Annotated in this window: 52 protein-coding genes (2 of these 52 cut by a window edge); 25 read left to right on the top strand and 27 right to left on the bottom strand. The window is 66.8% G+C overall.

The window, feature by feature from the left end:
* Positions 1 to 226, top strand: the final stretch of a protein-coding gene (locus ASF26_RS21645) for a GNAT family protein (RefSeq protein ID WP_056259233.1). It extends 473 nt beyond the left edge of the window; 226 of the gene's 699 nt are visible here — the last part of the coding sequence; the start codon falls outside the window, past its left edge; its stop codon occupies positions 224 to 226.
* A 186-nt stretch (positions 227 to 412) separates the two neighbouring features.
* Entirely contained in the window at positions 413 to 1,405 is a 993-nt protein-coding gene (locus tag ASF26_RS21640) for a hypothetical protein (RefSeq protein WP_056259231.1), read from the top strand.
* A 96-nt stretch (positions 1,406 to 1,501) separates the two neighbouring features.
* Here the strand turns inward: ASF26_RS21640 and ASF26_RS21635 are convergent, their stop codons facing one another.
* Positions 1,502 to 1,984, bottom strand: coding sequence for a type II toxin-antitoxin system YhaV family toxin (locus tag ASF26_RS21635; RefSeq protein ID WP_056259227.1), 483 nt, complete (start codon positions 1,982 to 1,984; stop codon positions 1,502 to 1,504).
* Between the two features lie 3 nt (positions 1,985 to 1,987).
* On the bottom strand, positions 1,988 to 2,317 hold the full coding sequence (locus tag ASF26_RS21630) for a type II toxin-antitoxin system PrlF family antitoxin (RefSeq protein WP_056259224.1): 330 nt from the start codon (positions 2,315 to 2,317) through the stop codon (positions 1,988 to 1,990).
* 307 nt (positions 2,318 to 2,624) lie between these two features.
* Between ASF26_RS21630 and ASF26_RS21625 the strand changes: the two genes are divergently transcribed.
* From ASF26_RS21625 to ASF26_RS21615, 3 genes are all read left to right on the top strand, one after another.
* Positions 2,625 to 2,831, top strand: a complete 207-nt coding sequence (locus tag ASF26_RS21625; protein ID WP_056259220.1) for a hypothetical protein — start codon at positions 2,625 to 2,627, stop codon at positions 2,829 to 2,831.
* Positions 2,828 to 3,208, top strand: a complete 381-nt coding sequence (locus tag ASF26_RS21620) for a hypothetical protein (protein WP_056259217.1) — start codon at positions 2,828 to 2,830, stop codon at positions 3,206 to 3,208. Before ASF26_RS21625 ends, ASF26_RS21620 begins: the two co-directional genes overlap by 4 nt.
* A 64-nt stretch (positions 3,209 to 3,272) precedes the next feature.
* Complete coding sequence (locus ASF26_RS21615; RefSeq protein ID WP_200925977.1) at positions 3,273 to 4,361, top strand: UV damage endonuclease UvsE; 1,089 nt, start codon at positions 3,273 to 3,275, stop codon at positions 4,359 to 4,361.
* A 311-nt stretch (positions 4,362 to 4,672) separates the two neighbouring features.
* Here ASF26_RS21615 and ASF26_RS21610 read toward each other — a convergent pair whose 3' ends face one another.
* The 6 genes from ASF26_RS21610 to ASF26_RS22375 form a co-directional block, all read right to left on the bottom strand.
* Positions 4,673 to 6,763, bottom strand: coding sequence for a TonB-dependent hemoglobin/transferrin/lactoferrin family receptor (locus ASF26_RS21610; protein ID WP_056259215.1), 2,091 nt, complete (start codon positions 6,761 to 6,763; stop codon positions 4,673 to 4,675).
* Positions 6,764 to 7,017: 254 nt separating this feature from the next.
* Positions 7,018 to 7,824 (bottom strand): heme ABC transporter ATP-binding protein, encoded by an 807-nt coding sequence (locus ASF26_RS21605; protein ID WP_056259212.1) that lies wholly within the window; start codon positions 7,822 to 7,824, stop codon positions 7,018 to 7,020.
* On the bottom strand, positions 7,817 to 8,893 hold the full coding sequence (locus ASF26_RS21600; RefSeq protein WP_056259207.1) for an iron ABC transporter permease: 1,077 nt from the start codon (positions 8,891 to 8,893) through the stop codon (positions 7,817 to 7,819). The genes ASF26_RS21605 and ASF26_RS21600 overlap by 8 nt, the downstream gene beginning before the upstream one ends.
* On the bottom strand, positions 8,886 to 9,791 hold the full coding sequence (locus ASF26_RS21595; RefSeq protein ID WP_056259203.1) for an ABC transporter substrate-binding protein: 906 nt from the start codon (positions 9,789 to 9,791) through the stop codon (positions 8,886 to 8,888). Before ASF26_RS21595 ends, ASF26_RS21600 begins: the two co-directional genes overlap by 8 nt.
* A gap of 247 nt (positions 9,792 to 10,038) precedes the next feature.
* On the bottom strand, positions 10,039 to 10,326 hold the full coding sequence (locus ASF26_RS21590; RefSeq protein WP_056259200.1) for a hypothetical protein: 288 nt from the start codon (positions 10,324 to 10,326) through the stop codon (positions 10,039 to 10,041).
* Between the two features lie 321 nt (positions 10,327 to 10,647).
* Complete coding sequence (locus ASF26_RS22375; RefSeq protein WP_082477747.1) at positions 10,648 to 11,271, bottom strand: amino acid transporter; 624 nt, start codon at positions 11,269 to 11,271, stop codon at positions 10,648 to 10,650.
* Between the two features lie 446 nt (positions 11,272 to 11,717).
* On the opposite strand from ASF26_RS22375, the gene ASF26_RS21585 reads away from it, so the two are divergent.
* A complete protein-coding gene (locus tag ASF26_RS21585) occupies positions 11,718 to 13,232 on the top strand; it encodes a DUF4105 domain-containing protein (RefSeq protein WP_244476028.1) in 1,515 nt (504 codons plus the stop codon).
* Positions 13,233 to 13,575: 343 nt separating this feature from the next.
* Positions 13,576 to 16,524: a calcium-binding protein gene (locus ASF26_RS21575; RefSeq protein WP_162240241.1), complete on the top strand. Its 2,949-nt coding sequence runs from the start codon at positions 13,576 to 13,578 to the stop codon at positions 16,522 to 16,524.
* 761 nt (positions 16,525 to 17,285) lie between these two features.
* On the opposite strand, the gene ASF26_RS21570 is transcribed toward ASF26_RS21575, so the two are convergent.
* Positions 17,286 to 18,485 (bottom strand): serine hydrolase, encoded by a 1,200-nt coding sequence (locus tag ASF26_RS21570; RefSeq protein WP_056259288.1) that lies wholly within the window; start codon positions 18,483 to 18,485, stop codon positions 17,286 to 17,288.
* A gap of 6 nt (positions 18,486 to 18,491) precedes the next feature.
* The gene (locus ASF26_RS21565) at positions 18,492 to 18,821 is read right to left on the bottom strand and encodes a multidrug efflux SMR transporter (protein ID WP_018045616.1); all 330 of its coding nucleotides are present in this window, start codon (positions 18,819 to 18,821) and stop codon (positions 18,492 to 18,494) included.
* A gap of 431 nt (positions 18,822 to 19,252) precedes the next feature.
* Between ASF26_RS21565 and ASF26_RS21560 the strand changes: the two genes are divergently transcribed.
* Positions 19,253 to 19,504 carry a hypothetical protein gene (locus ASF26_RS21560; protein WP_056141265.1) on the top strand — a complete coding sequence of 84 codons (252 nt, stop codon included), beginning with the start codon at positions 19,253 to 19,255 and terminating at the stop codon, positions 19,502 to 19,504.
* Between the two features lie 21 nt (positions 19,505 to 19,525).
* Here the strand turns inward: ASF26_RS21560 and ASF26_RS21555 are convergent, their stop codons facing one another.
* Positions 19,526 to 20,884: a sigma-54 dependent transcriptional regulator gene (locus ASF26_RS21555; RefSeq protein WP_244476027.1), complete on the bottom strand. Its 1,359-nt coding sequence runs from the start codon at positions 20,882 to 20,884 to the stop codon at positions 19,526 to 19,528.
* Complete coding sequence (locus ASF26_RS21550) at positions 20,881 to 22,761, bottom strand: ATP-binding protein (RefSeq protein ID WP_056259189.1); 1,881 nt, start codon at positions 22,759 to 22,761, stop codon at positions 20,881 to 20,883. The genes ASF26_RS21555 and ASF26_RS21550 overlap by 4 nt, the downstream gene beginning before the upstream one ends.
* Before the next feature lie 314 nt (positions 22,762 to 23,075).
* Here ASF26_RS21550 and ASF26_RS21545 point away from each other — a divergent pair, with 314 nt between their 5' ends.
* Positions 23,076 to 24,419, top strand: coding sequence for a dicarboxylate/amino acid:cation symporter (locus tag ASF26_RS21545; RefSeq protein WP_056259186.1), 1,344 nt, complete (start codon positions 23,076 to 23,078; stop codon positions 24,417 to 24,419).
* 130 nt (positions 24,420 to 24,549) lie between these two features.
* On the opposite strand, the gene ASF26_RS21540 is transcribed toward ASF26_RS21545, so the two are convergent.
* Positions 24,550 to 24,903 (bottom strand): hypothetical protein, encoded by a 354-nt coding sequence (locus ASF26_RS21540; protein ID WP_244476026.1) that lies wholly within the window; start codon positions 24,901 to 24,903, stop codon positions 24,550 to 24,552.
* Between the two features lie 132 nt (positions 24,904 to 25,035).
* On the opposite strand from ASF26_RS21540, the gene ASF26_RS21535 reads away from it, so the two are divergent.
* From ASF26_RS21535 to ASF26_RS21525, 3 genes are all read left to right on the top strand, one after another.
* A complete protein-coding gene (locus ASF26_RS21535) occupies positions 25,036 to 25,950 on the top strand; it encodes a LysR family transcriptional regulator (RefSeq protein ID WP_056259183.1) in 915 nt (304 codons plus the stop codon).
* A gap of 140 nt (positions 25,951 to 26,090) precedes the next feature.
* Positions 26,091 to 26,846: a glucose 1-dehydrogenase gene (locus ASF26_RS21530; RefSeq protein WP_056259180.1), complete on the top strand. Its 756-nt coding sequence runs from the start codon at positions 26,091 to 26,093 to the stop codon at positions 26,844 to 26,846.
* A gap of 33 nt (positions 26,847 to 26,879) precedes the next feature.
* Positions 26,880 to 27,278 carry a cupin domain-containing protein gene (locus ASF26_RS21525; RefSeq protein ID WP_056259177.1) on the top strand — a complete coding sequence of 133 codons (399 nt, stop codon included), beginning with the start codon at positions 26,880 to 26,882 and terminating at the stop codon, positions 27,276 to 27,278.
* A 60-nt stretch (positions 27,279 to 27,338) separates the two neighbouring features.
* Here ASF26_RS21525 and ASF26_RS21520 read toward each other — a convergent pair whose 3' ends face one another.
* From ASF26_RS21520 to ASF26_RS21505, 4 genes are all read right to left on the bottom strand, one after another.
* Positions 27,339 to 29,450, bottom strand: coding sequence for a peptidase domain-containing ABC transporter (locus tag ASF26_RS21520; RefSeq protein ID WP_056259174.1), 2,112 nt, complete (start codon positions 29,448 to 29,450; stop codon positions 27,339 to 27,341).
* A gap of 4 nt (positions 29,451 to 29,454) precedes the next feature.
* On the bottom strand, positions 29,455 to 30,732 hold the full coding sequence (locus ASF26_RS21515; protein WP_056259171.1) for an HlyD family efflux transporter periplasmic adaptor subunit: 1,278 nt from the start codon (positions 30,730 to 30,732) through the stop codon (positions 29,455 to 29,457).
* Positions 30,733 to 30,861: 129 nt separating this feature from the next.
* Positions 30,862 to 31,065: a hypothetical protein gene (locus ASF26_RS21510; RefSeq protein WP_018045605.1), complete on the bottom strand. Its 204-nt coding sequence runs from the start codon at positions 31,063 to 31,065 to the stop codon at positions 30,862 to 30,864.
* A 69-nt stretch (positions 31,066 to 31,134) separates the two neighbouring features.
* Complete coding sequence (locus ASF26_RS21505; protein ID WP_018045604.1) at positions 31,135 to 31,338, bottom strand: hypothetical protein; 204 nt, start codon at positions 31,336 to 31,338, stop codon at positions 31,135 to 31,137.
* A gap of 799 nt (positions 31,339 to 32,137) precedes the next feature.
* Here ASF26_RS21505 and ASF26_RS21500 point away from each other — a divergent pair.
* A complete protein-coding gene (locus tag ASF26_RS21500; protein WP_056259168.1) occupies positions 32,138 to 33,034 on the top strand; it encodes an AraC family transcriptional regulator in 897 nt (298 codons plus the stop codon).
* Positions 33,035 to 33,491: 457 nt separating this feature from the next.
* On the opposite strand, the gene mepA is transcribed toward ASF26_RS21500, so the two are convergent.
* The 6 genes from mepA to ASF26_RS21470 all read right to left on the bottom strand — a co-directional run bounded on the left by mepA (position 33,492) and on the right by ASF26_RS21470 (position 37,117).
* Positions 33,492 to 34,421, bottom strand: a complete 930-nt coding sequence (gene mepA, locus ASF26_RS21495; RefSeq protein ID WP_018045601.1) for a penicillin-insensitive murein endopeptidase — start codon at positions 34,419 to 34,421, stop codon at positions 33,492 to 33,494.
* A 46-nt stretch (positions 34,422 to 34,467) separates the two neighbouring features.
* A complete protein-coding gene (locus ASF26_RS21490; protein ID WP_244476025.1) occupies positions 34,468 to 35,001 on the bottom strand; it encodes a hypothetical protein in 534 nt (177 codons plus the stop codon).
* Positions 35,002 to 35,112: 111 nt separating this feature from the next.
* Entirely contained in the window at positions 35,113 to 35,427 is a 315-nt protein-coding gene (locus tag ASF26_RS21485) for a DUF2293 domain-containing protein (protein ID WP_056259163.1), read from the bottom strand.
* Between the two features lie 22 nt (positions 35,428 to 35,449).
* The gene (locus tag ASF26_RS21480) at positions 35,450 to 35,953 is read right to left on the bottom strand and encodes a TIGR00645 family protein (RefSeq protein ID WP_018045598.1); all 504 of its coding nucleotides are present in this window, start codon (positions 35,951 to 35,953) and stop codon (positions 35,450 to 35,452) included.
* 85 nt (positions 35,954 to 36,038) lie between these two features.
* Positions 36,039 to 36,698 (bottom strand): peptide-methionine (S)-S-oxide reductase MsrA, encoded by a 660-nt coding sequence (gene msrA / locus ASF26_RS21475; RefSeq protein WP_056259159.1) that lies wholly within the window; start codon positions 36,696 to 36,698, stop codon positions 36,039 to 36,041.
* 98 nt (positions 36,699 to 36,796) lie between these two features.
* Positions 36,797 to 37,117, bottom strand: a complete 321-nt coding sequence (locus ASF26_RS21470; protein ID WP_056259156.1) for a hypothetical protein — start codon at positions 37,115 to 37,117, stop codon at positions 36,797 to 36,799.
* A 179-nt stretch (positions 37,118 to 37,296) separates the two neighbouring features.
* Here ASF26_RS21470 and ASF26_RS21465 point away from each other — a divergent pair, with 179 nt between their 5' ends.
* Positions 37,297 to 37,989: an HAD family hydrolase gene (locus ASF26_RS21465; RefSeq protein WP_056259152.1), complete on the top strand. Its 693-nt coding sequence runs from the start codon at positions 37,297 to 37,299 to the stop codon at positions 37,987 to 37,989.
* A 425-nt stretch (positions 37,990 to 38,414) separates the two neighbouring features.
* Entirely contained in the window at positions 38,415 to 38,744 is a 330-nt protein-coding gene (locus ASF26_RS23595; protein WP_244476038.1) for a hypothetical protein, read from the top strand.
* A gap of 50 nt (positions 38,745 to 38,794) precedes the next feature.
* On the opposite strand, the gene ASF26_RS21455 is transcribed toward ASF26_RS23595, so the two are convergent.
* Positions 38,795 to 39,700: a GlxA family transcriptional regulator gene (locus ASF26_RS21455; RefSeq protein ID WP_244476037.1), complete on the bottom strand. Its 906-nt coding sequence runs from the start codon at positions 39,698 to 39,700 to the stop codon at positions 38,795 to 38,797.
* 222 nt (positions 39,701 to 39,922) lie between these two features.
* Between ASF26_RS21455 and ASF26_RS21450 the strand changes: the two genes are divergently transcribed.
* The 4 genes from ASF26_RS21450 to ASF26_RS21435 are packed head-to-tail and all read left to right on the top strand — an operon-like array spanning position 39,923 to position 45,136.
* Positions 39,923 to 41,173: a sarcosine oxidase subunit beta family protein gene (locus tag ASF26_RS21450; RefSeq protein ID WP_056259143.1), complete on the top strand. Its 1,251-nt coding sequence runs from the start codon at positions 39,923 to 39,925 to the stop codon at positions 41,171 to 41,173.
* Positions 41,174 to 41,203: 30 nt separating this feature from the next.
* The gene (locus ASF26_RS21445; RefSeq protein WP_056259140.1) at positions 41,204 to 41,491 is read left to right on the top strand and encodes a sarcosine oxidase subunit delta; all 288 of its coding nucleotides are present in this window, start codon (positions 41,204 to 41,206) and stop codon (positions 41,489 to 41,491) included.
* On the top strand, positions 41,488 to 44,526 hold the full coding sequence (locus ASF26_RS21440; RefSeq protein WP_056259138.1) for a sarcosine oxidase subunit alpha family protein: 3,039 nt from the start codon (positions 41,488 to 41,490) through the stop codon (positions 44,524 to 44,526). The genes ASF26_RS21445 and ASF26_RS21440 overlap by 4 nt, the downstream gene beginning before the upstream one ends.
* The gene (locus ASF26_RS21435) at positions 44,519 to 45,136 is read left to right on the top strand and encodes a sarcosine oxidase subunit gamma family protein (RefSeq protein WP_056259135.1); all 618 of its coding nucleotides are present in this window, start codon (positions 44,519 to 44,521) and stop codon (positions 45,134 to 45,136) included. Before ASF26_RS21440 ends, ASF26_RS21435 begins: the two co-directional genes overlap by 8 nt.
* A gap of 14 nt (positions 45,137 to 45,150) precedes the next feature.
* Here the strand turns inward: ASF26_RS21435 and ASF26_RS21430 are convergent, their stop codons facing one another.
* The gene (locus ASF26_RS21430) at positions 45,151 to 45,756 is read right to left on the bottom strand and encodes an XRE family transcriptional regulator (protein ID WP_056141207.1); all 606 of its coding nucleotides are present in this window, start codon (positions 45,754 to 45,756) and stop codon (positions 45,151 to 45,153) included.
* Positions 45,757 to 46,183: 427 nt separating this feature from the next.
* On the opposite strand from ASF26_RS21430, the gene ASF26_RS21425 reads away from it, so the two are divergent.
* From ASF26_RS21425 to ASF26_RS21405, 5 genes are all read left to right on the top strand, one after another.
* On the top strand, positions 46,184 to 47,077 hold the full coding sequence (locus tag ASF26_RS21425) for a glutamine amidotransferase family protein (RefSeq protein ID WP_056259133.1): 894 nt from the start codon (positions 46,184 to 46,186) through the stop codon (positions 47,075 to 47,077).
* Positions 47,077 to 47,766, top strand: coding sequence for a protein glxC (locus tag ASF26_RS21420; RefSeq protein ID WP_056259130.1), 690 nt, complete (start codon positions 47,077 to 47,079; stop codon positions 47,764 to 47,766). Before ASF26_RS21425 ends, ASF26_RS21420 begins: the two co-directional genes overlap by 1 nt.
* Positions 47,766 to 49,127, top strand: a complete 1,362-nt coding sequence (locus ASF26_RS21415) for an FMN-binding glutamate synthase family protein (RefSeq protein ID WP_018045583.1) — start codon at positions 47,766 to 47,768, stop codon at positions 49,125 to 49,127. The genes ASF26_RS21420 and ASF26_RS21415 overlap by 1 nt, the downstream gene beginning before the upstream one ends.
* 87 nt (positions 49,128 to 49,214) lie before the next feature.
* On the top strand, positions 49,215 to 50,513 hold the full coding sequence (gene glnT / locus ASF26_RS21410) for a type III glutamate--ammonia ligase (protein WP_056164085.1): 1,299 nt from the start codon (positions 49,215 to 49,217) through the stop codon (positions 50,511 to 50,513).
* Between the two features lie 224 nt (positions 50,514 to 50,737).
* A complete protein-coding gene (locus ASF26_RS21405; RefSeq protein WP_056259127.1) occupies positions 50,738 to 53,491 on the top strand; it encodes a PAS domain-containing protein in 2,754 nt (917 codons plus the stop codon).
* Positions 53,492 to 53,551: 60 nt separating this feature from the next.
* On the opposite strand, the gene ASF26_RS21400 is transcribed toward ASF26_RS21405, so the two are convergent.
* Both ASF26_RS21400 and ASF26_RS21395 read right to left on the bottom strand, forming a co-directional pair.
* Complete coding sequence (locus tag ASF26_RS21400) at positions 53,552 to 54,010, bottom strand: response regulator (protein ID WP_056259124.1); 459 nt, start codon at positions 54,008 to 54,010, stop codon at positions 53,552 to 53,554.
* Positions 54,007 to 55,074, bottom strand: coding sequence for an HWE histidine kinase domain-containing protein (locus ASF26_RS21395; protein ID WP_056259121.1), 1,068 nt, complete (start codon positions 55,072 to 55,074; stop codon positions 54,007 to 54,009). Before ASF26_RS21395 ends, ASF26_RS21400 begins: the two co-directional genes overlap by 4 nt.
* Before the next feature lie 449 nt (positions 55,075 to 55,523).
* On the opposite strand from ASF26_RS21395, the gene ASF26_RS21390 reads away from it, so the two are divergent.
* Positions 55,524 to 56,364, top strand: partial view of an alpha/beta hydrolase gene (locus tag ASF26_RS21390; protein ID WP_056259118.1) — the 5' portion only. It continues 626 nt past the right edge of the window; 841 of the gene's 1,467 nt are visible here — the first part of the coding sequence; the start codon lies at positions 55,524 to 55,526; its stop codon lies off the right edge, out of view.

The raw sequence follows: 56,364 nt of genomic DNA, 5'->3' as shown, positions 1-56,364 counted from the left end.
CCTCAACGCGCCCTCCCGCGCGGCGGCCCTGCGCTACGGCTTCACCTTCGAGGGCATTTTCCGCAACGCCGTCGTCACCAAGGGGCGCTCGCGCGACACCGCGTGGTTCGCGGTGACCGACGCGGACTGGCCCCGCCTGCGGGATGCCTTCGCCGCCTGGCTCGCCCCGGAGAACTTTGATGGTGCGGGCCGCCAGCGCCGGACTCTTGTGGCTCTGCGCGGCTGAATGTTCTCCAACGAACGCCGGGGGCCGTCCCCGCCGTCCGCGTCCCACGGTCGATCCGGCTCGATCATCCCCTGCATCATGAATAATCCCGCCCTGTTGCAGCGACGGCGCAGCGTCTTGGGACAAGGCGGGTTACTGACGGGATCGGGCGGCATCGCCGCCTCGGGCCGAAGGAAACACCTCGTCATGACGCCCGTGAAGATCGCCGTCGCGCTTCTTCTCGCCGCCTGTTCCTGCGCGCCGGCCCTCGCCGGCCCCGAGGACGGCAAGAACGGCAAGGGCGGCGGTCAGGCGCGCTCGTCGAAGGCCAAGTCACCGTCGCCCGAGACGAAAGCCAAGTCGTCCTCACCCGAGAAGAAAGAGGATGTCGACACCGAGCACCTGTTCGGTTTCACCGAAGGAACGGATGCCGGCGAGAAGGGCCAGCAGGAGGTCGTCTTCGACAGCGTCTCGCGCATCGGCAAGCGCCGCGCCGGCCCCGGCCCCTCGCATTCCCGGGCTTTCGACGCGCGCCTCGGCTACCAGTTCGATCCCATCGACCGCCTGAGCGTCGAGTTCAGCGCCTTCGGCACCCTGCACCGGGTCCGCACCATCGCCGATCTCGACGACAAGGCCTTCGGCACGTTCGACGGCGCCTCCATTGACGTGAAGTACCAGTTCGTGAAGGGCTCGGCCGAGCAGCCCGTGGGCTTCGCCCTGGAGGTGAGGCCGCGCTTCACCCGCATCCTGCCGATCGAGGGCAACGGCGCCGACGTCTTCGATCTCGAGACCCTGGCCCAGGTCGATGTCCAGATCGTGCCGAACAAACTCTGGTACGGCAGCAACGTCAGTTTCGAACCGGCGGTGGGGCGCCAGCGCGGCTCGGGCGAGGGCTACCGCTCCTCGACCATCGTCTGGTCGAACGCCCTCGTCGGCGAGGTGGCGGACAAGACCTATCTCGGGCCGGAACTGCGCTACCAGCGCGGCTATGACGGGGCCTTCCTGAACCGGTTGGAGAGCGAAGCTCTGACCCTCGGTCCGGCCCTGCACCACCGCTTCACCGAGAAGGCCTGGATCACCCTGGCCTATGCCGGCCAGATCTGGGGGCGCGATGCCGATCCCGCCTTCGCACGGCGCGCCCTCGGCCTCGGCCAGTTCGAGCGCCACGCCGTCCGGCTCAAGCTCGGCCTCGAATTCTGACGTCGCGGAGGGGGGGGATGGTCGGTGCCGCCTGGCGGATCGCGGGTGGCCCGCTTCGGTCGGCGTCTTCTGTCCGTCAGGACCCGACCGCGAGCGCTATGTTGGCTTGGCCTTCTCCAGCCGTGTGCCGGCCGGCTCTGCCGAGGCTGCCGCGAGCAGAGATTTCCAGTCGTCGGGCGGGTTGCCCTTGTCGAGCATCCCCTTGAACACGTGATAGGCGTCGGTTTTCGAGCCGTAGGTCCGTAACGTCGTCTCGTCGTTCACCCAGGCGAAGATGAGGATTTTCGTTCTGCTGTCGTAGCGGAAGAACAGCCGGAACCGGCCATTGCCGAATTTGGCCCGGAACCAATGCTTCCGGGTCCTTCCGAGCGTGTCGCCTTGACGGTACTCCTGCCGCGTCGGATCGGATGGGATCGTCTCGAAGATCAACGTGGCGAGCATGGCGAGAAGCTTCGCTTGCGCCGTGCGCTGATAGCCCGTCGGGTCGGCAGCCTTGGCCGCTTCCACTGCCGCCGTCGCCCTCTCGAGCTGATCCAATAACAAAGGATGGGCGAAGACCGTCCAGCCGCCGATGACCATGGCTCAGAGCGTCACGTCGCCGTCGATATCCTCACTGAAATCGACGGTCATTCCGGCTGTGAGCGTCGTCATGCGTTCCGCCAATCCGGCGGGGAAAGCCGAAATCTGCGAAGGGTTGCGGGCCATGTCCCGCGCGAGGAAGGTCAGGAACCCGTCGATCACCGGGTCCGTCTCCTCCTCCGCCGCCGCGAACAGGCTCACGCGACCGCCCTCGTCGATGACGTAGGCGATGTCGCCGCCGTAGCCCACGCCGAGCGCTTGGCGCACGGCCTTTGGGATCGTGGTCTGGCCCTTTGCGGTGATCTTGCTCCGCTCGCGAACAAGGGCTCCCATGACATCCTCCATCGACGGTAAGGAATATTCCTTACATTCTACGGGGCAGGTTGGCAACGGCGAGGATCTGCTTGGGCTCGGAAGCAGCCGACAGACACACGGTTTCATCCACGCATGGATTCCCCGTCACCCTGCTCACGGACAAACCGCTTCGCCAATCCTCCGGCGCGAAACGAGTTGATCTCTGACGCGAGGTGAGAAAGAAGAGCACTTATAGTTCCCAAGTGTGGGGTCCGGATGTTCTCATGAAATGCTTATTAGTATCGCATGACATCTTCGGCCTCACCCTCGTCCGGCTGGTCTGACCATGTGCGAACATCACAAGCATGCATCGGTGGGGGTCGCGCAGGCGATCTTCGACGGGATGCCGTCCGCCGACCGGGCACGGGTCGAGGCGGAGGCCGCGAGCAAGGGCGTGAGCGCCCTGGAGATCGTGCGCCAATCCCTCGACATCCTCATCGCCGATGCCAAGCCGGCGACCAACGGGCGCGGCGGAGCGGGTTCGGCGCGGTGAGGGCCGTCGCGGGGGCGCTCCTCCTGCTCTCGGCCCTGTCCTCTCCCGCGCAGGCGCAGAGGGTCGAGGACGGGTCCGATGCCGTCATCGGCAAGGCCGCGGCGGCGACGATCCTCTTCATGGTGGGGGAGCGTTTCGGCGCGCTCGATCCGAAGGTGACGGCGTTGCGCAAGGCCGAAGGGTCGTGGGTCTGCGGCTCGGTCAACGTGAAGAACCGGGATGGGCTCTATATCGGCGAGCGCGGCTTCGTGGCCGATCCGGCGAGCGCGTTCTTCGGCCGCGTCCCGGAGGGGCCGGAACTCCTCAACCCGCGCGCCGAGGGGTTCCAGGCCCTGGAGCGGATCAGGGAATTGTATTTCGCCATGTGCCTGGACTGAGACGGGGCGATCCGACACCGACCGGTCCGGCGACACCAAAGCCGGCCGACGCCGTTATCCCCCCATGATGATGGACACGCCCCGCCTCGGTTTCTGCTGCAATTTCGTGCTCGACGACGATCCCGCCAGCTTCAAGACGCTGAAGGCCGCCCGCGAGGCGACGCTTCACATGAACCTGTCGCACACCACCATGAGCCATCTCGACACGCTCGCGCCCTCGGCGCGCCGGGCGAAGCTCGAAGGTCTCGTCCGGCACAATCTCGGCGCGCTCGAACGGCAGATCGCCTGGGTCGCGGCGCGGCCGCCACTGGAGCGCCTGCTGCGGATGGCGAGCAATGTCCTGCCCGGCTACACCCACGCGGTGGCACGCGCGATCTATGCCGAGCCCGAGATGGTCGATCTCGTGAAGACCGGTCTCGCGCGCGTCGGCGATCGGGCGCGGGCGGGGGGCGTGCGCCTCAGCTTCCACCCCGGGCCGTTCTGTGTCATCGCCTCGCGCAACCCCAATGCCGAGCGCAACGGCATCTCCGAACTCGAATACCATGCCGAGCTGATGGCGATGATGGGCTATGGCGGCGGGTGGCACCCGCAGGGCGCCCATATCAACATCCATGTCGGCGCCCGCGATCCGGGCATCGAAGGGTTTCGCGCCAGCCTGCCCAGGCTCTCGCAGACCGCGCGCGACCTGCTGACGGTGGAGAACGACGAGAACGCCTTCGGTCTCGACACGGTGCTGGACCTGGCCGACCGCGTGCCGGTGGTGCTCGACCTGCACCACCACTGGGTCCAGAGTGGCGGCGTCTATATCGAGCCCGACGACGCGCGGATCGCCCGCATCCGCGACTCCTGGCGCGGCGTGCGCCCGATCGCCCATATCAGCCTCTCGCGCGAGGCTTTGCTGGAGGGGCACGACCCGGACACGCTGCCCGATTACGCCGCCCTGGTGGGAGCCGGGCACAATTGGCGCGACATCGCGGCCCATTCGCACCTGATGGGCAACCGGGCGCTCAACGCCCTCGTGGCCCGTCACCTCGCCTGGGCCGATTTCGAGATCGAGGCGAAAGGCAAGAACCTGGCCTCCACCGGCATCGCCGCCGAGATCGGTGAGGCGCGTGCGGCCGAGCCGTCACGCGGCACCGCCTCCGCTGCGTGAGCGGAGCGACGGCTGCTGATGTCCTTGTGAGCTTGTGTGATCGGATTGCTCAGCGGATGCCCAAACCCAAGTCGATCATTTGCCAAAGCAGATCATCCAAGCAGACCACCTCATCCTGAAGCGCCCGCGTCAGCGGGCCTCGAAGGAGCACTCCAGTTGTCGCGCGATATCTGGAGCCCTCCTTCGAGGCCGCTACGCGGCACCTCAGGATGAGGTAATGCATTGGAAAGGCATCTCAAACACGCTCTTGGAAGCCTGCCCGCCGTCCTCTCGCACCATGATGCGGTCGCGCGAACTGACTATCCCGTCGCTCACCGCGTCGCGAACTTGATGCTGATGGCGGCCTTCGCCGTCAGGCCCGGGCTCTGCAGCAGGTTGAGGTACTGGGTGTAGCGCTTGTCGAAGGCGTTCTGCAGGGTGAAGTCGGCGCGGATCCGGTCGTTGACCCGGTAGGACGCGAAGACATCCACGAGGCCATAAGCTTTGGTCGCCAGGATCGTCGCGTCCTCGGGCACGGCGTTGCTTTTGTCCACGAAGGTGAGGCGGCTTCCCACCGTGAGGCTGTCGTCGAGGAAGCGGAGCCCCAGTGTGGCGCTGATCCGGTCCGGGGGGATGCTCAGAAGGGTCTCGCGCGTGGCCTTGTCGCGCCCTTCGGTATGGGTGGCCGCCACCGAGACGAAACCGCGGCCCCAATCGTAGGCGCCCTCCAGCTCGACGCCGGAGATTTCGGCCTGCGCCACGTTGAGGTACTGGAATGACTGCACCGGGATGAAGCACGGGAAACGTCCGGGCCGGCCGACGCAGACCGAGGCCGGAATGCCGGGAATCACGGGCACGAAATAGGTCGGGCCGACCTGGGCGGTGTTGATGTAGTCGTCGATCTCGTTCTGGAAGACGTTGGCCTTGGCGCGGAAGACGTCGCCGGGCCTCAGGACATCGCCGTATTTGAGGTTGATGCCCCCTTCGATATTGTGCGCCACTTCAGGCTTCAGGGACGCATTCGGCAGGATGTTGAAGGCCGGGAAGGGATGGATGCCCTGGACCAGGGTCTCGGTGATCGATGGCGCCCGATAGCCTTCCGCATAGGTGCCGTAGAACTCGATCCCGGCAAAGGGCGAGACCCCCACCGTGATCTTGGGAGAGAGGCGGTCGCCGCTCGAGCTCGCGTTGCCGCCGGACATTTCGTAATGGTCGTAGCGCAACGCTCCGATGACCCGCAGCCAGGAGGCGTAGCGCACCTCGTCCTGGATGAAGGCGCCCGCCAGGGTCCGCTCCCCGGAGGGCGTGAAGGCGGAGCCGAAGCCCCCGGCATTGTCCGTGGTCTTGACCCGGTCGAACACCGCGTCGCCGCCGATGGTCAGGGCGTGACTCAAGGCCCAGGTGTCGAAACGGGCCGTGTTGTGGACGTCGACGCCCAGCGTCTCGATGTCGTAGTCGATCCTGTCGCCGGCCCGCACGCCGAGATTGCCGTAGAGACCGCTCGCGGTGTCGTTGAGGAAGGTCAGCGTGTTGTGCGTGCTGGCGTAGTAGCCCTTCACGCTCAGATCGATCAGCGGCACGTCGGGCCGGGCGAAGCGGTAGCCGAGGGTGTAGGTGTTGGCCTGGACCGCGTTGTTGAAGCGGGCTCCGGCGTTGCTGCTGCCGTTATTGGCGAAGTCGAAGTTCTGCAGGAGGGCCGTGCCGCTGATCTCGTGCCCGTCGGCGGGCCGGAGGTTGAACTTGGCCAGGCCGGAGGTCAGTTCGTTGCCGGTGTCGCGCACGAGCGTGCCGAACCCGTCGCGATAGGCGTCGTTGTTGCGATAGACGAACTGACCGAACACATCCGCCGCGGTGCCGATGCGGGCGCCCAGCGCCGTCGAGTTCAGGAATTTCTGTCCGTTCGAGCCGAAGCCGAATTTCTGGACCGCGCCCGCCTTCTCGTCCGGAGCCAGGATGTCGTCGATGGAGCGCGTGCGAAAGGCGACCACGCCGCCGATCGCGCCGGAGCCGTAGATGGTGGAGGTGGGGCCGCGCGTGATGTCGACGCCGCCGACGAGTTCGGGATCGAGATAGAAGACGCCGTTGGCACTGTGGCCCGAGGTCTGGAAGTTCTGGCGGGCGCCGTCCACCAGGACGTTGACGCGCCCGAAATCCTGCAGGCCGCGGATATTGATGGCCTGGGCCGGGTCGTTCTGGTTCTCCTGCGTGGTGACGCCGGGGACGTCGCGCAGGACGTCGGAGAGGCGGCTCGGCTGCAGGCGGTCCATCTGCGCGCGGGTGACGACGCTGCTCCCGGACAGGGCGTCGATGGCGGGCTCCTCGGTCTTCGTCCCGGTGACCGAGAGGGTGTCGAGGCTCACTGCCGTGTGCGGCGGTTGCGCCGCGGGGAGGGCGGGCGCCGTCTGCGCTTGAGCGGCGCTCATCGCGATGAGCGAGACGCCGACGAGGGCGCCGGCGTGATGGGGGGGGGAGGAGGCGACGGGGAGGCATGACCGGTTCCGCGAGACAGAAAGGCAGCGCTGGGAGGTTGGCTGGCTCCCAGCGCTGATGCTGCTCCGTGACTGTGCGGTCAACGCGGTTTAGTCTTGGCTAGATTGGCTTATGTCCAATGACCATCTGAATATGCCTGGACTTGTTCCAGTTCAATATTGTAATACCGTGGTCTGTTGCCGCCCGGTCACAGGCGGCGCGGGAGGATGAAGGGCCGGCCGCCCTCGGGCACCCGCCCCACCGGCCAGCTCACCTGGAAGATGTCGGCGATCAGGTCGTCGCGCAGGATCGCCGCCGGGGTGCCGCTTGCCACGAGGCGGCCCTCGGAGAGCACCAGCAGGGTGTCGGCATAGGCCGCCGCGAGGTTGAGGTCGTGCAGGATCGCCACCACGCCGACGCCGCGGCCCCGCAGCCCATCCACGGCTTCCAGGATCGCGCTCTGATGGCGCAGGTCGAGGCTCGCGGTGGGCTCGTCGAGGAACAGGACCTGTCCGGTGGCGATGGTGCGGCCGGCGGCGAGCTGGCACAGCACGCGCGCGAACTGGACCCGGGCCTGCTCGCCCCCCGAGAGGCTCTGATAGGCACGGCCCGCGAGATGCAGGATGTCGGCCCGGCCGAGGGCGTCGGCGAGGATCGCCTCGCGGTCGCGCCGGGTGAGGCCGCGGCCGATGCCGTCGAGGCCGATGCGGGCGACGTCCGAGACCGAGAAGGGAAAGGCGAGCCGCGTGGTCTGCGGCAGCACCGCCCGCAAGGCCGCGAGCCGCCAGGGCGGGATCGTCGGAACCGGCGTTCCGCCATAGGCCACCGTGCCCGCGGTGGGGGCGAGCTCGCCGCAGAGGAGGCGCAACAGGGTGGATTTGCCCGCGCCGTTCGGGCCGATGATGACCTGCAGCGATCCCGGCTCCACGTCGAGCGACACGCCCTCCACGAGGGTGCGCCCGCCCGTGGCGAAGGCGAGGCCGGAGGCGGTGAGCAGGGGCGCCGCCTCAGACATCGAGGGTCCGGGTCCGCGCCAGGAGGAGCCACAGGAAGACGGGGGCACCCACCAGCGCCGTGACGATCCCGATCGGCAGTTCGGCCGGCGCCACCACGAGACGCGCCGCCACATCCGCCAGGACGAGGAGCGCGCCCCCGAGGAGGGCCGAGGCCGGCAGGAGCCGCCGGTGCTCGGGGCCGATCATCAGCCGCAGGGTGTGGGGCACAACGAGGCCGACGAAGCCGATCACCCCGGCCGCCGCCACGCCGGCACCGACGGCGATGGCGACGAGGAGGATCGCCGCCCGCTTGAGCCGCTCCACCGGGATGCCGAGATGGAACGCCTCCGCCTCCCCGAGGACCAGGGCGTTGAGCCCGCGCCCGAGGAACGGCACGGCGATCAGCACCGGGAGGATCGCCGGAGCGGTGGCCGCCACCTTGGTCCAGGTCGATCCCCCGAGGCTGCCCAGGGACCAGAAGGTGAGGTCGCGCAGCTGCCGGTCGTCGCTGGCATAGACGAGGAGCCCCGTCATCGCGCCGCTCAGCGCTCCCAGCGCGATGCCGGCGAGCAGCATCGTCGCCACGGAGGTCCGGCCCGAGCGCGTGGCGACGAGGTAGAGGCCGAGTGTCGCCACGAGCCCCCCGCAGAAGGCCGCCGCCGGCAGCACCGCATAGGGGAGCGGCCCCGGCAGGCCAAAGGCCACGAGGAGCCGATCGCCGAGGACGATGATACAGGCCGCCGCGAGGCCCGCCCCGGCGGAGACGCCGACCAGGGCCGGATCGGCCAGGGGGTTGCGGAAGAGCCCCTGCATCAGCGCGCCGGAGACCGCGAGGCCCGCCCCCACCATCAGGCCGAGCAAGGTGCGCGGCAGGCGGATGTTGAGGATGACGAGGCTGTCACGCGCGAGCGCCGGATCCGCCCCACCCTGCATCAGCACGTCGAGGATCCGCGACGGCGCGATGGGGATTGCCCCGATTCCGACGGAGAGGAGGCTGACGGCGAGGACGAGGACCGCCAGGCCGGCGAAGACCGCGACGTCCCGGCGGCGCGGGTCGGCGAGGCTTTCCCCGTGAGAAGGATCAGCCACGGATGAGGTCGGGGTAGATCGCCCGTATCAGGTCGCGTGCGGCATCCGGGGTGCGCGGGCCGAAGCCGAGGAGGTAGAGACCGTCCATGGCCACGAGAGCGCGCCTGGCGGCGGCCGGCACCTGGCCGAGGGCGGTGCCGGGGGCGAAGGTGGTCTCCGGGTTCGGGGCGTCGGCGCCGTTCTGCATCATCACCACGGCGTCTGGCGCGGCGGCGATGATGGCTTCGTCCGTCATCGGCTTGAATCCCTCGATGCCGCTCGCCGCGTTCTCCACCCCCGCCAGGGCCAGGATGCCGTCCGCCGTGCTGTTGCGGCCCCCGACCATGACGCGGCCATTGGCCACCGACAGCACGACGAGCGCCCTGGCCGGGCGGGTGATGCGGGCGCGCTGCTCGTTCAGCCCGGCGAATTGCGCGCGCACCTCCGCGGCCAGGGCGGCGGCCTCCCGTTCGAGGCCGGCGAGGCGTCCCACCGTGGCGATCTTGTCGAGGACACCCTCGGGGGTCGGCGGCTCCTTGACGAGGGCGACCGGCACCCCGGCCTCGCGCACGAGGGTCAGCACGTCGGCGGGGCCGGCTCCCTCGGCCGCGATGACGAGGTCGGGGCCGGCCGAGAGCAGCCCCTCGGCCGAGAGCGCGCGCAGATAGCCGACATTCGGCTTCTCGCGCAGAACCTGCGCCGGGTAGATGCTGGTGGTGTCCACCACCACGATCCGGCTCGCGGCCCCGAGCCGGTAGAGGATCTCGGTGACGGCCCCGCCGAGGGAGGCGATGCGCGCGGCCGGCCCCGCCGCCCGCGCCGGGCCCCCGAGGGCAGCGAGGCTGAGCCCGCCGGCCAGGATCGCGCGGCGGGACGGGCGGGAAGGGGGCGGGCGAAGAGGGGAACGGCGATGCGTCATCTGGTCGGGATCACCCTGTCGCTGGCGGTCGCCCGGAGCCGGTCGCGCGCCGGCATGGACCGAGGACCGGCTCCCGGCGACCGTCCGTCGGCGTCACCCGTCTCATGCCGCCATCATGCTATAGGTCGAAGAGTGTGCCTGTCGGCGCAGTCCAAGGCAAGATTTAAAAAAATCTCTACTTTTGAATTGATACAGTCTGTTCTTGCCGTTGCTGGGCCAGAGGCTCTGCCGACCACCGAGTTCGGCTCTACCGACGCGGCCTTTGCATTTTCACCACGGTGCTCTTCGGGCGGCCGATCGGCTTCAGGGGCGCCTTGGCCTCCAGGGCGGCGCGGGCGAGGTCCTGGGGCCGCGCCGCCCCGTTCGCGATCCGCATCAGGGCCTCGGCCATCTCCTCGATGGTCTGGGCCGCCTCGCCCTCCAGCGTCTCCTCCGCCCGGATGCCGGGCAGTTCGGGCGCGATCTCTTCGGCGGCCTCCCGCAACTGTTCGATGAGTTCGGACGGGGAGTAGCGGGAGGGGGGTGACTGTGCCATCGCGTGACCATGGCAGCAGCCGGGAGCCTCGACAACTGGGCCGATGGAGTATGGCTTTGGACGGGGGACAACGGCGGGTACCGAAGGAATCTAGCGGTCAAAAGACTGACGCTTGGTGCCTGTTGCGGGAGCGGCTCTGATTGGCAGCCGGACCTTGGGTTTTCGGCCCGAAGCTGAGGGTCCGCCCCGGACTCGACCCATAGAGGCAGATGCTTAGCAAGACATCGCTCTGTGGTCGAAACGAGTTCAAATGCGCCGCCTGGATTAGGCCATGGCCGCTTGAAAAGCGGACAGCCACTTAGAGGGCATGTTGCGGGTGACCTAAGTGACTCCAAATCTGTCGGTCGATTCCAAATTTACAATCCACTCGTGTCCAGGGTGCAATTGATTGAGCCAAGCGAGTAGTTGTTTCTGCTCTTTATGGGAAAATTTAGACCATGATGTATAAAAATCCTTTTGATCTTTTTCTCTGCAATATTTGGCTTTGAAAAGTATGACATTTATTGGCGAGAGGTATGGAATGCCCGTTTTGCTAATGCGAACAGCATCGGAGCGCGCCATCTGGATGGTCTGATCGCGCTTGTAAATCCATACATCGGGCGTTCCTGGCTCTATCATCATGTCCACGCGCCAACAACGCTGACGCATGTCGGCCCCCCAAAGCTGCCAGACATCGCTTGGAAGATCAGCTGATGGGGGCAGATATTCGAGGATCCCGTTTTTTACCGCAAAAAAATCCAGCTCATGTAAAATGGTGCGAAAATAATTCACGTCATTGCGAATAACCGCAAACTCTAAGTCTTCATGCTCGCGCATTTGCTTGCCACGCCAAACATCCAGAGCCCAGCCGCCGGTGATGTACCAAGGGTGGATTGCGCCCCCTATGCGTTGGAAGAGTTCGTGGGGAGACCATGCATCCCACGCGTCGTCGTCAAGAGGGCTCATCAAAACGTCCACCGTCAGCCCAGGTCAGGAACGAATCCCAGTAAGGGCTGCCGGGCAGTCGATGAAACGTCTGTGTCCTCAAGGCAATATCCATGAAGCCAAGTGGCACAAATCCACCCGGCCCGGTCGTCTGGCGCTGCTTACTCTGGAGACCTCCGGATACCAAAGCGATCCCTGGAAGCCTCCTTCGAGGCCGCTATGCCGCGCCTCAGGATGAGGTCAAGCCTTGGACAAACACCTCAACCAGCGTCCCAGCGCGACGCATCTCACCCGATCGCTCGGCAGCCTCCCCGCGCGGCGGCCCTGTGCGGAGGGCTCGCCGTAATGGGGAGGACACGCCGTCGGCGGGCAAAAACATCGGCTCGATGCGGCGGCTTTAAGCGAACCTTTCCCTTGTTCTGCCTTCTCGGTGATAGGAGATGGCGCACTGCGGGGGGCGATCACCGGTGACCATACGGCCTCAACCAGATCACGACGGCGCCACGACGGATGCGTCCCGCCCCGAGGGCGCTTCCGGCCACGGGCGGCTGAGCCTGAAGGGGCAGGGCGTCGTGAACCTCGCTCTGACCAAGGGAGAGGGCGCTCCCGTCGACGATCTCCTCGCCGCCTCCGAGGCTCCGGCGAGCCAGATGGCGCTGCCGCTCTGGCTGCTGCTGGTGGGGCGGGAGGCGGTCCACAGGCGCTGGGGCCTCGTCACCGGAGCGGGGCTCGTCTGGACGGGGTTCGGCGCCGCGCTGGTGATCGACGCCCTCGACGGGGCCACGCATATTCCCGACCGCTGGTTCGGCCTCCTCCTCGTGGTCGAGGCTTTGGGCTCGTTCGTCCGCGGCCTCGTCGCCACGGGCGCCGCGCGCCGGTTGCGTCTCCTCAAGGCGGCGCTGCTCCTCGTGGTGGCGGTACTGACGATGCTGGCCTCGTCCTCGAGCACGTTCCTCCTCGCCATGCTGTTCGGGACGGCCTTCCTGTTCGACGGCCTGTCGCGCTTCGCGCTCTCCTATGTGCTCCGCTTTCCGGGCTGGCGCCTGTCGGCGGCGCATGGGGTGCTGGGCGTGGCCCTGGGCATCATCACCCTGCAGCCCTGGCCCACGTGGTACGCCGGCACGGTCGGGTTCTGCATCGGCGCCTTCCTGATGCTGGCGGGGATCAAGGTGGCGATCCTCGGGCTGCGGTTGCGGCGCCCTCCGGCGGCCTCCGGACCGCGCGCCGACGGGGCCGGCACGGACACGCTCACCGTCTATGTCTGGACGCCGACGGGAACGGCGTCGATCCCGGCCCGGCAGCGCCTCGTCCACCGCTACGTCATCTCAGTGAACGGGCGCGGCCACATCTCCACCGGCCACGCGGCCCTGGAACTGGGCGAGGAGGGCGGCAAGGGGGGCGGCGAGGGGGCGCTCTACGTGAGCCATTACCCCGCCGTGGAGATCGACCGGTCCCCCGACAACCTGCGCGCCACCCTGCGGGCGGGCCCGGAGAACAACGTGCCGGGCCGCTTCCTGCCGAGCTACCGCGCGGAGGCGGACGATTGGTGCGAGGCCACCGTCACGGTCACCCTCCGCGGCATCGACGGGGCGGGCCTGACGCGCTTCTGGACCGCCTATCGCCGCGACGCGACCTACAACCTCGTGGGCCGGAACTGCTCGACGGCGGTCGCCCGCGCCCTCGACGCTGCCGTGGAGGGCGCCTTCAGCCGGTCCGGAAAGCCCTGGCGCAGGCTCGCCCAGGCCGCCCTGAGCCCGGAATTCTGGGCGGCCGCCCTCCTGCGCAACGGGGCGGGCGCGATGACGTGGACGCCCGGTCTCGTGCTCGATTACTCGCGGGCACTCAGCGCCCTCATCGATCCCGTCTCGCCGGTCCCGGCCATCAGCTGGAACGGCGTGAGGCGCCGCCTCCTGCGCAACTGGCGGGCCGAGGCAGTGGCGCGGATGCGCAGCCTCGCCCGGCGGCGCTCTCCGGCCGCGTAGGCGGCGGGGCGGGAGTGGGCCGGTCTGAAAACCAACGGATGGTGCCCGCCCTGAGCGTCCGAGAGGGGTGGCAATCGGTCCTGGAGCTTTCGCCCCGGAGCGGACGCTGCGCCTCCCTCCCGGGAAAGCCATTGCAGCCACCTTCTGCAAGTCTCCAAAGCCGCCATCAGCAGAATTGACTGCCGATCCGAGGCAGGCCGAAACGCGGCTTGATGGCATAAAGTGACGCGATGAGACGCAGCGCCAAGAGTTTCGAGCGGGTTAGTAACTTCCCTCCATATGCGTTGGTCGAAAATTGAGCTACGTCCATCCAAAATAGTAAACCTGGATGGGGGGAAGCACAATGGCCGATTTTGGAAGCAAAGGGCTAAAGTTCGAATATTTCGATGCGGCCTTGAACGTTGCGAATCTAGCCGTCAACTTGGTCTCGCTGATTCCTGGTGTGGAACTTCCTAAAGAACTGACCCAGCTCTTCGGTGGTGCAGACACGGATCCGACCGTGGAACGCCTGGATGATATGAGCGAGCAGCTCGATCAGATCGTCGAGCTGAATAAAAAGGTTCTTGCGGCAGTCGATGAAGTCAGGAATGACATCGATCAAAATATTTTGTCAAATATCAAGTCCGACGTGAGCGATGCTAAATCTTACGTCCATCAGTACCTGACAACAAGCAACCCTGAACTGGCCGGAAGATATCTGTTCGAGGCAGAGAGACTTTCGACATCTGCCGTCACAAGGGCGAAAAACTATCTCTTGGATAGTAATCCCGATGCCGCCATTGCCGTTCCGGCACTGCTCTCCGCAATCACCACTCGTATCGCCGTCATTCGCGAGATCGGCGATGGGGCAACGTCCAGCGAGCAATACAAAGAGACATTGCGAACGGCGATTGGATCGCTGTCCACGGGAATCGAAAAGTTCGAAGAGTCCGCTCAGAACAATATGCCGGCGAAGCTCGATGTTTGGGAGAGGCAAGCCGGTGATTTCACGCAAGTATGGATCAGAGTGTCCTACGAGCCGGCGTCCGGATCGATTTTTCAGTCCGAAATATTCGCAGGCGACAAGGGGACTGCATCGGTACAGCAGATGCTCAATGCGACAACCCTCATTTCGAGCAGTGGATATCAATCTTTAAGAGAAGTAACCGATTATAGTGCCATCAAGGATCTCTACATCAAGCGTGCGCCTGTGGAGCAGACAACAAAGCCTAATTTTTTGGCCGATTTCAATAAGTTGGAAGAAGACACCTTCAACCATTATTTCAGAGAAGCAAGAGGCATTGAAAAACTCGAGAAAGCTGCCGCTGCCCTGATGAGCTTGACGCAAGGTCAGCATCTCAAGGGTACGAACGGCGACGACAGCACCATTCAGGTTGATGCGAGCCTCGATGTGATCACCACCAAATGGGGTGAGACGTTGCTCGTCCCTCACACGCTGGAGGGCCTGAAAGGCAACGACACCCTCTTCGGCGGCCAAGGCGGCGACACGCTCCGGGGCGGCGGCGGCGGGATCGTGTACAGCGCCGAGGGCGACGGCAACGATACCCTTCACGGCAACGGCGGCGACGACATCCTGATCGGCGGCACGGGCAACGACTGGCTCGACGGTGGCGTCGGCGACGACCGTATGGACGGCGGCGACGGCATCGACATCGCGAGCTACAAATCGGCGAAGGCCGGCGTGATCGTGTCCCTCGATGAGCAGGACTGGCAGACGGTTGTCCCAGAGAAGACGACGGTGTTTCAACCAGACCCTATTCCCGGCGAGGGCCCCGGAGGCTTCTATACCCCCCCTCCCGTCATCACGACGATCCCGGCGGAAAAGGACCGCCTCCTGAACATCGAGAACCTCGAAGGCAGCGAGTTCGGCGATCGGCTCACGGGTGACGAAGGGAACAACGTCATCCTCGGTTTGGCCGGCGACGACACCATCGACGGCGGTCGGGGCGCGGACCGGATGAAGGGCGGCGTCGGCAACGATACCTACATGGTCGACAACGCCGGGGATGTCGTGGTCGAGGCGGCTAATGCCGACACCGACACCGTCCGCTCGTCCGTCAGCTTCACGTTAGCGGCCAACGTCGAGAACCTCACGCTGGTCGGCACGGCTGCCCTCAAGGGCACCGGCAACGCGCTGGCCAATACGATCGTGGGCAACGGCGCAGCCAACGTCCTCAATGGCGGGGCCGGCGCCGACACGATGATCGGCGGAGCCGGCTCGGACACATACATCGTCGACAATGCCGGCGACAAAGCTATCGAGGCGAGCGATGGCACCGGCATCGATCACGTCAACGCCTCGGTGTCCTACTCGCTGGGGGGCACCTACGTGGAGAACCTGACGCTGACGGGCACCGGCAATCTCAGTGCCACCGGCAACTCGCTCGCCAACGTTCTCAGCGGCAATGACGGCGCCAACGTCCTCGACGGAAAAGCCGGCGCCGACACGATGATCGGCGGAGCCGGCTCGGACACTTACATTGTCGACAATGCCGGCGACAAAGCTATCGAGGCGAGCGATGGCACCGGCACCGATCACGTGAAGGCCTCCGTGTCCTTCTCGCTGGGGGGCACCTACGTGGAGAACCTGGCGCTGACGGGCACCGGCAATCTCAGTGCCACCGGCAACTCGCTCGCCAACGTCCTCAGCGGCAATGACGGCGCCAACGTCCTCGACGGAAAAGCCGGCGCCGACACGATGATCGGCGGAGCCGGCTCGGACACTTACATCGTCGACAATGCCGGCGACAAAGCTATCGAGGCGAGCGATGGCACCGGCGCCGATCTCGTGAAGGCCTCCGTGTCCTTCTCGCTGGGGGGCACCTACGTGGAGAGGCTGACGCTGACCGGCACCGGCAATCTCAGTGCCACCGGCAACTCGCTTTCCAACGTCCTCACGGGCAATGCCGGCGCCAACCATCTCGATGGTGGCCTCGGGGCGGATACGCTGACGGGTCTGGCGGGCAAGGACACCTTCGTCTTCAACACGAAGCTCGGCACCACCAACGTCGACCACATCACCGATTTCTCGGTCGTGGACGATACGATCCAGCTCTCGAAGAGCGTCTTCGCAGCGCTCTCGGCCGGCGATCTCTTGGCGTCGGCGTTCAAGGATCTGGGTGTGACCGGCGCCAAGGTCGATGACAGTGACCGCATCATCTACGATCGCGGCACCGGTGCCGTGTCCTACGATGCCGATGGCAGTGGTACCGCCGCCAAGGCGATCCAGTTCGCCGTCATCGACAACCACGACAAGACGACGCTGACGCACCTCGACTTCCTCGTTGCTTGAACCCTCAACAGGCCCTGGCCGGACCATCCGGGTTCGGCCAGGGCGCTTTCGACGCTCAGAGCTCTTGACCACGCCGGCAGCGTATCCCGTCGGTGGTCTTCAAGCGCATCGCAGGCGCCTCCTGGGAACTGGCCTCCGCCGAACGAGCGGGTTGAAAAAGAGCTCTCTCCGCCGAAGTGGATGCCGGTTCGATGAAAAAGAGCGCGGCAAGACAAAGGCCTAGAGATGGGTCCCGATCCAACGTGGGCGGGCGCAGCTCTAGCGGATCGGCGGTCAGGGGACGGAGCAACATGTTTGGAAGTGGCTACGCAAGACCCGCGTACCTCATCGGGTTTGCCCATTAGATCGGCGCCGTTCGGCGGTGGCCGCTTCTTCCGCGCATTGATCTCAGCTTTCGAGTGCGGGTCCGACGAAGCCTTGGAGATGCCTGCCAAAGGCGTTCCTTGCCCAAGAACAGACTGGCAAAATCTATCCAACCTGCTCGTCGGTCTCCACCTCACCAGCCTCGAAGCGGACGTTCCGAGAGTCGGCTCGGGGTCGGGAGCGGCCCCGGCAGCGGGGACCAAACGTCAGATTTTCACCACTCAATCGACGGAGCCCTGTTTAGGTTGTTTTACCAAGGCTTTACCTCATCCTGAGGTGGGCTGATGGGATGATCTGATTCAGCATGAGAACCCGCTGATAAATCCAATCCAACACGCCATCGGGACATGCGTCGATGACGGCGCGAACCGTGTGGTCCCGCCGGCCGGCCCTTCGCTTCAGCGCACCGGGCGGGACGCCGCGAGTTCGCGGGAGAGGGCGAGCATCACGGCGAGGGTGTCCTCCTCGTCCTGCTCGGCGCCGTGATCGCTGAGCTTGACGATGACCGTGCCGGTGTCGCGGTTGATGTAGATGTACTGGCCGTAGACGCCGATGGCGGAGATGTCGTCGTCCCCTTCCGGCACGTGCCACCATTGCGCCGAGTAGGGCCAGCCGTCGACCTCCCGGCGCGCCGGGGTCTCGATCCGCTCGATCCAGCGTGCCGGAACAATGTGCGTGCCGCCGACGCGGCCGTGATCGGCCACCATCAGCCCCAGGCGGACGAAGTCCCGGGCCACGGCGTTGATGCAGCAGAAGGCCTTCTCCGTCCCCCCCGGCCGGTCGAGATTCCAGGTCGCCTTCGCCTCCGCGCCCATGGGCTTCCAGATCGCCTCCGAGAGGAGGTCGGCCAGGGGCTTCTTCTGGACCTCCGCGAGGATCAGGCCGAGGATCTCGGTATCGATGCTGCGGTATTGCCCCGTGCTGCCGGGCTTCGACGACAGGGTGGCGTGGTCGCGCACGAAGTCGCGGATGTCGCGGGTGAGGTACATCCCGGCAGTGCCCGTGAGCGGGTCCCACGGGTCGTAATTCTCCGGCACCGCGAGTCCGCTCGTCATGTCGAGGAGGTCGCGGACGGTGATGCGGCCGAAGGCCGGCTCGCCCCGCAGATACGGCAGCAGGGCCGCCACAGGGTCGGTCTCGGCGAGTTTCCCCTCCGCGATCGTCTGTCCGACCAGCAGCGAGACCACCGATTTCGCCACCGACCAGGACGGGAACAGCGTCGCCGGCCCCGAGCCGGGGCGATACCATTCGTGGATGAGGACGCCGTCCTGGGTCACCAGCAGGGCGTTGGTATGGGTCGCCTCCAGCATCTCCGCGAGGGGAACGCTCTGTCCCTTCCAGGGCACGCGATCGGGTATCGCGCGGAGCCGGACAGCCAGGGCGCGCGACGAGGGCGGCGCCGCCACCACCCGGCTCGCAAACCAGGTGCCGACGGCGGAGGGCTCGACGATGGCGAGGGCGGCGAGCGTGATCGGGTTCGGCACGCCGAGCAGCGGCCCGATGGCGGCCGCCAGCCCGCCCAGCGCCAAGGCACAGATCAGCGCCCCGGCGAGCAATGGGTGTCGAAAGCGGGGCCGGAGGCGGGCAAATCGCGACATCACCCCTCAGTGATGCGCGGTCTGGCCCGAGGCGAGGATCGTCACGCCGACGGCGATCACCGCGATCCCGATCATCATCGGCAGGGTGATCGGCTCCTGAAACAGCAGCGCGCCACCGACCGCCGCGCCGACCATGCCGACCCCGGCCCAGATCGCGTAGACGATCCCGATCGGCAGCATGTTCATGCTGTTCGACATCAGCCAGAACGCCGTGCCGTAGCCCAGCACCACGATGATCGTCGGCACCGGCTTGGTGAGACCGTCGGCCGCCTTGAGGGCGAGGGTCGCCGTCACTTCGGCGCCGATGGCCAGGGCGAGGAGGAGATAGGGGTTCATCCGTGGGTCGTCCGTACGGTCGGCGGGCTGAAGGCGGGTCGGGCGGCCATCCGCATGGCGATGGCCGCGTCGTGGCTGAGACCGGGGGGAAATCCACCGGTACGGATCCGGATTTTCAAGAGCACGCGGGCCGTTAATGTCCCGTGTGGATGACGCATGAAACGCCGTCCGATGGCGGTCGAAACCGGGGCCGCGTGGCGGTGGCGATCCGGCTCGGGCGGCGCGCACTGGATTCGAAGTCCGCCCGTCGATGGCGTCTTGCCCTGTTCGGGGTCTCACGGCACAGATCGGAGATGGACCGCGCGAGATTCTCTTTCGTCCTTTCGGCGCCGGCGAGTCCGCAAGGGTGAGGGGCTCCCGGCACGATCCTCGTCAGCACCGAGGCCACTCCTCTCTGCTATGTCCCTCTCCCCGCGACGGAATTCGACACCATGCGCACGACCCTGACCGCCTTTCTCCTCATCGCTTTCACGGGGGCCGCCCTCGCGCAGCAGGTGAACGAGCCGCCGATCCAGAGCCCGCAGGACGCCGCCTGTCGCGAACAGGCCAGGGCGCAGGTGTTCAGCGCCGCCAACCCGAACAACCTCAGCCTCTACGACCTCGGCTCGCAGATCTATCACGCCTGCATGGCCAGCTATCACACCACCGGCCCGAACCCGGACCGCAAGGACCGCCGCTTCTGAGGAGAGCCAAGCCCTTCCGTCTCAACGATAATCGGTGGGCGTCAGGCCGTGCCGGGCGATCTTGTCGTAGAGGGTCTTGCGCGGTGTGCCGAGGGATTCGGCGGCGATGCGGACGTCCCCGCCGGCCATGATCAGCTCCTCGCGGATCAGGCCGCGCTCGAACCGGTCGACCTGTTCGGCCAGGGTTCCGGCGGTGGCGGCCTCGGGCGGCGAGACCTCGTTCTGCCCGAGGCCCAGGGCGTGACGCTCGGCGAAATGGCCGAGTTCGCGCACGTTGCCGGGCCAGTCGTGCCGGCGCAGGTGCTCCCGCACGGCTGCGGTGATCGCCGGGGCCTCGCGGCCGAAGCGCGTCGCCGCGCGGGTCAGGAATTCCTGGAACAGCAGCATCACGTCCTCGCGCCGGTCGCGCAGGGGCGGGATGGCGATCGTGATGACGTTGAGCCGGTGGTAGAGGTCGTCGCGAAAGGCGCCCTGCGCCGCCGCCTGGCCGAGATCGACCTTGGTCGCCGCCACCACGCGCATGTCGATGCTGCGGATCTCGTTGCTGCCCAGCGGCTCCACCGCCCGCTCCTGCAGCACGCGCAGCAGCTTCACCTGCAGGCCGAGCGGCATGCTCTCGATCTCGTCGAGGAACAGCGTGCCCCCCTGCGCGTGCTCGATCCGGCCGACGCGGCGCTTGAGGGCGCCGGTGAAGGCCCCGGCCTCGTGGCCGAAGAGTTCGCTCTCCACGACGCTGTCGGGCAGCGCGCCGCAATTCATCGCCACGAAGTTCCGGCTCGCCCGCCGGCTCCAGCGGTGCAGGGCGCTCGCCACCACCTCCTTGCCCGATCCGGTCTCGCCGAAGACGAGCACGTCCACATCGGCCTGGGCGACCTCGCGCACGAGGCGGCGCAGGCGCACCATTTCCGGTGAGATGCCGAGAAAGGCCGGGTCCTCCTCCACCGCCGCTTCGAGCCGGGCGCGCAGGGCGCGGTTCTCGAGGACGAGGCGGCGGCGCTCCAGGGCCCGGCGCGCCGAGACCATGAGGGATTCCGCCGGATAGGGTTTGGACAGGAAGTCGTAGGCGCCCTCGCGCATGGCGCCCACCGCCATGCGGATGTCGCCGTGGCCGGTGATCAGGATGACGGGGAGTTCCGGGTCGATCGCCTTGATGCGGGCGAACAGGGCGATGCCGTCGAGGTCGGGCAGCCGCACGTCGGTGACCACGAGGCCGGGCGGGTTCGCGATGATGGCGGCCAAAGCCGGCCCGGCGGCGCCGAAGGTTTCCACCGTGAACCCGTCGAGCTCCAGGCTCTGGCGGTTGGCGCGGCAGACCTCCGCCTCGTCGTCGATGAAGACAACCCGCTCGGCCGACCGGCCCGCCTCCTCGTCCACGCTCACCTCGCCGTCTCCCCCGGAGCCTTCGCCAGTTCCATCCGGAAGATCGCCCCGCCCTCCGGGTCGTCCGAGGCGCTGAGCGCGCCGCCGCAATCCTCGACGATTCCGCGGGAGATGGCGAGCCCGAGGCCGAGCCCATCCGACTTGGTGGTGAAGAACGCGTCGAAGACCTGGGCCCGGATGGCCTCCGGCAGGCCCGGCCCGGTATCGCGCACCTCGATCGCCACCCGGTCGCCGGGCAGATCCCGCACTTGGATCGACACGCGCGGCGCGGCGCCGCCCATGGCTGCGTCGAGGGCGTTCTGGAGCAGGTTGACCATGACCTGTTCGAGGCGTGGCCCGTCGCCGAGAACCCGAAGGCCCGCCGCCGGGTTCTCGGCCGACAGCGCGATCCCCGCCGCCTGCGCGCGCGCCTCCACCAGTTCGAGACTGTTGGCGAGGATCTCCGCCAGGGGCACCGGCTCGCGGCCGGGGGAGGAGCGGCGGGCGAAGCCCTTCAATTGCCGGGTCAGCCCGCCGATGCGGTCGGTGAGGCGGCCGATGGCGAAGGCGTTCTCCGCCGCCTCGTCGCCCCGGCCGCGCCGCACCAGGATCGCGGCGTTGTCCGCATAGGAGCGGATGGCGGCCAGCGGCTGGTTGATCTCGTGCGCCATGCTGGCGGCGAACTGGCCGAGGGCCGCGAGCCGCCCGGCCTGGGCGAGTTCGCGCCCGAGGCGTTCGCGCTCGGCTTCCGCCTGCTGGCGCTCGGCCTCCGCCCGGCGGCGTTCCTCGATTTCGAGGCGTAGCATCCGGTTCGCGTCGGTGAGTTCCTGGGTCCGCTCCCGGACGTTGCGCTCCAGCTCCTCCCGGCGGGCCTGGGCCTGGGCCAGGCGCTGCCGCGCCCGCCGCCGCCGCCCCGCCAGCGTGGCGATGCCGAAGCAGGCGAGTCCCGTGCCGAGGGCGGCGATGATCCAGGCCTGCACGCGCTCGCGCTCCACCGCCGCGCCCACCGGCGTCAGGGTGTGGAGCCGCCAGTCGGTGCCGGGAATCGGCGCGTCGAGGGACAGGACCGTCCGGGCCGGGCGCGCGCCCTGCCCGATGCGGGCGAGGCCCGCCATGCCGCCCTCGATGGGATGGAGTGGCAGCGCCGTCAGCGGCGCCTCGCCGAATTCCAGCGCCTCGCGGATCCGCCGCCGCTCGTCCTCGTCGATCTGCCGCAGGGTGGCGAAGTGCCAAGCGGGATCGCTCGCCACCAGCACGATGCCGCGCGCATCGACCACGAACACCCCGTCCCCGGATTGCCGCCACGCGGCCTCGACGCCCTCGAACTCGATCTTCACCACCACGACGCCGCCGGTCTCGCCGATCCGCCGCGAGAGGTAGAGCCCGGCCCGGCCGCTCACCGTGCCGAGGGCGAATTGCGAGCCGGCGCCATCGGCGAGCGCCTGCCGGAAATACGGCCGGAAGGAGTAGTTTCGGCCGACGAAGCTGCGCTCGTCCTCCGCATTGCTCGCCGCGATGGTGATGCCGTCGTGGCGGATGACGTAGATCACCGCCGAGCCCGTGGCGGCCGCCACCTGGGCGAGCCGGGCATTGACCCGCGCGACCATCTCGGCGGCCGGGGCCGGACCCGCCACGGCGGCGATTTCCGGGTCCGCCGCGAGGGCCAGGGGCAGGGAGGCCTGCTTCTGCATCTCGGCCCGCAGGGCCCCGACCTGAAGCGCCAGGGCCGCCTGGGCCGTGCGGCGCAGATCGGCCAGGGCCCAACGTTCGGCGGCCCGGCCGGCGAGCCAGGATGCGAGCAGGACCAGGGTGAGGCTGGCGACGAGGACGAGCCGCCGACGCTGCCGATTTGGCAAACCGGGAAAGGTTCCCTCGTCGCCGGACACGATCCGGCTCATGGGGCGCATCGCGGTGCGGATTCCCGGACAAATTTCCCGCCTCGCGTGCGGATATCCGCCTCGGACGGTTTGCGACGCCAAATCATCATCGGAAAAATATGTCTCGAATCAAGGTGTTAACGAATTATTTCGGGACTTCTCGAACTGGCACGGCGGTTGCCATTCCTAAACCGAAACGCAGGCCTGCATCCATCGCGGGGCTGCCCGCCGAAGGGGCCGAACCCCGCTGGCCAAGACCAAGAGAGGACGGGACCGGGACCAACCCGGCATTCCGATCCCATCCGAACCGATCGATCTCGAGGGAGAAACTCGCCATGGTTGCCGTACCGTCCCCACTGACCGCGCCGCACGCGCCGTCGAAGCCCAAACCCATCTACCGCACGCTCTATTTCCAGGTGTTGCTCGCCGTGGCGATCGGCATCACGCTCGGCCACTTCTACCCGCAGGTCGGCGCGGACATGAAGCCGCTCGGCGATGCCTTCATCAAGCTCGTCAAGATGATCATCGCGCCGGTGATCTTCCTCACGGTCGTCTCCGGCATCGCCGGCATGACCAACCTGGAGAAGGTCGGCCGCGTCGGTGGCAAGGCGCTCATCTACTTCATCACCTTCTCGACCCTGGCCCTCATCGTCGGCCTGATCGTGGCGAACCTCGTGCAGCCGGGCGCGGGCATGCACATCGATCCGAAGTCCCTCGATCCGAAGTCGATCGCGATGTACGCCGACAAGGCGAAGACGCAGTCGATCACCGACTTCCTGATGAACATCATCCCGACCACGGCCGTCGGTGCGTTCTCGGGCGGCGAGATCCTTCAGGTTCTGTTCTTCTCGGTGCTGTTCGGTTTCGGCCTCGCCTTCCTGGGTGATCGCGGTAAGCCGGTCCTCGACATCATCAAGGTGCTGTCGGAAGCCATCTTCGGCGTCGTCAACATCATCATGAAGGTCGCCCCCATCGGTGCCTTCGGCGCCATGGCCTTCACCATCGGCAAATACGGCATCGCCTCGCTCGCCAACCTCGCCTACCTCGTCGGCGCCTTCTACCTGACCTCGGCGATCTTCGTGCTCGGCGTGCTCGGCCTCGTCGCCCGCTACAACGGCTTCTCGATCATCAAGCTGATCCGCTACATCAAGGAGGAGCTCCTGCTCGTCCTCGGCACCTCGTCCTCCGAATCCGCGCTGCCTTCGCTGCTGGAGAAGATGGAGCGCGCCGGCTGCTCGAAGCCCGTCGTCGGCCTCGTGGTCCCCACCGGCTACTCGTTCAACCTCGACGGCACCAACATCTACATGACCATGGCGGCGCTCTTCATCGCGCAGGCCACGGACACGCCGCTCACCTACGGCGAGCAGGGTCTTCTCCTCCTCGTGGCGATGCTCTCCTCCAAGGGCGCGGCCGGCGTCACCGGTTCGGGCTTCATCACCCTGGCCGCGACCCTCGCGGTGGTGCCCTCGGTGCCCGTCGTCGGCATGGCGCTGATCCTCGGCGTGGACCGGTTCATGTCCGAGTGCCGCGCGCTCACCAACTTCATCGGCAATGCGGTGGCCTGCATCGTGGTCGCCCGCTGGGAAGGTGAAGTGGACGAGGTCAGACTCGCGGCGGCACTGGGCGGCAACCCGATGCCTCTGGCAGCCGAGATGCCGGTTCTCCAGGCTGCGGAGTAACGCCCGTACCGACCTCGAGCCGGGTGGCGATCCAGCTGGCTCGAAGACGATCCGAAAGGGGCTGCCGGACCGCAATGGCCCGGCAGCCCCTTTCGCGTCGAGCACGGCCTCGGCTCCTCGACGCGATGGGTCACCCGAGGCCATTCCAGACGAAACACGTGCCCGAGATCGCCAGAAGCCCGTCCATCATGAACCGGAACGTCTCCGGGGCGAGGCGAAGCGCGAAGGGCTTTGCCACGAACGCCCCCACCATGAGAGCCGCGCCCACGGCGAGGCCTCTGACGAAATCCGCGACCGGCAATGCGCCGGTTCCCTGAAAGGTCAGGGTCTTGGTCAAGTAGATTGCCAGCGACGCAGCCGCCTCCGTGCCGATGAACGCACCCTTGGTCAGGCCGTAGCCGATGAAGACCGGAACCGAGGCCGGGCCGGTCGAGGCGACGACGCCCGCCACGAGGCCGATGGAGAGGATGAGAAGCAGGCCCATCGGCCGATTGTGCCCGGCTGAACTGGAAGTCCCTAGGGGCAATGCCTGACGTCGGATAACCTCGGCCTGCGAGCCTGTGCTGACGGACGCCGGCTCGGATCACTTTCCCGCCAGCGAACGTTCCCCTGCCTCATGCTGACCAGTCGGACCGATCTTGCCGATCTCGCCACCTTCCTCGCCATCGCTCGCCACCTGAGTTTCCGGCGCGCAGGGCTGGAACTCGGTGTCAGTGCCTCCGCGCTCAGCCATGCCCTCAAGGCGATGGAGGCTCGCCTCGGCGTGCGGCTGATCAATCGCACCAGCCGGAGCGTCACCCTGACCGCAACGGGTGAAGAGCTTCTGGCGTCGCTCGATGCGCCCTTCGCGGCGATCGGTTCGGCGCTCGACGGACTTAACCGCCACCGGGAGCCAGGGAACGCCGCGGGGCGCATTCGTCTCAATGTGCTCGAACATGCGAGCACGCTGCTGCTTGCGCCAGTGCTGCCCGTCTTCAGCGAGCGCCATCCGCAGATTGAGATCGACGTCCGGGTCTCCAACGAGCTGCTCGACATCGTGGATGCAGGTGCCGATGCGGGCATCCGATATGGCGGCACCGTCGCTCAGGACATGATCGCCCAGCCCCTGTCGGCCGACCTTCGCTGGGTGGTGGTCGGCGCACCCTGTTATCTGGATCGGCATGGAACGCCGACGCATCCACACGACCTGTTGGCGCATCGGTGCCTGCGCATCCGCCTTGGCGACGAGCGGCTCTACGGTTGGGAGTTCGAACGGGCCGGTGAGTCGCTCGCGCTCGACGTGCCCGGCGCGGTGACGATCGACAGCACGCATTTCGCGCTGTCCCTCGCGACGGCAGGCGGGGGACTGGCCTACCTCCCCGAACCATGCGTCAGGTCGCCGGTCAGTCGCGGTGAGCTGCGCGTCGTTCTGACGGATTGGGCACCCGAGGGAGCCGGCTTTCACATCTACTATCCGGGACGTCGCCAGTTGCCGACCGGCCTGCGGCTCCTCATCGATCTGGTTCGCGAGCTTCGGCCGCTCGGTCTGTAGGCGCGATACCGACCAGCGATGAGCCATGCTCATCGGTCCGTTGAAGCAGTGGCGGGTCATCGGAGTGACGCCGTGAGCCTACTTGTCGCTGATCGGTGAGCGGTAAGGCTTGCCATCACGGCCAGCCGGAGGCTTCCGCCATGCTCACCACGCACCGTTTCACCGAAAAGGTCGTTTTCGTCACCGGTGCCGCCAGCGGCATCGGACGCGCCGCCGCCCTCGCTTTCGCGGCGGAGGGCGCTCGTGTGGCGATTGCCGACCGGACAGAGGCGACCCTGGAACACTTGCGGGCCGAGATCGAAGCGGGCGGCGGAGAAGTCCTGGCGATCCGTTGCGACGTGTCGCTGCCGGAAGAGGTGGAAGCGGCGATTGCCCGAACCGTCGAACGCTTCGGACGCCTCGACTGTGCCTTCAACAATGCCGGAGTCGAGAACAGGGCCACGCCGGTCCACGAGATCGAACTCGACGAATGGGACCGCATCCTCGACATCAACTTGAGGGGGACCTTCCTCTGCATGAAGTACGAGTTGGCGCAGATGGTGCGCCAGGGTGGCGGCGTGGTGGTCAACACCTCTTCCGGTGCCGGCATCCGCGGTGTCGCGGGCGGCGCGGCCTATGCCGCTTCCAAACACGCCATCATCGGTCTGACTCGTTCGGCGGCGCTGGACTATGCCAGGAAGAACATACGGGTGAACGCTATCCTGCCCGGCAACATCGAAACGCCGATGATGGACCGTTTCACGGGAGGCGACGTTCAGAAAGCGATCGACCTCGAACCAGTAGGGCGTCTCGGCAAGCCGGAGGAGATCGCGGAAGCGGTGCTCTGGATGTGCTCGGACCTCGGTGGGTTCGTGACCGGAGCCGCCACGGTGATCGATGGTGGCTGGTCGCTTTGACGGTCGATCCGGCGAAAACGGAGGAGCAGGCGAATGGACATCACACGCAGCGGGTCGCGACCGTCCGGCAGGGGACCGTCCGAATGGTTCACCGGGACCGTGCGGATCGACCCTCTTTTCTCCGCGCCCGAGCCGGCGCGGGTCGCCGGAGCGAGCGTGACGTTCGAGCCGGGTGCCCGCACCGCGTGGCATACGCATCCGCTCGGCCAGACCCTCATCGTCACCTTCGGGGCCGGCTGGGTTCAACGGGAGGGCGGCCCGATGGAGGCCATCGGGCCGGGCGACGTCGTTTGGTTCGAGCCGGGTGAAAAACACTGGCACGGGGCAACGGCAACGACGGCCCTGACGCATATCGCGATCCAGGAGCAGCTCGACGGCCGCGCGGTGACGTGGTTGGAACAGGTCACCGACGAACACTATCGCGGCGTCTGACGCTCACCCCAGGGTGGCCCCTCGACGGGCGGGCACGCAGGCTCTCGTCCCAACGGGGCCTCATGTGGAGGGCGTCAGGTTGAAGACGTGGTCCGCTCCGGCAATGGTGGCCGGGCGGTGGGCGACGATGATCCGGGTCATGCGCAGATCGCGCAAAGCCTCGGCGATGACCGCTTCCGTCGCTTCGTCGAGATGGCTCGTCGCCTCGTCGAGGAACAGGATCTCCGGTTTGCGGTAGAGGGCGCGGGCAAGGATGACCCGCTGCTTCTGGCCGCCCGAGAGCGTCGAACCCATATCGCCCACGAGGGTCTCGAACCCCATCGGGGTGCGTTTGATGTCGGCGAGAATCGCGGCGCGCGCGGCGCATTCCTCGATCCAGCCGGCATCCGGCCGCTCGTCGAAACTGGCGATGTTCTCGGCGATGGAGCCGGCGAAGAGGCCGTCATTCTGCATCACGCCCGCGATCCGGCGGCGATAGCTGGCCGCCCCGAGGGTGCGGATCTCTTGCCCGTCGACGAGGACGCGCCCCTCGCTCGCCGGCAGCAGGCCCATCATGATCTTCATCAGCGAGGTCTTGCCCGAGCCCGAGGGGCCGGTGATGGCGAAGCTCGTCCCCGCCGGCACGTCGAGGCTGAGGTCGCGGAAGATCCAGGGCTCGTCCGCGCCGTAGCGCAGGGCGAGCTCCTTTGCGGCGACACTTCCCGTCCCCTCCGCCGCCCGGATCACCGCCGGGGCGGCCGGTTCCAGGGTGGAGCCGGAACCCTCCTCGGGTTCGCTCATGACGATGTCCGACAGCCGATCGGTCTGGACGTTGAGCATGCGCAGCTGGAAGCCCGACTGGATCAGGTTGCCGATCCGCTGCGAGAACTGATCGCGATAGGCGAGGAAGGCCACCAGCATGCCGAGCGTCATCGACTGGTCGATGACCGCCCGCGCGCCGAGCACGAGCAGGAGCAGCCTGTCGACGCCGAACAGCAGCTCATTGGCCCGGCCGAAGACGAGGTCGAGGCGCTGGAGCCGCAGCCGCGCATTCAGCGAAGTGACGAAGTGATTCATCCAGGTGCCGCGGCGGCGCTCGCGCAGGTCGAGGAGCTTCACGCTCGCCATGCCGCGCACGGTCTCGATGAAATGGCTCTGCTGGCGCGCCTCGGCGACGATCGCCTCCTCGGTGCCCTCGCGGTAGGAGGCGTAGGCGGCGATCCGCAGCGCTGCGGCGAGCGCCGTCGAGGCGACGACGACGAGGGATAGCCAGCCGCCATAGACCACCAGCATGGCGAGCATGCCGATGGACATGATCCCGTCGAGCACGGCCTGGACGAGATCGGTGGTGAGCCCCTTCTGGATCGTCGCCAGGGAGCCGAAGCGCGAGATCACGTCGCCGACGTGCCGCTTCTCGAAATAGTCCAGTGGCAGGCGCGAGAGGTGGTCGAACAGGCTCCCCGACCATTGGTAGTTCAGCTTGGTCCCGGTGAGCATGATCGCCCAGGTCCGCGCCACCGAGAGGACGAGCTGGACGACGAGCAGAAGGGCGAGCCCCACCGCCACCACCAGCAGCAGGTCGAGATCGGCGTTGACGATGACCTCGTCGATGACGATCTGCGAAGCGATCGGCATCAGGATCGCGACGAGCTCGATGCCGAGGGACAGGGCCAGGATCTGGGCGAGCGCAGGGCGGATGCCGCCGATCGTCCGGAACAGGTCGCCCAGCGCCAGTCCGCGCTGCCGCTTCTCGCGCACGAAGCTGGTGGTCGAGCTCGCCTCCAGGGCGACGCCCGTGAACTCCCGCGACGCCTCCGCGAAGGTGAGCTTGCGCCGCCCCCGGGCGGGATCGTGGATGACGATCCCCCTGCCGCTCACGGCGGTCAGCACGACAAAATGGTTGAGCCCCCAATGCAGGATGCAGGGCGTCTTGAGCTTGGGCAGGTCCTTCAGCTCCGCCCGCAAGGCCCGGGTGGCGAGGCCCATCGAGCTCGCCAGATCGATGAGGTTGCGCAGGGTCATGCCCTTGAGCGACAGGGCGTGGCGGCGGCGCAGGGCGCCGAGATCGACATGGCGGCCGTGATACCCCAGCACCATGCCGAGGCAGGCCATGCCGCATTCGGCGGCCTCCGCCTGAAGCAGGACGGGCACGCGCCGGCCGAAGCCGAACTGAAGGGTGCTGAGGAGGCTCACGCTTTCATCCGCCGCGGGTCACGAGATCGACGCTGCGCTTGACCCGATAGAGCGGGTCGAGAAGCCATCGGTAGAGGGGGCGCTTCTCCAGGGCGATGTCGGCCTCGACCCTCATCCCGGCTTCCAGACGGCGGCTCTCGCCATAGGCGATCACGCTGTTCTCGTCCGGCCGCACGATGATGCGGTAGATGCCGTCGCCGTTCTTCGCCTTGGCGCCGGCGGCTTCCGGCAGGTCGGCGGCCTCCAGGGGCGCGCGGGTCACCTCCGAGACGGTGCCGCGATAGAGGCCGAAGCGTTGGAAGGGGAAGGCCGCATAGCGCAGCATCACCGCCTCCCCCGTATCGATGAAGCCGATGGCGGAGGATTCCACGAACAGGTTCGCCTGCAGCCTACCCTCGCTCGGCAGCAGGGTGAGCAGCGTGGCACCCGCCCCCACGCCCTGGCCGGCCTGGACCCGGATGGAGGTGAGGATGCCCTTCTCCGGCGCCCGCACCTCGATGGCCCGGCGGGCCTCGCTCTCGGCCCGCTGCTGCTCCAACTGGGCGGCGGTGCGCTCCATCTCGGCGAGGTCGCGGGCGAGCTTGTCGTCGAAGGTGGCGAGCGTCGCCTGCAACTCGCCGACCTTGCCCATGAGCTGCAGGCGCGAATTGCGGAACTGGGCAAGCTGGGAACTCGCCTGCAGGTAGAGGTAGTTCTGGTTCTGGAGGTCGGCCGAGCGGGCAAATCCGTCGCTCACCGCCTTGGCGAGGACATCGACCCGCTCTTTCAGCGGCGGCACCAGCTTCTCCTGCAACTGGACCTGCTCCTCCAATTGCCGCGACTGGGATTGGAGGTTGTCGATCTGCTCGGCGAGCGAGCGCTTCTCGGTGGCCGCCATGGCCGACCGCAACCGAGATTGCGCCTCGATCGTCTCCTTCTGCCGGGCCAGCTGATCGATGATGCGCTGCTGGGTCGGGCCGTTGGCTGAGACGGCGTCGAGGTCGAGCGTGTAGAGAAGCTGGCCCTGCACGACCCGGTCCCCCTCCTTCACCCCCGAGGCGCTGACGCGTCCGGCCACCGGGCTCGCCACGGTGATGAGACCCACATCCGGTGTGAGCATGCCGAAGGCGTGGATACGGCGGGTGTAGGTGCCGAAGACCACGTACAGGATTGCCGCGATGGTGATCAGGATCGTGATCGCGGTCATCAGCCGGATTGAGAGCGGCTGCACGATCTGGGCTTCGCCCAACCAGGAATCCTGGCGCGCTCGGGCGACCTCTGCGCGAAAAAGCGGCGACGTCATCGGGTTCGGCGGTCCTCCTAGCCCAAGGGCGGCGTAGTTCGATGTTGAGGCGTCTTATGCACGAGAAGCGCGGCGGGCCTACTGGCCCGCCGCGCTTATTCACCGATCAGGATTGATGCGGATAAGTGCTCAGTGGCCGCCGAGGAGGCCGCCGACCGCGCCGAGAAGACCGCCGACGAGGCCGCTCACCAAGCCACCCACCTGACCGACCACGCCGGAAACGGCGCCGAGTTCGCTGGACAGGTCGAGGTCCAGGCCGAGGGACAGGCCGCCGCCGACGGCGTCGAGTTCGGTGGCGTCGAGTTCGCGGATGGTGTCGAGGTTCTGGGTCATGTCACATCTCCAAGATTAGGCGGCGCGTTCGCTTCGCGCCACGCCGAGAAATCGGGTTGGCGGGCCGGGCTACTTGCCGCCCAGGAGGCCACCAACGGCGCCGAGCAGGCCACCGACGAGACCGCCGACCAAACCGCCGACTTGGTCGATTGTGCCCGAAACGGCACCGAGTTCACTCGAAAGGTCGAGGTCGAGACCCAGGGAGAGGCCGCCGCCGACCGCATCGAGCTCGGATGCATCGAGGGTGCGGATGGTGTCATTCGTCTTAGACATTCATTCTCTCCAGAGTGTATTCGGTACGTCGATCTTTTTCTCTTGTCTATGTTTGAAAGCATTCGGTCTTGCTTTCTGTTATCCAGACTACACGCTCAGAATCGTCCATCAACCCTCAATTTCGACCTTCTTGCCTGAGGTCGCCCCTTGGTGAGCTTTGTTGTCGATTGATGACGGCGTGGCTGTTTCTTCGGCTACGGTCGGCGAAGGTCTGATTTTCCTCACCAAGTTTGCTGGAATTTGGCGATTCTTGCTGAGGACGAGGCAAGGGTTGGAATTCTGTATTTTCCTAATCAAAACACTGATAAACATCATGTTTTCTGAATTGTCTGACAATTTGTCGCAGGTAAATCAATCGGCAAAGTGAGGCTTGACTGTGTGGAATTTGCTTCCCCTCCTATCGGCTTAGGCGACAACAATGATCTGCGGCCCCCGCAGCGAGGCGGTCCGAGGGCGGTAAGTCTTATTATAGATTTGACAAAGGGCAGTCGCATTGCCCGAGGAGGCCGTGGCAGTCACCGTCAGCGGGCTAGGCTGAGCGACAAAGGCAAGACATTTCACAATAGGCCTTGTCGCGTCGGATGCAGGTTCATTGGATCTCACCCTTGCGTGCTGCATCGCTTTGCACGAAAGTGCAGATCGAACGGCTTGCGGTGGCGGTTGTTCGTCAAAGCGGCTCATCGCCGATCAAATGCCCGAACTGGGCGCTCGAGGACGGGGCCTTTCGAGACGAGTTTCTTGCGATCGTCCGGGAGACGGGCCGCCAATGGGAGTTTTCGCATGCATCATGATCGCGTGAATGCGGATTGATCAGAGCGAATGCGGTTGCACGATCGAACTCGACGGTGAGATCGAGGCTGTGCTCCAGACCAGTGCGGGCCTCGGGTGGTCCGGCATCGGCTTCAGCGACATCATGCTCGGCAGCCAGGGGACGGTGTCCATCGTCCAGCAAGGCATCCACTTCGCCCTGTCGCTGGCGCCGCCGAGTCAGCGCTTTCTCTGGTCGGGCCAGACTTACAATTTCTCGGAGGACAACATCATCGTCCTCGAGCCGGGGGCTGCCGTGGTCGAGAGTTGGACCGGGCCGTTCCGTACGCTGACACTGAGACTGGCCCCGGAGGCCGTCGAGCGCATCACCGACGCCTCCCTCACCAAGACACAGATCCGGACCCAGTTCGTTCCGTCGCGCTCGCAGATCGCGGTGAGCCATCTGTTGCAAGCCGTGTCGGCCGACCTGGAGACGGGATGCTCCACCGGGCCATTGTTGGTGGAAAGCGTCTCGGCGACGCTGCTGCAGTTGTTCTCAGGCGGTGAAGCGATGCCCCGCCGCGCCGGCCCCACGCTGACGTCGGCACAGGCCGCGACCCTTCGCGAATTGATCCTCTCCCGCCTCGCTGAACCGCTGAGCCTGCAACACTTGGCGGACGCCGTCGGCACCAGCGTCGGCCATCTCGTTCGCGCCTTCAAGACATCCTTTGGCGTGACGCCCTATCAGTTCATCCTGCGGGAGCGGGTGAACCGGGCGCAGGACCTGATTGCCAGCGGGACATTGAGCCTGAGCGAGATCGTGCCCCTGGCGGGGTTCAACGATGCGAGCCAGATGTCGAAGACCTTCCGCCGTCTCACGGGGCAGCCGCCACGTGCCTACTTGCGCCGCGCGCGCGAGACCTGGCCCCTCGGCCCGTCGAACGGTTAAGTCTCCCCGCGAGGAGTTCCGGCTGCGCCCCCGATTCTTCAGCGGTCGGGGCGATCAGCATCGTTCTTGACTGCCCCCCGACCCCCAGGCTGTCCTTCGGGATGCGATCGTTTTCGACGAGTTGCCTCGACGGTGAAACCGATGCGGCGGTGATGGCGGCCCTGTCCGGCACGCGCATGCTCATGCTGACCGCGCGCCGTCTGACGAATCTGGCCGGGCCGGATGCTGTCCATGTCATGGACGAAACCCGGCTGATCGCTTCGGGACCACCCGATATTGTCTTGCCGAGGACCACAGTGGAACCGGCCCGTTCGATTGTGGGACTCCGAATGAGGGACGGTGCGGCCGCAATGCAGGACCGCATGGCCTATCCGGCCTGCCGTTCCGGATCCCCGCCCGTCAACACTGTGTCGCGGTACAGCGGTCCATGTTCCTGGCCCGCAGAACCGTAGCGCTCTCACCGGGCCTTCAGCACCACCCGGCAGGCGGCGGGAAGGGCCGCCATGGTCATCGGCGGCTTGGGCCTCACCGGCTTCGTCGATTTCGGAGGGTTCAGCACCGCGTCGCTAAACCAATAGGCGAGTTCCTCGCCACAGCCGTCGCCGGGGGGCGGCGGGGCCTGATCCCCGCACTGATCATCGCCGGCCGGGCAAGAGAGGCGAATATGGTAGTGGTAATTGTGCCCGTACATCGGGCGAACCTTGTTGAGCCAGGAGCGGTCGCCACCCGCTCCCCGACACAGGGCCTTCTTGATCGCCGGGTTCACGAAGAGGCGCGCGACTTCTGGCTGCTGTGCCGTGAGGCGGATCAGCTTGAGGTGTTCCGGCGTCCAGACCTGCGGATCGATGTCGAGGCGGTCCGTGCGCACCACGTTGGTGGCCGAGGTCTCCTCGCGCTCCGCGCGTGTCATGCGGTGGTTTGGCATCGGTGTCAGCCAGATATCCGCGTCGAGGCCGAGCTGGTGGGAGGCGTGGCCGGTGAGCATCGGTCCGCCGCGAGGCTGGGACATGTCGCCGACGAGAAGGCCGTTCCAACCGACGCTAGGAGCCTTGGCCGCCAGCCGCTCGATGAAATCCACGAGGTTCGGCGTGCCCCACATCCGGTTGCGTGAGAGGCGCATCACCTGCCAGTTCTGTCCGTCCTGGGCCAGCGCCTCGCCGCCGGAGAAGCATCCCTTGGCATAGGATCCGTAGGGTCTTGCAGGACCGGGAGCCGGCGTCGTTGCCCGCCCGAACAGGGCTTTGGCCGGTGTCGAGGGCGCGTCGGGATTGTCCAGTGGCGGGAGGGGCTTGGGGTTCACACTGCCCCTGTCCTGGGCCTGTGCGGCCCCTCCGCAGGCGAGGAAGGCGAGGGCCGCGAGGCGGAACGAGCGTAAGGTCAGGTGCATGGCGCCAACCTAGTCCATCGGCCGTCGGGCCGTCGAGAGCTCTCGGCTATTCCGCCGGCGAGACCGAGATCTTGATCGAGTTCGATTTCGCGCCGCTGACGACGATGAGAATGGGCGTGGTGCCGAACTGGAACCGGACGCTCTTCGAGACGCCCGGACATCCGGGCCGCATCGTGCTGGCCACGGGTTTGCGCGTCGTCGTGCCGTCCTGGCTCACGTCGATCCAGGCATTGTCCGACAGGGTCACCTGATACAGGCCGGGCGTAACGACGGGCGGTATCCGCAGGCTGCCGCCGAATGTGCCGGGATTCGGCTCCCGCGAGGGCACGAAGGGAAGATCGGCCTCGGCGATTGGCATGAGTGCCAGGACGGCGCCCGGCATTTCTGCGGAGAGGGTCGCGCCGGAATCGAGCCGGGGGAGAGAAGGCGCTTCGAACCAGGCCTGCTCCCGCAGGATCGGCCAGTCGAACGAGGTGCAGGCGGCCGGATCGGCGACCTGTTGGGCCGACGCGCTATCGGCGGCGAGACCCGCGCCGGATGCGAGCACCAGGCCGGCGATGATCGGGAGCATTCTGCGCATGGCCACTGTCCTGTGAACGGTCGCGGCCCCCTCGACCGTGAGAACGGTGCCGCGACCGGAAAGGTTTCCCGCGGTTGTCCGCTTCGGGGGGGGGCAGTGCGGACCCTGTGATCACTCGTCGTCCGGTTGCTCAACGTCCTCGGACACGGTTCGGCGTACGCCCCAGCCGCGCAACGTTTCGTTGAGCTCGTCGAGGACGAAATGGCGGGCGCTGTCGCGGTCGTAGCCTTCGTCGAGATAGGAATCGTACTCGGTGAAGACGTGGCGGGCAAAGGCGACGAGGGCGAGCCAGGCCGCGTTCTCGGGGCTCGCGTTCCGCAGCCCCGGACTTGTCAGCGCCCGGGAAAGGACGGAATCCGTCTCGAAAGCGGGCAGGCGCGGAGCGAGGATCCGAAGCGCTTCGCAGACGGCGTCCGCGCGGGTCATCGCGGCATCTCCCGGGAAGCGCCTACTTGTCGTGGTGGCCGGCGGCGATCCGGTCCGTGAGGGCCATCAGGATTCCGGAGACGACGAAGACCATGTGAAGACCGACGAGCCAGTACAATTCGCGGTCCGGCGTCGCCTTGATGTCCATGAAGGCTTTCAGCAGCGAGATCGCCGAGATGGCGACGATCGAGGACATCAGCTTCAGCTTCAGCCCGGTGAAGTCGATCGTCCCCATCCATTCGGGCCAGTCCTTGTGGTCCGTATGATCGATCTTCGAGACGAAGTTCTCGTAGCCTGAGAACATCACGATGATGAGCAGCGACGCGGTGAAGGACAGATCCACCAGGGTCAGCACGCCGAGAATGATCTGCGACTCGGTGGCACTCCACATGTGCAGGACGAAATGGGCGAGTTCCTGCAGCAGCTTGACCAGAAGTACGACGATGCCGATTCCGAGCGCCGCGTAGAAGGGCGCCAGCAGCCAGCGGCACGCGAAGAGCACGCGTTCGAAAACCTGTTCGATCATCCGTCTCGAATCCCCCGCCCGATCGGGCGGGGTTTGGCATGTGCGGCCAAGCTCGACAAGCGGTGAGCTTGGCGGGCGAAGCACCTCAGGCGGCGACCCCGGTTCCGATCGGACAGGTCACGCCGGTCCCGCCGACACCGCAATAGCCCGCAGGGTTCTTGGCGAGGTATTGCTGATGGTAGCCTTCGGCGAAATAGAACGCATCGAGCGGCTTGATCTCGGTGGTGATCTCGCCAAAGCCCCGGGCCTTCAGGGCTTCTCCGTAGGCCGCGCGGACGCTTCTGGCCGTCTCGGCCTGAGCCTCGTTCGCCGTGTAGATTCCCGAGCGGTATTGCGTGCCGACATCGTTGCCCTGGCGCATGCCCTGGGTCGGGTCATGGCTCTCGAAGAACGTCTTGAGTACCGCCTCCAGGGGGCGCACGGCCGGATCATAGACGACGAGGACCACCTCGTTATGCCCAGTCATGCCCGAGCAGACCTCCTCGTAAGTCGGGTTGGGCGTGAAGCCGCCGGCATAGCCCACCGCCGTCACGACGATTCCATCCGGCAATTGCCAGAACTTGCGCTCGGTGCCCCAGAAGCAGCCGAGCCCGAGGACGATCTGCTCGCTTCCCTCTGGATAAGGCCCCTTCAGGGAATGGCCATTAACGAAATGAGTGTCCGTGGTGGGGAGCGGCGTCGCGCGGCCAGGCAGCGCGTCGGCGGCACTCGGCATTTCGGGACGCTTGCGGAAGAACTGGAGCATCGGGGCCTCCGTGAGAGGGCGGGATGTCCCCTATATGGGGTGCCGGACCGTCTTCCTGAATGCCCCGTGGCGAAACGGCATGCCTTACGGTCGAGGTGTCAGGGCCGACTGAGAAAGCCGATCGGCTCGCGGGGCGGCTGGCCGAGCCAAAGCAGGAAGGCCCCGAGACCGAGGCCGAGGAGGCAGGCGGGGGCCAGAGTGAGCGGCAGGACGAGGGCTTGCCACAGCCATGGGGCCACGCTCTCCACCGAGCCCTGGAGCGCACTCCCGCGCTCCTTGAACAGCGTCATCAGAAGGTCGCTCAGGTTGGTGACGCGGACGCCGTTATTGGCGATCGAGCGCGCGCCATCGTAGACGAGGCCGACGAAGCCCGCCGCGAGGACGACATATCCGAGGAGGCGGCTTAGGAAGCGGAGCATCGCGGCTTGCACACACGCCGGCTCCCGTGCCGGCCCTGCGGGATTAGGGGGCGCCGTCGCGAGGCGCAAGGTCTCCGAGGCACACGCCGTCCCGGCAGCCAGCGCGCATCGGCCGCCATTGCGCGCCGTGACGGCTCCGTGGCACAGCCCGTCCCAGCCATTTCCAGCGGACCATCGCCTTGCCGACCGAACCCGAAACTTCCACCGGACTGGTGATCTTCGATTGCGACGGCGTGCTGGTCGACAGCGAGCCGCTGAGCCTCGGGACACTGACGGCGGGGCTCAACCAGATCGGCGTCGCCATCGATGTGGATACGGTGAGGGAGCGCTTCGCCGGCACGTCGATGACGTCGATCATGGGACATATCGAGCGCGATTACGGGATCGCCGCACCCGACGGCTTCGTCGAGGCGGTGAAGGCCGAAACCCTTCGTGCCTTCGACCGCGACCTGCGCGCCATGGAGGGGATCGCCCTGGCGGTGCGGGCGCTCGAGCTTCCGAGCTGCGTCGCGTCCAGCAGCGATCCGGCGCGGCTTGCCCATTCACTCGGCCTCACCGGTCTGCTGCCCCTGTTCGAGGGCCGCATTTTCTCGGCGACCATGGTCTCCCGCGGTAAGCCGGCGCCCGACCTGTTCCTCCTTGCCGCCGCCGAGATGGGCGTCGCCCCTGGTCGCTGCCTCGTGGTGGAGGACAGCGTGCCCGGAGTCATGGCGGCGCGTGCTGCCGGAATGCGCGTCCTCGGCTTCACCGGCGGCGGCCATTGGCTGCATGACGCCACGGGGGCGGACCTGATCGCGGCCGGGGCCGAACGGGTCTATGGACATCATCGCGACCTCGCCGGCCTGATCGAGCGCCCCGCAGTGTCGGCCTGACCTCGGCTCGTCCCGAAGAAACCGCCTGCGCTCCGTTGATCTGCGCGTCATTCATGCCATGAGGGCGCATGCATTCGGAAGATGCATCCGTTGACGAAGCGGAGGACTGCTATCATTCTATAGGTGCGGTTGTGGTCCGTATGGGCCGATCCGCCGCGGTGATTTGAAGTGTGTAGCTTGCGCCGCGTCATCAAACGCTAAAGCACTGCGGAGCGCTCGCGCCTCGTGGTCCTTCATCGAAAGGATGACTTGCCGTGATTGATCGAACCTCCTTCCAAGCTCTTCTGCATGCCTGCTCCGGCTGTCGATGCTGACCGACCCGTCAGATCGAGCCGCTTTCAGCAGATGGCCCTCGGGCCGCGTCAGGAGTTCACGACACCATGCCCCATCTCCACCAGGACGACGCTCATCGGGCGTTGAATCGATTGCACACGCCTGATGCCCGGGCGGATCATCTCCAGGCCCGTGCCCGCAACCGCCTTCATGCCGCCCCGCCGCCGCGGGTGATCGAAATTGGCGACGTGACGGCCGGGATTGCCGTGCCCGAACGAGGTGGCGTGCGGTTCTTCTCGTCCGGACGCGATTTCGACCCTCTCGATGGGCTCGTCTTCCCTAGCGTCGAGAAGGCCGCCAAGGCGGCTCAGGACCGTCTCGCGGCTCGTCGCGCGCCGCGCAGGCACACCGCCTCGCCCCACTCCGATCATGTCCGGCCCGACGTGGCCTTCGACCTTCATCGGACGGCGTACGCCCGCTGAGCCTTCGCTCCTCTCGAAGGCGGGCGTTCCGGCAGGGACGCCCGCCCCTCTTACGCCGCGTCGACGCGGCTCGACGGAGGCGTGGCCTTCAAGCGCCGCCGGCGCTCGGCCCGGGCGAGTTCTGCCGCGTTGGCAAACCCCGTCGCCATGGCAATGGCGGCCGAACTCAGCGCGCTCTCGCGGCGGAGCTGATGGGCCCGGTCGAGCCGCAGGGCGAGATAATGCTGGTGAAGACTGATACCGATCCGGTTTCTGAAGAGCAGCTCGAGTTGGCGGATCGACACGCGGGCGAGTTCGGCCAGGCCCTGCCGCGAAAGCGGCGTTTCCAGATTGGTTTCCATTGCGGCGAGGACCCGTAGAAGGCGCGGGTCACGCACCCCGATCCGCAGGCGCAGGTCCATCCTCTGCGGGCTCAGGCCCTCCCGGATCTGGTTGTGCAAAAACCAGTCGCTGACGCCGTTGGCGAGGCCCGGACCGTGGTCGCGCTCGATCAGGTTGAGCATCAGGTCGAGGGCGGCGATGCCGCCCGAGCAGGTGATCCGATCGTCCTGGATCTCGAACAGGGAGCGCACGACCTCGATCTCCGGGTAGCGTTCCTCGAAGGCGGGAACATGCTCCCAGTGGAGCGTGCAACGGCGCCCCGTCAGCAGACCCGCGCGGGCGAGCAGGTAAGGCCCTCCGGAAATGCCGCCGAGCGTGATCCCACGCCGGGCGAGATGGCGAAGCCAAGCGGTCAAGGCGGGGTCGTCGAAGGCGGCGGGGTTTCCGCCCGCACAGACGAAGACCCGATCGGCGTCGAGTTTGGTGTCTCCGACATCGACATCCGGCAGGATCGCGATTCCGTTCGAAGCCTGGACGGCGCCTCCACCGGGTGCCGCATGCCACCAGCGGTAGACTTCGCTGTCCAAGAGTGTGTTGGCCGCCCGCATGGGCTCGACCGCGGCCGCATAGGACATGAGCGGAAAGCCGGGCAGCAGGATGAAGCCGACGGTCAGCGGCTTCGGCTTTTCCGGCGCGGCGGTGTTCCGGTCCAAACGTGAAGGAGTGGGAGCTGGGGGGCGGATGCTCATTTCTGCGCGAATTGTCCGAATGACGTCGCAAAATGCAAGGGGCGCTGGCTCGCGATAAGCTACCGATGAGGCTCACACGCCGCAGCCAGCCCCGGAGCATGTCCCGCCATGCACTATTCCCTCCTCAGCGTCCTGGGTCAGGCCCTGCGCGGCCAGCGCGATTGGAAGCTCCAATGGCGCGATGCCGCGCCCAAGGCCGAGTATGATGTCGTCATCGTCGGCGGCGGCGGCCACGGCCTCGCGACCGCCTATTACCTCGCCAAGGAGCACGGCATCACCAACGTGGCCGTTCTGGAGAAGAGCCATGTTGGCTCCGGCAATGTCGGGCGCAACACCACCATCGTCCGCTCGAATTACGGGCTCGCCGGGAACATCCCGTTCTACGAACGGTCGATGAAGCTCTGGGAGGGGCTGGAGCAGGACATTAACTACAACGCCATGGTGAGCCAGCGTGGCGTGCTGAATCTCTACCATTCGGACGCGCAACGCGATGCCTATGCCCGGCGCGGCAACGCCATGCGGATGGCGGGCATCGATGCCGAACTCCTCGACCGAGAGGGGGTTCGGGGAATGGTGCCGTTCATCGATTTCGACAATGCGCGCTTTCCCGTGAAGGGCGGTCTCCTTCAGCGCCGGGGCGGCACCGTGCGCCACGACGCCGTGGCCTGGGGCTACGCCCGCGCAGCCAGCGACCGGGGCGTCGACATCGTCCAGAACTGCGCCGTCACCGGCATCCGTCGCGAGAACGGGCGAGTGGTCGGGGTCGAGACGAGCCGTGGCTTCATCCGGGCGAAGAAGGTCGCGCTCTCGGTGGCGGGCTCGTCATCGCTGCTGGCCTCCATGGCTGATCTGCGCCTGCCGATCGAGAGCCACGTGCTCCAGGCTTTCGTCAGCGAGGGCGTGAAGCCCCTCATCGACACGGTGATGACCTTCGGGGCCGGACATTTCTACGTCAGCCAGTCGGACAAGGGCGGCCTCGTCTTCGGCGGCGATATCGATGGCTACAATTCCTACGCCCAGCGCGGCAACCTCGCGACGATCGAGGACGTGATGGAGGGCGGCATGGCCCTGTGGCCGGGCCTCGGGCGCCTGCGCCTGCTGCGGCACTGGGGCGGGATCATGGACATGTCCATGGACGGCAGCCCGATCATCGACCGTACACCGATCGATGGCCTCTATCTCAATGCGGGCTGGTGCTACGGCGGCTTCAAGGCGACCCCGGCGGCGGGGTTCTGCTTTGCCCATCTCATCGCCCGCGACACCTCGCATGAGGACGCCGCCGCCTACCGACTCGACCGCTTCGCCACCGGCCATCTCATCGACGAGAAGGGCATGGGCGCCCAGCCGAACCTCCATTGAGCGCGGATCTGGATTGAGGGAACGACGATCATGCGTATCCGATGCCCCTATTGCGGGCCCCGCGACAACGGCGAGTTCAGCTATCTCGGCGACGCCGCGCCGATCCGGCCCGACGGCATGGAGGTGCCTCCCGCCGCCATGCACGACTACGTCTACCTGCGCAACAACCCGGCCGGCCCCCATCGCGAGCTCTGGTATCACGGCGCCGGCTGCCGCTCCTGGCTCGTGGTCGATCGAGACACGCGCACCCACGAGATCACCGGGGTGTCCTCCGCCCGCGACGTCGCGCTGAGCCGCCGGACAGGAGAGGTCGCATGACCACGATCACCCTTCGGGACACCGCCTCCCCAAGCGGCACCTCCCCGGCAACGGCCGTTGGGCAGGGCTTTCGTACCGCGACCAGCGGCATGATCGACCGGCGCCGCCCCCTGGACTTCACCTTCGACGGCCAGCGCTACAGCGGTTTCCAGGGTGATACCCTGGCCTCGGCGCTGTTGGCCAACGGCGTGCGGCTCGTGGGCCGGTCGTTCAAGTACCACCGCCCGCGCGGCATCCTCACCGCCGGTTCGGAGGAGCCCAACGCCCTCGTCGAACTGCGCTCGGGTGCGCGCCGGGAGCCGAACACCCGCGCCACCGTGGCCGAACTCTATGAGGGTCTGGAGGCGTCGAGCCAGAATCGCTGGCCGTCGCTGAAATACGACGCCCTCTCGGTCAACGCCCTGGCGGCGCCGGTCTTCGCGGCGGGCTTCTACTACAAGACCTTGATGTGGCCGGCCGCTCTGTGGGAGAAGCTCTACGAGCCGATGATCCGCCGCGCCGCCGGCCTCGGCCGGGCCGCCCATGCGCCGGATCCCGACACCTACGACAAGGCCTTCGCGTTCTGCGACGTGCTGGTCATCGGGGCAGGACCGGCCGGGCTTGCCGCGGCCCTGGCCGCCGGACGGTCGGGCGCGCGTGTCATCCTCGTCGACGAGGATCACCGGACGGGCGGACGCCTCCTCGCCGACCGGCGCGAGATCGCCGGTCGATCGGGCGCGGACTGGGCAGCCGATACCCTCGCCGAACTGGCGAGCATGCCGGACGTGCGCATTCTGAGCCGGACCACGCTGTTCGGGGTCTACGATCACGGAGCCTACGGGGCGGTCGAGCGCGTCGGCGATCATCTCGCCGTGCCTCCCGCCCATGCGCCGCGCCAGCGCATGTGGCGGATCACGGCAAAGCAGGCCATCCTCGCCGCCGGAGCCATCGAGCGTCCGCACGTCTTCGGCGGCAACGACCGGCCCGGCGTGATGCTGGCCGGTGCGGTGCGGACCTACCTCAACCGATACGGCGTGCTGCCTGGCCGGGCCGTCGCGATCTTTACTTCGGGCGATGACGGCTGGCGCACCGTGGCCGATGTCGTCGCGGCCGGCGGGCAAGTCGCGGCCGTGATCGATTCCCGCGCCTCGGTGCGGGCCGAGCTGCGCCGGGCGGCCGAGGCCGTCGGCGCGCAGGTAATCTGTGACGGTTACGTCACCGGCACGAAGGGGCATCTCGGCCTGGAGGCGATCGAGGTGGTGGACACCTATGGCAGCCGCCAGACCATCGCCTGCGACTGCCTTGCCATGGCCAATGGCTGGAACCCGATCGTGCATCTCGATTCGCATCTGTCGCGGCGCCCGGTTTGGGACGAGGCGATCCATGCCTTCGTGCCGGGTGCGCTTCCCTCCGGTATGGTGGCCGTCGGGGCGGCGGGCGGGGCCTTCACCCTCGACTCCTGCCTGGAGACCGGCGGACGGGCCGGTGCGGAGGCCGCCTCAGCCTGCGGATTTGCCGGCGCCGCGCCCGAGACCCCGAAGACCGATCCCGAGAGCATCGCCCATACGCCGCTCTGGCGCGTGCCGGTCTCGAAGGGCAAGGCCTTCGTCGATTTCCAGAACGACGTGGCCGCCTCCGATGTGGAACTCGCCCATCGCGAGGGCTTCCGCGCGGTGGAACTGCTGAAGCGCTACACCACCCTCGGCATGGCCACCGATCAGGGCAAGACCTCGAACCTCGCCGGGCTCGGAATCATGGCGGAGCTCACCGGCCAGCCGGTCGCGAGCGTCGGCACCACGATGTTCCGGCCGCCCTTCACCCCCGTCGCCATCGGCGCCTTCGCCGGGCATCACCGGGGCAAGGATTTCCGCTCGACCCGGTACGTCCCGTCCCATGCCTGGTGCGAGGAGCAGGGGGCGGTCTTCGTGGAGACCGGCCTGTGGCTTCGTCCGGCCTATTTCCCCAAGGCCGGCGAGAAAGACTGGCTGGAAACGGTCAATCGCGAGGTGAACACCGTGCGCGCCCATGTGGGCGTCTGCGACGTGACGACGTTGGGCAAGATCGACATCCAGGGCCGGGACGCCCTCGCTCTCATCGAGCGGGTCTGTGCCAATCCGTTCGGCACGCTACCCGTGGGCAAGGCACGCTACGCCGTACTCCTGCGCGAGGACGGTTTCGTCCTGGACGACGGCACCATCGCGCGGCTGCGCGAGAGCCATTTCGTGATGACGGCCTCCACGGCCAACGCCGCGAAGGTCATGCAGCACCTCGAATTCTGCCATCAATGGCTGTGGCCTGAACTCGACGTGCAGATGGTCTCGGTGAGCGAGCAATGGGCGCAATACGCCGTGGCCGGACCGCGCGCTCGCGACACGTTACGGGGAATCGTCGATCCCGGTTTCGACCTGTCGAACGAGGCCTTCCCCTTCCTGGCCTGCGCCGACGTCACGGTGGGCGGGGGCATCCCCGCGCGGCTGTTCCGCATCTCATTCTCGGGCGAACTCGCCTACGAACTCGCTGTGCCGGCCGCCTATGGCGATGCCGCGTGGCGCGCGATCATGACGGCCGGCTCGGCCCACGGCATCACCGCCTACGGCTCGGAGGCGCTCTCGGTGATGCGCATCGAGAAGGGTCACGCCGCCGGCGCCGAGATCAACGGCCAGACGACGGCGCGCGACATCGGCCTTGGCGGCATGCTCGCCAAGAAGAAGGACTATATCGGCCGCCTGATGAAGGAGCGCCCGGCCCTCGTCGATCCCGAGCGGCCGATCCTCGTGGGTTTCCGCCCGGTCGACCGCAGCCAGCGCCTACGCGCGGGGGCACGTTTCCTCGCCGTCGGCGCCGCCCCGAGCCTCGCGGCCGATGAGGGCACCATGACCTCGGTCGCCTATTCACCGAGCCTCGGCCACTGGATCGGGCTCGGCCTGATCCGCCGCGGCCCCGAGCGCCATGGGACACGGGTGCGCGCCTACGATCCGGTGCGCGACGGGGATATCGAAGTCGAGATCTGCTCACCGGTCTTCGTCGACCCGAAAGAGGAGAAGCTGCGTGTCTGATGCTATCGAGACGACATGGCGGCCGAGAAGTGCCTGGGCGGGAATCGCACCGGTTGGTCGGCACGGACGTCCGGGCGTAGAGCCCGGCCTCCGTCTGACCCTGCGCGAGGAATTCGGCCTCGCGACGCTGATCGCGGTGAAGGGCCGGACCGACGCCCTGCGGCAAGTCTTGGACGAGCGCTTCGGCTGGTCGCTGCCCGATACCGGTACCGCCAGCCTGACGGGAGAGCGGGGATTGGTCTGGTCCGGACCGGATCAATGGCTCGCGCTGTTCGAGACGCGGAGGGAGATGGCCGGCCTCGTCCAGGCCTTGCAGGGGCTCGCTGCGGTCACGGATCAGAGCGACGCCCGCGCGATCGTCCGCGTGTCCGGGCCGGACGCCCGCGCGTTCCTCGCCAAGGGCCTCGCCATCGACCTTCATCCCCGTGCCTTCCAGCCGGGGCAGGTCGCCGTCACCGCCCTTGCGCATATGGGCGCGCAGGTCTGGCAGCGGGACACTTCCCCCACCTATGATCTCGCCGTGGCACGCAGCTTCGCCGGCAGCGTCTGGTCGTGGCTGAGCCATGCCGCGGACGAGTTCGGCTACGACGTGCGCTGCTCGACGCCTTGAGCCGAGGCGGTGGTTCAGCCGCGCGGGTAGACGATGATGGACAGGTAGGTCATCGGCGTCTTGATCAGTTTGGCCGGCCCGTGGGACGCCGCCGAATCGAACAGCAGCGAGTCTCCCGGCTGCAGCGTGTAATCGTGCTTGTCGTGACGATAGACGACTTCGCCGGTCAGCATATAGATGAACTCGGTCCCCGCATGCCGAAACCCGGTATAGGATTCGGCATCGTTTTCCAGTGTGATCAGGTAGGGCTCGACGACGATTTCACCGCGCAGGCCCGCCCCCAGAAGCTCGTAGAGATGGCCGGCTTTCGTCCCGCGCCGCTCGATGACGACACCCTGTCCGCGCTTGACGAAGGAGCAGTCGCGGCTCTCCTCGAAAGCCGAGAACAGCACGGTGATGGGCACGTTCAAGGCCTTCGCGACGGCATTGATCGACGACAGGGACGGTGAGATCTGCCCGTTCTCCATCTTGGAGATCATGCCCGGCGAGATCCCGGCGGCTGTTCCAAGATCAACTACGGAGAGGTCCCGCTCGCGACGCAGGTGCCGGATCTGGTGGCCCAATGCCCGCTCGAGGCTTCGTTCCTGATCGGTCGGTGCATTGGAGGCAGTGTTCAGCATCGTTTCCAAGCAATCTCATCGCAACGTCGGTCGTTCGAAAGCACGTCTCGTTCCTCGGCACCGCCGATTCCATCACGACAGGTCGTCGATCTCCAGCGAGGAGCGATCGCCACGGACCTTTCGCAGGCGCGTCGGCTCTCGCCGAAGAGGGCGCGAGGTTGGCGGCCATGTCTCCGTCGAGGAAGTGTAAGTCCTCAGGCCGTGCATGACTATGTGGCATCACGAGCGGTCATCGCGATGCGTGGAGCATGCTGCCGGTGCGCCGGAACCCCGATCCGTTGCACTCTCTATCTCCATGCGCTCCAGAGCCCAGCGACCGCCCGCCTACCGTGTTTCTTTTGAAGAAATAATTGTTCCCAAGATTGACCCCTGCGGGTGATCCGTGCGACCAGTCCTTTCAAGGGACGGGTCGGCGTGGAGACCAAGTATGTGCGGTATTGTCGGGTTGTTTCTGAAGAATCCTGATCTGGAGCCTCGTCTGGGGTCTCTGCTGTCGACGATGCTCGAGACGATGACGGGGCGTGGTCCGGACAGTGCTGGTTTTGCCGTCTACGGAGCCGACGGGGCCGGGGTGAAGCTGACCCTGCGTGGAACCGACAAGGCAACGCTCGCCGACGCTGTCGCCCGCCTCGAGAGCCGGCTGAGACGCGGCGTCGAGGCGGTGGCGCGCGACACCCATACGGTGATCGACGTTCCGGCGGCTCTGGAGGGCGACGTGCGTGGCTTTCTTCGTGCCGAGGCGCCGGGCATCGACGTGGTCAGTGCCGGCCGGCGGATGGAAATCTACAAGGAGGTCGGGCTGCCAGCCGCCGTCGCCGCGCGGTTCGATCTCGCCGGCATGACCGGCACCCATGGCATCGGCCATACCCGCATGGCCACCGAGAGCGCGGTCACCACCAACGGCGCGCACCCGTTCTCCACCGGCACCGATGAATGCTTGGTCCATAACGGCTCACTGTCGAACCACAACGACATGCGCCGCCGCCTCGAGCGCGAGGGCCTCACCTTCGCCACCAAGAACGACACCGAGGTCGCCGCCGGCTACCTGAGCTGGCGCATGCGCGAGGGCGCCTCTCTCAAGCAGGCCCTAGAATCGAGCCTATCGGATCTCGATGGCTTCTTCACCTTCGTGGTCGGCACCGAGACGGGCTTTGCCGTGGTGCGCGATCCCATCGCCTGCAAGCCTGCGGTGATGGCCGAGACCGACGATTACGTGGCGTTCGGCTCCGAGTACCGGGCCCTCGTGGGTCTGCCCGGGATCGCCTCCGCCCGCGTCTTCGAACCCGAACCCGCCAAGGTCTACGCCTGGGAGCGTCACTGATGTCGTCCTACGATCTCAACCAGGCGCCCCTGCGCGACCTCAACCGGGCATTGCACGCCCTGCGCCCCGACACCAACGAGACCCACTGGACCATCACCGGTCCGGATGGCCGCCACGCCATCGCGGTGGGCCTCGATGCGCCGATCTCCGTCGAGATCGAGGGGAATGTCGGCTATTACTGCGCCGGCATGAACAAGCTCGCGAGTGTCGTGATCAACGGCAATGCGGGCGTAGGTGTCGCCGAGAACATGATGTCGGGCTTCGTCCATGTACGCGGCGACGTCAGCCAGTCGGCCGGCGCCACGGCGCATGGCGGCCTCCTCGTGGTCGACGGCAATGCGGGCGCGCGCTGCGGCATCTCGATGAAGGGGATCGACATCGTCGTGAAGGGCTCGATCGGCCACATGTCGGCCTTCATGGCCCAGGCCGGAACCCTCACCGTGCTCGGCGATGCCGGCGAGGCTCTGGGCGATTCCCTCTACGAGGCGCGGCTCTACGTGCGCGGCTCGGTCAATAGCCTGGGCGCCGATTGCATCGAGAAGGAGATGCGCGACGAGCACCGCGAGCAGCTCTACGCCAAGCTCCAGGCCGCCGGCCTCGCCGGCGAGGTCAGCCCGTCGGAGTTCCGGCGCTACGGCTCCGCCCGCCGCCTCTATCATTTCAACGTCGACAACGCCGGAGCCTACTGATGGCCGAGACTCCCAAGGACCCGACCCTCAAGGATGCGCGTCCCCTGCCGCGCACCAAGCCCCGCTTCTCGGCGACCTTCACCCCCGACGTGATGTCGGAGATCCGCCGCGCCGCCGCCACCGGCATCTACGATATCCGGGGCGCTGGGGCGAAGCGCAAGCTGCCGCATTTCGACGACCTCCTGTTCCTCGGCGCCTCGATCAGCCGATACCCGCTGGAGGGCTATCGCGAGCGCTGCGGCACCGAGGTTGTGCTGGGCGCGCGCTTCGCCTCCAAGCCGATCCACCTCAAGACCCCGATCACCATCGCGGGGATGAGCTTCGGCTCGCTCTCGGCCCAGGCCAAGGAAGCGCTCGGGCGCGGGGCGACGCTGGCCGGCACCTCGACCACCACCGGCGACGGCGGCATGACGCAGGAGGAGCGCGGGCATTCGCAGACGCTGGTCTACCAGTACCTGCCCTCGCGCTACGGGATGAACCCGGACGACCTGCGCAAGGCGGACGCGATCGAGATCGTCATCGGCCAGGGCGCCAAGCCCGGTGGCGGCGGCATGCTGCTCGGCCAGAAGATCACCGAGCGTGTCGCCGGCATGCGCTGCCTGCCCCCGGGCGTCGACCAGCGTTCGGCCTGCCGCCACCCGGACTGGACCGGGCCGGACGACCTCGAGATCAAGATCGAGGAACTGCGTGAGATCACCGATGGTGAGAAGCCGATCTACGTGAAGGTCGGCGCCTCGCGGCCCTATTACGACACAGCGCTCGCCGCGAAGTCCGGCGCCGACGTAGTGGTGCTGGATGGCATGCAGGGCGGCACGGCAGCGACGCAGGACGTGTTCATCGAGCATGTCGGCATCCCGATCCTGGCGGCGATCCGCCCCGCGGTGCAGGCGTTGCAGGATCTCGGCCTGCACCGGAAGGTGCAGCTCGTGGTCTCGGGCGGCATCCGCTCGGGAGCCGATGTGGCCAAGGCCCTGGCGCTTGGCGCCGACGCCGTCGCCATCGGCACGGCGGCGCTCATCGCTCTGGGCGACAACGATCCGCGCTGGGAGGCCGACTATCAGGCCCTTGGCACCACCGCCGGAGCCTACGATGATTGGCACGAGGGCAAGGATCCCGCCGGTATCACCACGCAGGATCCGGAACTCGCCAAGCGCCTCGACCCCGTCCTCGCCGGGCGGCGGCTGGCCAACTACCTCGCCGTGATGACCCTGGAGGCGCAGACCATCGCGCGCGCCTGCGGCAAGAGCCACCTGCACAACCTCGAACCCGAGGACCTGGTGGCGCTCACCATCGAGGCCGCCGCCATGGCGCAGGTGCCGATGGCCGGCACGGGCTGGATTCCGGGCAAGACCGGCTTCTGAGCACAACGAAGGGCCGTCCCACGGGGGCGGCCTTTCCCTTCGACAGCACGGCCGAGCGGGCCGCCCGATTCAACGCAGGGTGACGCCATGAACACGGATCTCGAAACCGTCGCGAAAGAGCGCGGCATCAAGTACTTCCTCGTCTCCTACACGGACCTGTTCGGCACGCAGCGCGCCAAGCTCGTCCCGGCGGCTGCCATCGCCAGCACCTGTAGGAACGGCGCCGGGTTCGCAGGCTTCGCCACCTGGCTCGACATGAGCCCGGCCGATGCCGACCTCCTCGCCGTGCCCGATGCTGCCGGCCTGATCCAGCTGCCCTGGAAGCCGGAGGTTGGCTGGCTGCCCGCCGACCTCGTAATGGGCGGCAAGCCCGTGGAGCAGGGGCCACGCAACATCCTCAAGCGCCTGATCGCCGAGGCGGCCCGCGACGGATTGCAGATGAAGACGGGGGTGGAGTGCGAATTCTTCCTGATCACGCCGGACGGGTCCGAGCCGGCGGACATGGCCGACCGGCAGATGAAGCCGTGCTACGACCAGTCGGCCCTCATGCGCCGCTACGACGTGATCACCGAGATCTGCGACGCGATGCTGGAACTCGGCTGGAAGCCGTACCAGAACGACCACGAGGACGCGAACGGGCAGTTCGAGATGAACTGGGACTACGACGACGCCCTGGTCACCGCCGATCGGCACGCCTTCTTCAAGTACATGACCCGCTCGATCGCCGAGAAGCACGGCCTGCGCGCGACCTTCATGCCCAAGCCCTTCATGGACCTGACCGGCTCCGGCTGCCACGCCCACGTTTCGCTCTGGAGGGGCGACCGCAACGTCTTCGCCGATGCGTCGGACGAGATCGGAATGTCGCGGGAGGGCTATCACTTCATCGGCGGTCTCATCCACTCCGCCGATGCGCTGGCCGCCATCACCAACCCGTGCGTGAATTCCTACAAGCGCATCAATGCCCCGCGCACCACGTCCGGTGCGACCTGGGCACCCAACACCGTGACTTATACGGGCAACAACCGCACCCACATGATCCGCATCCCCGATGGCGGGCGCTTCGAGTTCCGCCTCGCCGACGGTGCGGCCAATCCCTACCTGCTCCAGGCGGGTCTCCTCGCCGCCGGCCTCGACGGCCTGCGCAACCGCCGCGATCCGGGCCAGCGCCTCGACATCAACATGTACACGGACGGCCATACGGTTGAGGGCGTCAAGTGTCTGCCGCTCAACATGCTCGACGCCATGCGGGCCCTCGAGAAATGCGACGTGCTCAACGAGGCCTTGGGCTCGTTCGTGCCGAGCTATCTCAAGCTCAAGACCGAGGAATGGAACGCCTATTCGCGCCACCTCACCCAGTGGGAACGCGACACCACGCTCGATTGCTGAAGCCTGGACCACCCGCCGGTCCCGGTGGAGAAATTCGCGCGAGCTGCCCCCGCCCTCGCGCGGACGAGGTTCCCGGCCGAAGGGATTCCGGCGGGATCATGCTTGATTAGAACCACAGTGAAGGACATATCGCTTCCGGTTGCCGGTCCCGAGATTTGGGTGCATGAACCGGCTGATCTCGGCTTTTCGGTCCGAAACAGACGACGACGGGCGGGAAGAGCTCTGTGGACCACGACGACAGCAGCGCGGGAATCGAGGCCGACCGTCGTGCGGCACTCGTGCGCTACGGCATCCTCGATACGGAGGCCGAGGCCGATTTCGACGATATCGTGAAGGCCGCGTCGGCGGCCTGCGACATGCCGATTTCCCTGATCTCCCTGCTCGACGGGGACCGCCAATGGTTCAAGGCCGAGACGGGATTCGGTCAGCGGGAGACCCCGATCTCCTCTTCGATCTGCCGCCATGCCGTCCAGGAACAGGACGCGGTGTTCGTGATTCCCGACACGACCCGCGATGAACTAACCTCCGCGAACCCGTTGGTCACCGGCGACTCGCATGTGCGCTTCTATGCCGGTGTGCCTCTGCAGACGTCGAAAGGCGTCACCCTCGGCACGCTCTGCGTCCTCGACACCAAACCGAACAGCCTGACCGCGGCGCAGAAGCTGATCCTGCAGACGCTGGCCAAGCAGGTGATGACCCTGCTCGAACTGCGCCGTGCCCTGCAGGACCGGCGCGAGAGCGACCGGCTCAACAAGGCGATCCTGGAGAGCGCCGTCGATTACGGCATCATCTCCATGGATCTGTCCGGCCGGGTGACGAGCTGGAACACCGGCGCGGAACGCGTCATCGGCTGGAGCGAGGCCGAGATGCTCGGCGAGCCCGCCCATGTCTTCTTCACGCCCGAGGATATCGAGAACGGCGCTCCCGAGCAGGAGATGGGTGCCGCGCTACTGCACGGGCGGGCCAGCGACGAGCGCTGGCACAGGCGCAAGGACGGGACCCTGTTCTGGGGCCTCGGCGAGATGATGCCGCTCAGGAACGAGGACGGGAATCCGGAGGGATTCATCAAGATCCTGCGCGACCGCACGGAACAGCGCCTCGCGAACCAGAAGCAGCGCGACGACGCGGAATTCATGCGCAGCGTCCTCGCCTCGTCGGCCGATTGCATCAAAGTGATCGACCTCGACAACCGCCTGACCTTCATGAGTGAGGGCGGGATGCGGGTGATGGAGGTGAGCGACTTCAACGCGATCCAGAACTGTCCCTGGCCGGATTTCTGGCAGAACGAGGGCAATGCCGACGCCTATGCGGCCCTTGCTGCCGCCAAGGCCGGGGGAACCGGCCATTTCCAGGGTCAGGCCAACACCATGGCGGGCAATCCCCGCTGGTGGGACGTGCAAGTCACCCCGATCCTCGATGCCGAAGGACGCCCCGAGCGGCTCCTCTCGGTCTCCCGCGACATCACCGTCCAGAAGACCGCCGAGCAGCGGATCAGCGCCAGCGAGGCACGCTGGCGGGGCCTGTTCACCAGCATGCAGGAAGGGTTCTTCCTCGGCGAGCTCATTCGCGACGGGGCCGGGCAGCCCTGCGATTACCGCTTCCTGGAGATCAACCCGGCCTTCGCCCGGCAATCGGGCCTGTCGGAGCAGAGCGTCGGCCGTACCATTCGAGAGCTCGTTGCCGAGATCGACCAAGGGCTGATCGACCGTTACGCGAGCGTGGTCGATACCGGAGAACCGAGCCTGTTCGAGATCACCGTGCCCGGCCTCGGTCGGACTTTCGAGGTCCGCGCCGGCCACGAAAGCGGGCAGAGGTTCAGCTGCCTCTTCCTCGACGTCACCGAACGCAAGGAGGGCGAGACTCGCCGGCTCGCCATCGCGGAACTCGGCGACCGCCTGCGCGACCTGAGCGATCCGGTGGCGATCGCGTTCGCCGCGGCGGAGATCACGGGCCGGACCCTGGGACTGTCCCATTCCGGATACGGAGCCGTGGACCAGGAACGAGAGACCATCCTCGTCGGTCGAGGGTGGTCGGCGCCCGGCCTCCCTCGTATTGATGGGGCTCGCGAGTTCCGAGAGTACGGCTCATGTATCGAGGCGCTGAAGTCCGGATCGGCTTTCGTGGTCGAGGATGCCGCCTTGGATCCGCGCACCGCATCGGATGCGGTTTCGCTGAACGACATCCGCATCCGTTCGTTCGTCGACCTGCCGGTCATGGAGCACGGACGGTTCGTCGCCGTGTTCTACGCAGCCAAGGACGTCCCGCACGCCTGGAGCACCGAAGAGATCGGCTTCATCCGCAATATCGCCGACCGGACGCGCGCCGCCATCGCGCGGATCGAAGCAGAGGCGCAGCAGCGCGTGCTCAACCTCGAACTCAGCCACCGCATGAAGAACATGCTGGCGATGGTGCAATCCATCGCCACCCAGACCATGCGGAACGCCACGGATGTCGTGAGCGCCAAGGAGGTGCTGGCGGGGCGTCTGATCGCGCTGGGCAAGTCTCACGACCTGCTTTTGGGCGGGTCGCTCGGCGATACGCCCCTGAAGACGCTGATCGAGAGTGCCCTGGAGCCTCACAAGGACAAGCCCGACCGGTTCTCCCTTCGCGGGCCGGGCCTGAATGTAGGCGCCAAGGCCGCGATGTCGCTGGCACTCATCCTCCATGAGCTCGCGACCAACGCCGCCAAGTACGGCGCCCTCTCCACTGCCAAAGGCAGCGTTTCCATCGTCTGGGAGATCTGCCGGAGCAAGGGCGAGGGAGGCGATCAGGTGCTGCTGCGCTGGATCGAAGCCGGGGGGCCGCCGGTCAGTCCTCCCACCCGCACGGGGTTCGGCACGCGCTTGATCGGGCGGGGACTTGCCGGCAATTTCGGCGGCGAGGTCTCCCTCGATTACCGCACGGCCGGTGTGGTCTGTACGCTCGAAGCGTCGCTGAAAGGTCTGCAGGCCGTGGATACGCCGCCCGACTTCCGTTGAGGCGATAGCAGGGAAGCGGATGCCGCTCTCCCGAAAAGCGGATGCCGGGCAGGGCCGGCCTCAGTCTGCGCGGATCTGGGCCGCGCCGGGATCCTTGGAGTTGAGCGCGCAGCCACAGGTGAACACCCTGGCGCCGCTGTCGGCTCCCCGCGAGACCGTCTCGCAGGTGAGAAGATGCCGGAGCTGCGCCTCCAACTGATCCTTCTGATACGGCTTCTGCATCACGGGCACAGCCTGATAGGCCGGCTCCAGTCCGGCCGAGCCGTAACCTGTTGCGAACAGGAACGGGATGCAGCGCTCGAACAGCTGATCGGCTACGGGATAGCTGCGCGTTTCGCCGAGATTCACATCGAGGACGGCCGCATCGAAGTCGCCGACCTGAAGCCGCCGCAGCGCCTGGTCGAGGCGCATGGCGACAACGACCTCGCAGCCGAGATCGAGAAGCATGTCCTCGGCGAGCATCGCGACAAGGCTTTCGTCTTCCACCAGCAGGACCCGGCGTCCCTCCAGGATACTCATGAGACCGGACGCCCCGTCACGACATCCTGTCCATGCCAACCCAGCGCGGTCAGTGGGATGTCGAGGCGGCATACGAGTCCGGCCGGTGCGAAATCGATCTCGGCGCTGCCGTCGAATTCCAGCGGCAATTGCCGCTCGATGAGCCTCGAGCCGAAACCCCTGCGGGTCGGAGGGATCACTTCCGGGCCGCCCGTCTCCGTCCAGGTGAGGGACAGGCGTTCGCGCCCGCCATCGGACGTCAGCGTCCATGTCACTGCGACGCGGCCTTCGGGAACCGAGAGGGCGCCGTATTTGGCGGCGTTGGTCATCAATTCGTGCAACGCCATCGCCAGCGTCACGGCGACCTTGGGGTGGAGGCGGGTATCCGGGCCGGTGATGTTGAACCGCGTCCCGTCGGTCTCCGCGACCGCATGGGGTGCGATCGCCCGCTCGACGACACCGATGAGGCTGGCGCTCTCCCAATTGGATTCCGTCAGGACGTTGTGGGCGTCCGAGAGCGCCGCGACGCGGGCGTCGAAGACGGCGCGGGCCGGCTGGTCGGCAACGTTGCGGAACGTCTGCGCCGCGATGGACTGGACGGTGGCCAGGGTATTCTTCACCCGGTGGTTCAGCTCGTTCGTCAGCAATTTCTGCCGCTCGGCCGCTGCCTTCTCCTCCGTGATGTCTCGGACTTCGATGATCGTACCAATGATCTTGGCCGCATCGTCGCGGATGGGGCTCGCGGTGAAGCCGACGGGGTAGAAATGCCCATCCTTGTGGACGAACACCTCTTCGCCGCGTTCCTGGTTGTTCTCGGGGAAGGCACGGTCGATGGCGCATTCCTCTAACGGGAATGGACGGCCATCGGGGTAGGTGTGGTGGACGATGTCGTGCAGCGGACAGTCGCGCGCGAGCACCTCTCCGACGCTAAATCCGGTGAGCAGTTCGGCGGCGCGGTTCATGTAGACGCAGTGCTGCCGGTCATCCATCAGGAAGATCGCCACCGACGCGTTGTTGAGCACGGCGTTCAGGCGGCGCTCGGTCTCGTGGAGCTGTGACCCGCGGCGCAGGGTCGGCAGGGACATCGAGGCTTCGGCGGAGGAAACGAGTGGCGGCCGGGTCGGCACGAGGCAGGCTCTCTGCAAGTTTGGGTGGGCACCCGATGGCGCACCGCAATATCCTAACGGCTTCGATAGGGTTCGGCGAGGACAGATCGGCCGATCCCCGATATCCCCGCGCTCCGACATGCGAAAGCGTGAGGGGCGGCGGTTTGTTCCGCGCCACGGGCTTCGGCAAGTGATCCAGTGTTGAAACGCAGGCGGCAGCGAGAATTCTCTGGGATGTCACAGCGCCGTCGTGCCGGACGATCGCATCGTGTCGGTCCTCATCTTCTGACTGAGGACGGGGGATGAATGGAGCGGCCCCGTATTGCAGGTCGGGCGGGGAACGTATGGAGACGGGCGGACGCCATGCCGCAAGCCGGGACGGGGATGAGACTCTTGATCGGCATGGGATCCGCCCGAGTTCCCGGCGCATGCCAAACTCTCCCGCCCCCCACACCACCATCCCCGGCCCATGCACGGTGGTCTGCCTGCATTTCCTTGGGGGAAGCGCGCGGGAATGGGAGCCGGTCGCGGCTCTTCTCGATGGCGTTGCTCGCATTGTGGCGCTTGACCTGCCCGGTTTCGGCGATGCCGCCGCCGTGTCCGGCTACTCGGTGGAAGCGATGGCGGATCATGTGGCGGCCGGGATCGCCGCCGCCGATCCCGGGGATCGATGGTATCTCGCCGGGCATAGCATGGGCGCGAAGGTCGCCTTGGCCCTCGCCCGGCGCGCCGAGGATGATGCACCGGATCTGGCGGGGCTCGCCGGGCTGGTGCTGCTGGGCGGTTCACCGCCGAGCTTCGAGCCGATGTCCGACGACAAGCGGCGGGAGATGATGGAATGGATCTCCGCGGATGCGGAGACCCGTCGCCGTAAGGCCGGAGAGTTCATCGACCAGAACACCGGCTCTCCCCTCGGCGAGCCGCTTCGGACCCGCGCGGTCGAGGATGTTCTGCGCGCCTCTCCCGCCGCCTGGACGGCCTGGCTGCGCGACGGCTCCCGCGAGGATTGGAGCCACCGGATCGGCATCCTGCGCATCCCGGCCGTGGTCGTCGGCGGAACCGAGGATGCCGATCTCGGCGCCGCCGCTCAGAAGGCTCTGACCCTTCCCCACCTGGCCCATGGTCGGCTGGTGGCCCTCGATGGCGCAGGGCACCTGCTGCCGCTGGAGCGGCCGGAGGCCGTGGCCAGCCTCATCGCAGGTCTCGCCTCCGAGGAGCCGCTTCTGAAGTCCGAGGCACCGACCGTGCCGGAGCCCTATCGCGCGCTGA

The organism is Methylobacterium sp. Leaf93 (genome assembly GCF_001422345.1).
GTDB classification, from domain to species: Bacteria; Pseudomonadota; Alphaproteobacteria; order Rhizobiales; family Beijerinckiaceae; genus Methylobacterium; species Methylobacterium bullatum.
The sequence above is the reverse complement of the archived record's forward strand: the minus strand, read 5'-3'. Positions and strand labels throughout refer to the sequence as shown.

What these genes read in the sequence shown, in the direction of transcription:
- ASF26_RS21615 (WP_200925977.1), top strand. Translation starts at nt 3,273, where the DNA reads ATGATGATGGACACGCCCCGCCTCGGTTTCTGCTGCAATTTCGTGCTC.
- ASF26_RS21515 (WP_056259171.1), bottom strand. Translation starts at nt 30,732, where the DNA reads ATGACGTCGCCGCTTTTTCGCGCAGAGGTCGCCCGAGCGCGCCAGGAT.
- ASF26_RS21525 (WP_056259177.1), top strand. Translation starts at nt 26,880, where the DNA reads ATGGACATCACACGCAGCGGGTCGCGACCGTCCGGCAGGGGACCGTCC.
- ASF26_RS21625 (WP_056259220.1), top strand. Translation starts at nt 2,625, where the DNA reads ATGTGCGAACATCACAAGCATGCATCGGTGGGGGTCGCGCAGGCGATC.
- ASF26_RS21455 (WP_244476037.1), bottom strand. Translation starts at nt 39,700, where the DNA reads ATGTCCTATGCGGCCGCGGTCGAGCCCATGCGGGCGGCCAACACACTC.
- msrA (WP_056259159.1), bottom strand. Translation starts at nt 36,698, where the DNA reads ATGCTCCAGTTCTTCCGCAAGCGTCCCGAAATGCCGAGTGCCGCCGAC.
- ASF26_RS21595 (WP_056259203.1), bottom strand. Translation starts at nt 9,791, where the DNA reads ATGACGCATCGCCGTTCCCCTCTTCGCCCGCCCCCTTCCCGCCCGTCC.
- ASF26_RS21490 (WP_244476025.1), bottom strand. Translation starts at nt 35,001, where the DNA reads ATGCGCAGAATGCTCCCGATCATCGCCGGCCTGGTGCTCGCATCCGGC.
- ASF26_RS21550 (WP_056259189.1), bottom strand. Translation starts at nt 22,761, where the DNA reads ATGAGCCGGATCGTGTCCGGCGACGAGGGAACCTTTCCCGGTTTGCCA.
- ASF26_RS21395 (WP_056259121.1), bottom strand. Translation starts at nt 55,074, where the DNA reads ATGTCCCTGCCGACCCTGCGCCGCGGGTCACAGCTCCACGAGACCGAG.
- ASF26_RS21445 (WP_056259140.1), top strand. Translation starts at nt 41,204, where the DNA reads ATGCGTATCCGATGCCCCTATTGCGGGCCCCGCGACAACGGCGAGTTC.
- mepA (WP_018045601.1), bottom strand. Translation starts at nt 34,421, where the DNA reads ATGCACCTGACCTTACGCTCGTTCCGCCTCGCGGCCCTCGCCTTCCTC.
- ASF26_RS21415 (WP_018045583.1), top strand. Translation starts at nt 47,766, where the DNA reads ATGGCCGAGACTCCCAAGGACCCGACCCTCAAGGATGCGCGTCCCCTG.
- ASF26_RS21400 (WP_056259124.1), bottom strand. Translation starts at nt 54,010, where the DNA reads ATGAGTATCCTGGAGGGACGCCGGGTCCTGCTGGTGGAAGACGAAAGC.
- ASF26_RS21560 (WP_056141265.1), top strand. Translation starts at nt 19,253, where the DNA reads ATGCGCACGACCCTGACCGCCTTTCTCCTCATCGCTTTCACGGGGGCC.
- ASF26_RS21635 (WP_056259227.1), bottom strand. Translation starts at nt 1,984, where the DNA reads ATGGTCATCGGCGGCTGGACGGTCTTCGCCCATCCTTTGTTATTGGAT.
- ASF26_RS21570 (WP_056259288.1), bottom strand. Translation starts at nt 18,485, where the DNA reads ATGTCGCGATTTGCCCGCCTCCGGCCCCGCTTTCGACACCCATTGCTC.
- ASF26_RS21610 (WP_056259215.1), bottom strand. Translation starts at nt 6,763, where the DNA reads ATGAGCGCCGCTCAAGCGCAGACGGCGCCCGCCCTCCCCGCGGCGCAA.
- ASF26_RS21500 (WP_056259168.1), top strand. Translation starts at nt 32,138, where the DNA reads ATGCGGATTGATCAGAGCGAATGCGGTTGCACGATCGAACTCGACGGT.
- ASF26_RS21605 (WP_056259212.1), bottom strand. Translation starts at nt 7,824, where the DNA reads ATGTCTGAGGCGGCGCCCCTGCTCACCGCCTCCGGCCTCGCCTTCGCC.
- ASF26_RS21640 (WP_056259231.1), top strand. Translation starts at nt 413, where the DNA reads ATGACGCCCGTGAAGATCGCCGTCGCGCTTCTTCTCGCCGCCTGTTCC.
- ASF26_RS21480 (WP_018045598.1), bottom strand. Translation starts at nt 35,953, where the DNA reads ATGATCGAACAGGTTTTCGAACGCGTGCTCTTCGCGTGCCGCTGGCTG.
- ASF26_RS21510 (WP_018045605.1), bottom strand. Translation starts at nt 31,065, where the DNA reads ATGACCCAGAACCTCGACACCATCCGCGAACTCGACGCCACCGAACTC.
- ASF26_RS21505 (WP_018045604.1), bottom strand. Translation starts at nt 31,338, where the DNA reads ATGTCTAAGACGAATGACACCATCCGCACCCTCGATGCATCCGAGCTC.
- ASF26_RS21440 (WP_056259138.1), top strand. Translation starts at nt 41,488, where the DNA reads ATGACCACGATCACCCTTCGGGACACCGCCTCCCCAAGCGGCACCTCC.
- ASF26_RS21470 (WP_056259156.1), bottom strand. Translation starts at nt 37,117, where the DNA reads ATGCTCCGCTTCCTAAGCCGCCTCCTCGGATATGTCGTCCTCGCGGCG.
- ASF26_RS21540 (WP_244476026.1), bottom strand. Translation starts at nt 24,903, where the DNA reads ATGGGCCTGCTTCTCATCCTCTCCATCGGCCTCGTGGCGGGCGTCGTC.
- ASF26_RS21430 (WP_056141207.1), bottom strand. Translation starts at nt 45,756, where the DNA reads ATGCTGAACACTGCCTCCAATGCACCGACCGATCAGGAACGAAGCCTC.
- ASF26_RS21575 (WP_162240241.1), top strand. Translation starts at nt 13,576, where the DNA reads ATGGCCGATTTTGGAAGCAAAGGGCTAAAGTTCGAATATTTCGATGCG.
- glnT (WP_056164085.1), top strand. Translation starts at nt 49,215, where the DNA reads ATGAACACGGATCTCGAAACCGTCGCGAAAGAGCGCGGCATCAAGTAC.
- ASF26_RS21450 (WP_056259143.1), top strand. Translation starts at nt 39,923, where the DNA reads ATGCACTATTCCCTCCTCAGCGTCCTGGGTCAGGCCCTGCGCGGCCAG.
- ASF26_RS21630 (WP_056259224.1), bottom strand. Translation starts at nt 2,317, where the DNA reads ATGGGAGCCCTTGTTCGCGAGCGGAGCAAGATCACCGCAAAGGGCCAG.
- ASF26_RS22375 (WP_082477747.1), bottom strand. Translation starts at nt 11,271, where the DNA reads ATGAGCCCTCTTGACGACGACGCGTGGGATGCATGGTCTCCCCACGAA.
- ASF26_RS21420 (WP_056259130.1), top strand. Translation starts at nt 47,077, where the DNA reads ATGTCGTCCTACGATCTCAACCAGGCGCCCCTGCGCGACCTCAACCGG.
- ASF26_RS21530 (WP_056259180.1), top strand. Translation starts at nt 26,091, where the DNA reads ATGCTCACCACGCACCGTTTCACCGAAAAGGTCGTTTTCGTCACCGGT.
- ASF26_RS21590 (WP_056259200.1), bottom strand. Translation starts at nt 10,326, where the DNA reads ATGGCACAGTCACCCCCCTCCCGCTACTCCCCGTCCGAACTCATCGAA.
- ASF26_RS21565 (WP_018045616.1), bottom strand. Translation starts at nt 18,821, where the DNA reads ATGAACCCCTATCTCCTCCTCGCCCTGGCCATCGGCGCCGAAGTGACG.
- ASF26_RS21535 (WP_056259183.1), top strand. Translation starts at nt 25,036, where the DNA reads ATGCTGACCAGTCGGACCGATCTTGCCGATCTCGCCACCTTCCTCGCC.
- ASF26_RS21425 (WP_056259133.1), top strand. Translation starts at nt 46,184, where the DNA reads ATGTGCGGTATTGTCGGGTTGTTTCTGAAGAATCCTGATCTGGAGCCT.
- ASF26_RS21545 (WP_056259186.1), top strand. Translation starts at nt 23,076, where the DNA reads ATGGTTGCCGTACCGTCCCCACTGACCGCGCCGCACGCGCCGTCGAAG.
- ASF26_RS21485 (WP_056259163.1), bottom strand. Translation starts at nt 35,427, where the DNA reads ATGACCCGCGCGGACGCCGTCTGCGAAGCGCTTCGGATCCTCGCTCCG.